General features: G+C 54.5%; 51 protein-coding genes, 1 tRNA gene and 1 pseudogene (1 of these 53 running past the window's edge). 35 read left to right on the forward strand and 18 right to left on the reverse strand.

Annotated features, from left to right (window positions below):
* Positions 1-137 precede the first annotated feature (137 nt).
* Positions 138-686, forward strand: coding sequence for a sigma-70 family RNA polymerase sigma factor (locus tag CHH67_RS14390; protein WP_425320446.1), 549 nt, complete (start codon positions 138-140; stop codon positions 684-686).
* Positions 679-2,055 carry a DUF4179 domain-containing protein gene (locus tag CHH67_RS14395; protein WP_095265894.1) on the forward strand — a complete coding sequence of 459 codons (1,377 nt, stop codon included), beginning with the start codon at positions 679-681 and terminating at the stop codon, positions 2,053-2,055. The genes CHH67_RS14390 and CHH67_RS14395 overlap by 8 nt, the downstream gene beginning before the upstream one ends.
* 166 nt (positions 2,056-2,221) lie before the next feature.
* On the opposite strand, the gene CHH67_RS14400 is transcribed toward CHH67_RS14395, so the two are convergent.
* Positions 2,222-2,599: a cytochrome-c oxidase gene (locus CHH67_RS14400; RefSeq protein WP_095265895.1), complete on the reverse strand. Its 378-nt coding sequence runs from the start codon at positions 2,597-2,599 to the stop codon at positions 2,222-2,224.
* A 272-nt stretch (positions 2,600-2,871) separates the two neighbouring features.
* Between CHH67_RS14400 and CHH67_RS14405 the strand changes: the two genes are divergently transcribed.
* Positions 2,872-3,924: a lactonase family protein gene (locus CHH67_RS14405; RefSeq protein WP_095265896.1), complete on the forward strand. Its 1,053-nt coding sequence runs from the start codon at positions 2,872-2,874 to the stop codon at positions 3,922-3,924.
* A gap of 241 nt (positions 3,925-4,165) precedes the next feature.
* On the opposite strand, the gene sleB is transcribed toward CHH67_RS14405, so the two are convergent.
* Positions 4,166-4,771: a spore cortex-lytic enzyme gene (gene sleB, locus CHH67_RS14410; RefSeq protein ID WP_230875614.1), complete on the reverse strand. Its 606-nt coding sequence runs from the start codon at positions 4,769-4,771 to the stop codon at positions 4,166-4,168.
* Between the two features lie 451 nt (positions 4,772-5,222).
* Between sleB and CHH67_RS14415 the strand changes: the two genes are divergently transcribed.
* The 4 genes and pseudogenes from CHH67_RS14415 (at position 5,223) to CHH67_RS14430 (ending at position 8,440) form a co-directional block, all read left to right on the forward strand.
* Positions 5,223-6,311, forward strand: coding sequence for a sulfate ABC transporter substrate-binding protein (locus CHH67_RS14415; RefSeq protein ID WP_095266042.1), 1,089 nt, complete (start codon positions 5,223-5,225; stop codon positions 6,309-6,311).
* Between the two features lie 38 nt (positions 6,312-6,349).
* Positions 6,350-7,194: pseudogene (gene cysT / locus CHH67_RS14420) on the forward strand (sulfate ABC transporter permease subunit CysT).
* A 21-nt stretch (positions 7,195-7,215) separates the two neighbouring features.
* Positions 7,216-8,079: a sulfate ABC transporter permease subunit CysW gene (cysW, locus tag CHH67_RS14425; protein ID WP_095265897.1), complete on the forward strand. Its 864-nt coding sequence runs from the start codon at positions 7,216-7,218 to the stop codon at positions 8,077-8,079.
* A 136-nt stretch (positions 8,080-8,215) separates the two neighbouring features.
* A complete protein-coding gene (locus CHH67_RS14430; RefSeq protein ID WP_095265898.1) occupies positions 8,216-8,440 on the forward strand; it encodes a YezD family protein in 225 nt (74 codons plus the stop codon).
* A gap of 160 nt (positions 8,441-8,600) precedes the next feature.
* Here the strand turns inward: CHH67_RS14430 and CHH67_RS14435 are convergent, their stop codons facing one another.
* Together CHH67_RS14435 and CHH67_RS14440 are read right to left on the reverse strand one after the other, a co-directional pair.
* Positions 8,601-9,494 carry a hypothetical protein gene (locus CHH67_RS14435; protein ID WP_095265899.1) on the reverse strand — a complete coding sequence of 298 codons (894 nt, stop codon included), beginning with the start codon at positions 9,492-9,494 and terminating at the stop codon, positions 8,601-8,603.
* Between the two features lie 298 nt (positions 9,495-9,792).
* Entirely contained in the window at positions 9,793-10,713 is a 921-nt protein-coding gene (locus CHH67_RS14440) for a hypothetical protein (protein WP_095265900.1), read from the reverse strand.
* A gap of 673 nt (positions 10,714-11,386) precedes the next feature.
* On the opposite strand from CHH67_RS14440, the gene CHH67_RS14445 reads away from it, so the two are divergent.
* The 3 genes from CHH67_RS14445 (at position 11,387) to CHH67_RS14455 (ending at position 14,642) form a co-directional block, all read left to right on the forward strand.
* Positions 11,387-12,019, forward strand: a complete 633-nt coding sequence (locus tag CHH67_RS14445) for an NAD(P)-dependent oxidoreductase (RefSeq protein ID WP_095265901.1) — start codon at positions 11,387-11,389, stop codon at positions 12,017-12,019.
* 50 nt (positions 12,020-12,069) lie between these two features.
* Complete coding sequence (locus CHH67_RS14450; RefSeq protein WP_095265902.1) at positions 12,070-13,869, forward strand: NAD(P)H-hydrate dehydratase; 1,800 nt, start codon at positions 12,070-12,072, stop codon at positions 13,867-13,869.
* A 494-nt stretch (positions 13,870-14,363) separates the two neighbouring features.
* Entirely contained in the window at positions 14,364-14,642 is a 279-nt protein-coding gene (locus tag CHH67_RS14455) for a hypothetical protein (protein ID WP_144029267.1), read from the forward strand.
* Positions 14,643-14,984: 342 nt separating this feature from the next.
* Here the strand turns inward: CHH67_RS14455 and CHH67_RS14460 are convergent, their stop codons facing one another.
* Complete coding sequence (locus tag CHH67_RS14460; protein ID WP_095265904.1) at positions 14,985-15,455, reverse strand: hypothetical protein; 471 nt, start codon at positions 15,453-15,455, stop codon at positions 14,985-14,987.
* Positions 15,456-15,507: 52 nt separating this feature from the next.
* Positions 15,508-16,410: an SDR family oxidoreductase gene (locus CHH67_RS14465; protein WP_095265905.1), complete on the reverse strand. Its 903-nt coding sequence runs from the start codon at positions 16,408-16,410 to the stop codon at positions 15,508-15,510.
* Between the two features lie 364 nt (positions 16,411-16,774).
* Here CHH67_RS14465 and ssuE point away from each other — a divergent pair, with 364 nt between their 5' ends.
* Together ssuE and CHH67_RS14475 are read left to right on the forward strand one after the other, a co-directional pair.
* Positions 16,775-17,323: an NADPH-dependent FMN reductase gene (ssuE, locus tag CHH67_RS14470; protein ID WP_095266043.1), complete on the forward strand. Its 549-nt coding sequence runs from the start codon at positions 16,775-16,777 to the stop codon at positions 17,321-17,323.
* 81 nt (positions 17,324-17,404) lie between these two features.
* Positions 17,405-17,995 (forward strand): P-loop nucleotide/nucleoside kinase family protein, encoded by a 591-nt coding sequence (locus tag CHH67_RS14475; RefSeq protein ID WP_095265906.1) that lies wholly within the window; start codon positions 17,405-17,407, stop codon positions 17,993-17,995.
* Positions 17,996-18,412: 417 nt separating this feature from the next.
* Here the strand turns inward: CHH67_RS14475 and cypC are convergent, their stop codons facing one another.
* Positions 18,413-19,672, reverse strand: coding sequence for a CYP152 family fatty-acid peroxygenase CypC (gene cypC, locus CHH67_RS14480; RefSeq protein WP_095265907.1), 1,260 nt, complete (start codon positions 19,670-19,672; stop codon positions 18,413-18,415).
* 247 nt (positions 19,673-19,919) lie between these two features.
* Here cypC and CHH67_RS14485 point away from each other — a divergent pair, with 247 nt between their 5' ends.
* Positions 19,920-20,690 carry an AAA family ATPase gene (locus tag CHH67_RS14485; RefSeq protein WP_413773591.1) on the forward strand — a complete coding sequence of 257 codons (771 nt, stop codon included), beginning with the start codon at positions 19,920-19,922 and terminating at the stop codon, positions 20,688-20,690.
* A 167-nt stretch (positions 20,691-20,857) separates the two neighbouring features.
* Here the strand turns inward: CHH67_RS14485 and CHH67_RS14490 are convergent, their stop codons facing one another.
* Positions 20,858-21,889 (reverse strand): ribonucleotide-diphosphate reductase subunit beta, encoded by a 1,032-nt coding sequence (locus CHH67_RS14490; protein WP_095265908.1) that lies wholly within the window; start codon positions 21,887-21,889, stop codon positions 20,858-20,860.
* 553 nt (positions 21,890-22,442) lie between these two features.
* Complete coding sequence (locus tag CHH67_RS14495; RefSeq protein ID WP_095265909.1) at positions 22,443-24,776, reverse strand: ribonucleoside-diphosphate reductase subunit alpha; 2,334 nt, start codon at positions 24,774-24,776, stop codon at positions 22,443-22,445.
* 851 nt (positions 24,777-25,627) lie between these two features.
* Between CHH67_RS14495 and CHH67_RS14505 the strand changes: the two genes are divergently transcribed.
* From CHH67_RS14505 to CHH67_RS14515, 3 genes are all read left to right on the forward strand, one after another.
* Complete coding sequence (locus tag CHH67_RS14505; RefSeq protein WP_095265911.1) at positions 25,628-25,933, forward strand: MTH1187 family thiamine-binding protein; 306 nt, start codon at positions 25,628-25,630, stop codon at positions 25,931-25,933.
* 111 nt (positions 25,934-26,044) lie between these two features.
* A tRNA-Thr gene (locus CHH67_RS14510) sits at positions 26,045-26,116 on the forward strand.
* 848 nt (positions 26,117-26,964) lie between these two features.
* Complete coding sequence (locus CHH67_RS14515) at positions 26,965-27,423, forward strand: SAM-dependent methyltransferase (protein WP_095265912.1); 459 nt, start codon at positions 26,965-26,967, stop codon at positions 27,421-27,423.
* A 104-nt stretch (positions 27,424-27,527) separates the two neighbouring features.
* Here CHH67_RS14515 and CHH67_RS27070 read toward each other — a convergent pair whose 3' ends face one another.
* Both CHH67_RS27070 and CHH67_RS14520 read right to left on the reverse strand, forming a co-directional pair.
* Complete coding sequence (locus CHH67_RS27070) at positions 27,528-27,650, reverse strand: hypothetical protein (protein WP_255223038.1); 123 nt, start codon at positions 27,648-27,650, stop codon at positions 27,528-27,530.
* 162 nt (positions 27,651-27,812) lie between these two features.
* Positions 27,813-28,271: a DinB family protein gene (locus tag CHH67_RS14520; RefSeq protein WP_095265913.1), complete on the reverse strand. Its 459-nt coding sequence runs from the start codon at positions 28,269-28,271 to the stop codon at positions 27,813-27,815.
* 312 nt (positions 28,272-28,583) lie between these two features.
* On the opposite strand from CHH67_RS14520, the gene CHH67_RS14525 reads away from it, so the two are divergent.
* The 10 genes from CHH67_RS14525 to CHH67_RS14570 all read left to right on the forward strand — a co-directional run bounded on the left by CHH67_RS14525 (position 28,584) and on the right by CHH67_RS14570 (position 42,542).
* Positions 28,584-30,329, forward strand: a complete 1,746-nt coding sequence (locus CHH67_RS14525; RefSeq protein ID WP_095266045.1) for an ABC transporter ATP-binding protein — start codon at positions 28,584-28,586, stop codon at positions 30,327-30,329.
* Positions 30,326-32,161 carry an ABC transporter ATP-binding protein gene (locus tag CHH67_RS14530; RefSeq protein ID WP_095265914.1) on the forward strand — a complete coding sequence of 612 codons (1,836 nt, stop codon included), beginning with the start codon at positions 30,326-30,328 and terminating at the stop codon, positions 32,159-32,161. The genes CHH67_RS14525 and CHH67_RS14530 overlap by 4 nt, the downstream gene beginning before the upstream one ends.
* A 387-nt stretch (positions 32,162-32,548) precedes the next feature.
* Positions 32,549-34,123, forward strand: a complete 1,575-nt coding sequence (locus CHH67_RS14535; RefSeq protein WP_095265915.1) for a catalase — start codon at positions 32,549-32,551, stop codon at positions 34,121-34,123.
* Between the two features lie 317 nt (positions 34,124-34,440).
* Positions 34,441-35,475 (forward strand): LacI family DNA-binding transcriptional regulator, encoded by a 1,035-nt coding sequence (locus tag CHH67_RS14540; protein ID WP_179292132.1) that lies wholly within the window; start codon positions 34,441-34,443, stop codon positions 35,473-35,475.
* A 76-nt stretch (positions 35,476-35,551) separates the two neighbouring features.
* Positions 35,552-37,561 (forward strand): ABC transporter substrate-binding protein, encoded by a 2,010-nt coding sequence (locus CHH67_RS14545; protein WP_095265917.1) that lies wholly within the window; start codon positions 35,552-35,554, stop codon positions 37,559-37,561.
* 124 nt (positions 37,562-37,685) lie between these two features.
* The gene (locus tag CHH67_RS14550; RefSeq protein WP_095265918.1) at positions 37,686-38,684 is read left to right on the forward strand and encodes an ABC transporter permease; all 999 of its coding nucleotides are present in this window, start codon (positions 37,686-37,688) and stop codon (positions 38,682-38,684) included.
* Positions 38,685-38,686: 2 nt separating this feature from the next.
* On the forward strand, positions 38,687-39,931 hold the full coding sequence (locus CHH67_RS14555) for an ABC transporter permease (RefSeq protein ID WP_244908204.1): 1,245 nt from the start codon (positions 38,687-38,689) through the stop codon (positions 39,929-39,931).
* On the forward strand, positions 39,931-41,016 hold the full coding sequence (locus tag CHH67_RS14560; protein ID WP_095266047.1) for an ABC transporter ATP-binding protein: 1,086 nt from the start codon (positions 39,931-39,933) through the stop codon (positions 41,014-41,016). Before CHH67_RS14555 ends, CHH67_RS14560 begins: the two co-directional genes overlap by 1 nt.
* Positions 41,009-42,037 carry an ABC transporter ATP-binding protein gene (locus tag CHH67_RS14565; protein WP_095265919.1) on the forward strand — a complete coding sequence of 343 codons (1,029 nt, stop codon included), beginning with the start codon at positions 41,009-41,011 and terminating at the stop codon, positions 42,035-42,037. The genes CHH67_RS14560 and CHH67_RS14565 overlap by 8 nt, the downstream gene beginning before the upstream one ends.
* Before the next feature lie 229 nt (positions 42,038-42,266).
* Positions 42,267-42,542, forward strand: coding sequence for a phage holin family protein (locus CHH67_RS14570; RefSeq protein WP_095265920.1), 276 nt, complete (start codon positions 42,267-42,269; stop codon positions 42,540-42,542).
* A gap of 60 nt (positions 42,543-42,602) precedes the next feature.
* Here the strand turns inward: CHH67_RS14570 and CHH67_RS14575 are convergent, their stop codons facing one another.
* Both CHH67_RS14575 and CHH67_RS14580 read right to left on the reverse strand, forming a co-directional pair.
* Positions 42,603-42,833 (reverse strand): hypothetical protein, encoded by a 231-nt coding sequence (locus CHH67_RS14575; protein WP_095265921.1) that lies wholly within the window; start codon positions 42,831-42,833, stop codon positions 42,603-42,605.
* A 3-nt stretch (positions 42,834-42,836) separates the two neighbouring features.
* Positions 42,837-43,406 carry a 5' nucleotidase, NT5C type gene (locus tag CHH67_RS14580; protein ID WP_095265922.1) on the reverse strand — a complete coding sequence of 190 codons (570 nt, stop codon included), beginning with the start codon at positions 43,404-43,406 and terminating at the stop codon, positions 42,837-42,839.
* A gap of 134 nt (positions 43,407-43,540) precedes the next feature.
* On the opposite strand from CHH67_RS14580, the gene CHH67_RS14585 reads away from it, so the two are divergent.
* Both CHH67_RS14585 and CHH67_RS14590 read left to right on the forward strand, forming a co-directional pair.
* Entirely contained in the window at positions 43,541-44,080 is a 540-nt protein-coding gene (locus CHH67_RS14585; RefSeq protein ID WP_095265923.1) for a GNAT family N-acetyltransferase, read from the forward strand.
* Between the two features lie 121 nt (positions 44,081-44,201).
* Entirely contained in the window at positions 44,202-45,263 is a 1,062-nt protein-coding gene (locus CHH67_RS14590; protein WP_095265924.1) for an NAD(P)-dependent alcohol dehydrogenase, read from the forward strand.
* A 118-nt stretch (positions 45,264-45,381) separates the two neighbouring features.
* Here CHH67_RS14590 and CHH67_RS14595 read toward each other — a convergent pair whose 3' ends face one another.
* The 3 genes from CHH67_RS14595 to CHH67_RS14605 form a co-directional block, all read right to left on the reverse strand.
* Entirely contained in the window at positions 45,382-48,291 is a 2,910-nt protein-coding gene (locus tag CHH67_RS14595) for a WIAG-tail domain (RefSeq protein WP_095265925.1), read from the reverse strand.
* 489 nt (positions 48,292-48,780) lie between these two features.
* Positions 48,781-49,557, reverse strand: coding sequence for a twin-arginine translocase subunit TatC (tatC, locus tag CHH67_RS14600; RefSeq protein ID WP_095265926.1), 777 nt, complete (start codon positions 49,555-49,557; stop codon positions 48,781-48,783).
* A gap of 31 nt (positions 49,558-49,588) precedes the next feature.
* Complete coding sequence (locus tag CHH67_RS14605) at positions 49,589-49,840, reverse strand: MerR family transcriptional regulator (RefSeq protein ID WP_095265927.1); 252 nt, start codon at positions 49,838-49,840, stop codon at positions 49,589-49,591.
* A 274-nt stretch (positions 49,841-50,114) separates the two neighbouring features.
* Between CHH67_RS14605 and CHH67_RS14610 the strand changes: the two genes are divergently transcribed.
* From CHH67_RS14610 to CHH67_RS14625, 4 genes are all read left to right on the forward strand, one after another.
* Positions 50,115-51,725, forward strand: a complete 1,611-nt coding sequence (locus CHH67_RS14610) for a flavin monoamine oxidase family protein (RefSeq protein ID WP_095265928.1) — start codon at positions 50,115-50,117, stop codon at positions 51,723-51,725.
* Positions 51,726-51,826: 101 nt separating this feature from the next.
* Positions 51,827-52,372 carry a RidA family protein gene (locus CHH67_RS14615; protein WP_095265929.1) on the forward strand — a complete coding sequence of 182 codons (546 nt, stop codon included), beginning with the start codon at positions 51,827-51,829 and terminating at the stop codon, positions 52,370-52,372.
* Between the two features lie 87 nt (positions 52,373-52,459).
* Positions 52,460-52,669, forward strand: coding sequence for a twin-arginine translocase TatA/TatE family subunit (locus CHH67_RS14620; RefSeq protein ID WP_095265930.1), 210 nt, complete (start codon positions 52,460-52,462; stop codon positions 52,667-52,669).
* Positions 52,670-52,940: 271 nt separating this feature from the next.
* Entirely contained in the window at positions 52,941-53,144 is a 204-nt protein-coding gene (locus CHH67_RS14625; RefSeq protein ID WP_095266048.1) for a CsbD family protein, read from the forward strand.
* A 53-nt stretch (positions 53,145-53,197) separates the two neighbouring features.
* On the opposite strand, the gene CHH67_RS14630 is transcribed toward CHH67_RS14625, so the two are convergent.
* Complete coding sequence (locus CHH67_RS14630; protein WP_095265931.1) at positions 53,198-53,689, reverse strand: AraC family transcriptional regulator; 492 nt, start codon at positions 53,687-53,689, stop codon at positions 53,198-53,200.
* A gap of 415 nt (positions 53,690-54,104) precedes the next feature.
* Between CHH67_RS14630 and CHH67_RS14635 the strand changes: the two genes are divergently transcribed.
* Together CHH67_RS14635 and CHH67_RS14640 are read left to right on the forward strand one after the other, a co-directional pair.
* Positions 54,105-54,776: an NAD(P)H-binding protein gene (locus tag CHH67_RS14635; protein WP_095265932.1), complete on the forward strand. Its 672-nt coding sequence runs from the start codon at positions 54,105-54,107 to the stop codon at positions 54,774-54,776.
* An 84-nt stretch (positions 54,777-54,860) separates the two neighbouring features.
* Entirely contained in the window at positions 54,861-55,241 is a 381-nt protein-coding gene (locus CHH67_RS14640; protein ID WP_095265933.1) for a RidA family protein, read from the forward strand.
* Between the two features lie 107 nt (positions 55,242-55,348).
* Here the strand turns inward: CHH67_RS14640 and CHH67_RS14645 are convergent, their stop codons facing one another.
* The gene (locus CHH67_RS14645; RefSeq protein ID WP_095398542.1) at positions 55,349-55,543 is read right to left on the reverse strand and encodes a PLDc N-terminal domain-containing protein; all 195 of its coding nucleotides are present in this window, start codon (positions 55,541-55,543) and stop codon (positions 55,349-55,351) included.
* Positions 55,544-55,764: 221 nt separating this feature from the next.
* Here CHH67_RS14645 and CHH67_RS14650 point away from each other — a divergent pair, with 221 nt between their 5' ends.
* Positions 55,765-57,671, forward strand: partial view of a DEAD/DEAH box helicase gene (locus CHH67_RS14650; RefSeq protein WP_095265934.1) — the 5' portion only. It continues 1,195 nt past the right edge of the window; 1,907 of the gene's 3,102 nt are visible here — the first part of the coding sequence; its start codon is at positions 55,765-55,767; its stop codon lies beyond the right edge, outside the window.

The raw sequence follows: 57,671 nt of genomic DNA on the forward strand, positions 1-57,671 counted from the left end.
GGACGGGTGGTCATGATTGATTGGCTCGAGGCAAGCGGCTGATGATATCGGACCTTGAGCCGAAAAAATAAAAAAACGATTGGTGGCTCTCCCCCGTCTTTAATGGTAGTGTTGCGTTATCTTCTAGGCAGAAATGAATGAGGGGAAGGAAAGCTGGAATGGAGGAAATCGAGCTGGCTCATGCGGCATGCAAAGGGGACGAGGAGGCATTCTATGCCCTGGTATCGCTTCACAGGCGGCGCTTGTATACCATAGCCTGGAGCTATTTGCACAATGAAAGCGATGCGCTGGACGTGCTGCAGGAGACGGTCTGCCGGGCGTGGATGAAGCGCGGAAAGCTTAAAGCGCCGGAGGCGTTCGTACCGTGGCTGATTCGTATTCTGATCAACTGCTGTGTCGATGAGCAGAAGCGAAGGAAACGAATGATTCCGGTTGAGGACATCAGCCGCAGGGAAGGGGCGGCAGAAATGGTAAGCGACAGCAAGCTGGATCTGGAGCAGGCCCTCCGCCGGATGAAGCCGAAATATCGCCATGTCCTGATTCTTAAATATTATGAGGATATGACGGTGCCTGAAATTTCTAAAATATTGGACTGTCCGGAAGGGACAGTCAAAACAAGACTGCATCAGGGGCTCAAGCTGCTGAGGCAAAAAATCGAATCGAAAGGGGTGCTGTTCGATGTTTGAGCGCGAGGAACGATGGCTGAGGGAGATGGGCAGGGATGCAGCTGACAAAGCGCAAGCAGAGACCACCCCGGATGACGCCTTGGATACGGCCATCCGAAGCGGTATTCGCCAAGGCCGTCAACGAACGAAGCGACGCCGTCAAGGTCTCTTTGCCCTGGCAGGCGCATGCGCATTGGTCCTGATCATGATGGGATGGAGCTGGGAGAGCCTGGTCCCGCAGCGTGCGCAGTCTATCGAAGGGCCGTACCCGCCGCTTACAGGGTTTGATTTTGGCGAGGATGTTACGCTGAACGCTGCGAACGCACATGGGCTGATTCAGCCGGTCCATCAGTCCGTATCCGAGGGTGATTATACGGCTAATATCAACGGCGTGTTAGTCGGCTCTCAGCAATTGGTCATATTTTATACGCTGGAGAATCACTCGGGTCAGCCTATGAAGCTTCTGCGGACGGATATTGAGCGCACGGGATCGGACATCCCGCTGGAGTCTTTTTCCGTAATGTCCCCCTACGCGGAGCCAGATCAGAGCGTGCACCGCTCATGGCTGGATATCCGTCTGGAGAATGCAAGCCAGCTGGCGGATGAAATTACGGTCTCCTTCGCCGTGGCCCCATATTCAACGAACATTGCCCATGCCACGGAAGCCGAGAATGAAATACGTCTTGATGTCGATATTTCCTTGGACCTGGGCATTTCAAGTCAATTTACGACTGTCACCCCGCTAAACCAGATGCTGGAGATAGAGGGGCAACGATATGATGTGGAGCAAGCGATATTATCCCCTGCGGGCATTGTGGTGAAAGCCACTGTGCCTAACAGCAATACGATGAAGGTAACCGGATTGGTGGAGCCTTATGTGGAATCGGTTATAGACGGAGAGGTGGCACGGCTTGCCAGTCGGGGAGCCTTTTTACCAGGGGAAGACGGCCAAATGACATACTTTTTTGACAGCAACATACTGGATCAGCCGGAATCCCTTACTTTGAAAGCAGGGGGACTGCTGGCTGTGGATCCCTCGACCATGCAAGTTGTTGTGGATACGGAGAAGGGAGAGGTCATTCATTCGCCCGACGGTGGCATGCAGTTTGGCAGCTACGAGGATCATGTGCTGGTGCTGGAGTATCGTGAGGAGGACGAGAGACTTTTCGGCAGCGTGTCCTTCGAGCCTGAGTTTGTAGATGGAGAGGGGCGGCGGCATACGCCAAGGGAAGAGGCCGGGTCCCGGACAACCTCCTCCATGGACGCGGGGGCCAAGATCATCCGCCAATACATCTACCTGAAGCCGCAGGCTTATCCGCAGCCGCTGACATTTGAGCTGAGCAGCTATCCCGGAGCGATCGAGAAGGCTATAGAAATTCCCCTGCAATAAGAAGGAATCGGGACGGAGTCGCTCCCTGTTATGATCATTGCGGGGAGCAATCGGCGGCAAACGGTCAGTCCGCAGCCTCGGCCCATTACCCGCGTACATGGGACCTGACGTTCTTGTCCAATCCAGGATGATGAGGTCAGGGCCCGTTTCATGCCGGTTCGGTGAATTACTTATCGTGCCGCGTCCCGATATTGGTGAACACGGTGTACAGGAACGACAGCACACCCAATGTGACCAGAATGCCGCCGGCGGCGATGACCGGCTCCACGGCTTCATAGCCGTGTACGAGCAGGAACAATCCTGTCATCATCAGCGGCAGACCGATATTGTGCAGCCAAAAGTGGACCTTGCCAAAGATCGACTCGCCTGCAGCCGGAAACAGATGGTAGATGACGCCCGCAAGCCCGAGCGACGCCCAGCCGAGCAGATTCACATGCGCGTGAATAGAGGAGTAATTGTAAGTATGGTTGATGGACATGTACATCCCGAGCAGAATGCCGATGAAAAAATATACCGCTGCAATTTTGATCAATTGAATGCCCAATCGAAAGCCTCCTTCCTAGGGGTGCTACTATGATGTATGTGGTACAAGCGGAAAGTAGACCTGGCAAGGGAACAAGCTTTCACCAATCGATGGCGAACCCTGTGATTCTCGTCGAATCCGATGTAGAATAGAGAAAAACTTCCAATCGGAGTCTGCGATAGGATGGGGCTCCGATGCAAGGCCTATGTTTAATGAAGGGAGCGGACCGGGTAAAAGATACCTGAAGGCGCATGAAGTTAAGTTAAGATTCACAATAAAAGGAGCGGGTGGATATGCGGGACGAAGTTATTTTCTACATAGGAACCTACGGTTCCAGGGACGAAAACGGAATACATTGGGGAGCGATGGACCGAAACACCGGCGAACTTCGGCTGCTGGGCGGCACGGCAGGCATCGAAAACGCCACATTTCTTGATTTCAATGAGGCGTCCTCCGTGTTGTATGCCATCAGCGAGATCGGTGTCAGCGAAGCGGTGGCTTACTCTGTAAATCCGGAGACCGGTGAACTGACTGAGCTGAACCGCACTCCGGCAGGTGTGTCGGGGGCCTGTCATGTCTCGCGTTCGAGGGATGGCAAGCGGATGTTCGTGACGGGATATACCGACGGGCATATTGCAGCGCTATCAATCGAGGATGACGGCAGGGTCGGAGAGGTGGTCTCGAAAGTTCGCCATGTCGGGCGCAGCCTTCGGGATGACCGCCAGTCCGAGGCGCATCCGCATTCGTCGCACGAGACGCCGGACCGCCAGTACGTGCTCGTCAGCGACCTCGGGATGGATGAAATCAATCTGTACCGGCTCGAGGAAGGCAAGCTGGTTACGCATAAGAAGATCAGTCTGCCGCCTGGATCAGGTCCGCGGCATACAGCCTTTCATCCGTCGGGACAATGGATGTACGGCACGAATGAGCTGAACAGCACGGTCGCCGCTTATGCGTATGACAGCACGTTCGGAGATTTGAAACTGCTTCAGCATAGCGCGACGCTTCCGGCGGATGCGTCCGTGGATGACAATACATCCTCCCATATTGTGGTATCCCCATGCGGACGCTATGTGTATGCTTCAAACCGGGGGCATGACAGCATCGTTCAGTATGTCATCGATGAAGCGAGCGGTCAGCTGCGCCCGGTGAACTGGGTATCTTCCGGCGGCAAAACACCGCGTCACTTTCAAATCCTGCCGGGCGGCTTTCTGCTCTCGGCCAATCAGGACAGCGATGTGATTGCCAGCTACCGCATAGACCCGGATACAGGCAATCTGGTTGCCACCGGCTTCACGCTGGAGGTGAAGCGTCCGGTCTGCATCTGTCCTATTGAAAAGGCCTAAGCAAGAGAAATCCACACCTTATCCACATATTAAAAAAAAGCATCTGCGGCTTTAAGCTGCGGATGCTTTTTGCTCTGTTCATTAACCGTTCGGGCCAATCCGGCGTCCATCGATCCGTAACATGGAATCGAATACGAAGACAGGCGATGCTTCAACGGACGAGGAGATCCTTGGGGATCTCCTGCATCTCATTTGGCGCGTCTACATTCAGAAGAAGCTGAGTCTCGATGGACGTCATCCGTTAATGGGCGAAAATATGCTTGCCGATCTTGACTACCTGCGGTCTGGTCCATATCCATGCGCTGGTGGCCGTATCCGGATTGAAGTAATACAAGGATTCGTAGGTCGGGTCCCAGCCCTTCACCGCTTCCAGGGCGGCGCGGTAGGCTGTCTCGTTGGGCGTCAGCCAGTATTGGCCGTCGTCCACCGCTGTGAAAGCCCGCGGCTGGAACACCACGTCCCGGATGTTGTTCGGGAACTCGCTTGACTGAATGCGGTTCATGACCACCGCGCCGACGGCGACTTGGCCGGTGTAAGGCTCTCCGCGCGCTTCGCTGTAGATGACGCGGGCCATAATGTCCATTTCCGGTTGATTGAGCGTATATTTTTTCAGCTGCCTCCAGGTCAGCGGTCCGGCAACTCCGTCAGGGCTGAGCCCATACTCCTTCTGGAAACGGGCGACGGCGGCTGCCGTATTCGGGCCGTATTGTCCATCCAGAGGCTGCGTGTAGAAATCGAGCGTTCTCAAGCGATACTGCAAGTCCCATACATCACCGCCGGTGCTGCCAGACTTGAGCAAAGGAGCTGCCTCCGCCTTCTGGGCAAACCCAGGAAGGAATGCCAGCATGATGACCACTAAAGAAGTGATGAATGTTCGTGTACAAGTCTGCTTCAACAACGTTGTCCCATTCAAACTGCGTATGTTGATCCTCTCCTTTCGGGTTGAATTATAAAGATGGAAACAGTGGTGTACAACCATCAGGATATGGAAATCCATACGCAGCCTTGGGTTTCAGCTATAAAATGGTTCCCTGGAAGCACCTTGGGACCGGCTGCCTTTATTTTGAAAAAAAGGTTTGACAGCAGCAACAACCTCTTTTACAATAGCCTATATAACTTACTAAACAGGTAGGAATTATAAGATTCGTTCTAACCGTACAGACGGAGGAACGCTCGAAGGATGAAGCAGACACGGATGCGTCCGGTTTGACCTCATTCTCCGGGCTTTCTCTGTCTTTTTTTCGTACTCCTGCCTGTTTAGTGAAGACCAGAAGAACAAGTGGGGAAGGGATATGGATATGAAAAAGAGGATAAAAACAGGGGTTCTGACAGGTCTGGCTGCGGTGATGGCACTGACGCTGGTCGCTTGCGGATCACAGACAACGGGTTCGTCCGCAAGTCCATCGGGCAGCGCTTCTCCCGCCGATTCGGAGAGCAAGGAGAGCAAGGAGAGCGTAGAGCTGCTCAATGTTTCCTATGATCCGACCCGGGAGCTATATGATCAGTACAATAAGGCCTTTGCCGCTTATTGGGAGCAGGCCCAAGGACAGAAGGTGACCTTCAAGCAGTCTCATGGCGGGTCGGGTAAACAAAGCCGCTCGGTCATTGATGGCCTCGAAGCGGATGTGGTGACACTCGCGCTCGGTTATGATATCGACGCCATCCGCGAGGCTGGATTGATTGAGGAAGGCTGGGAAGAGGAGTTTGAGCATAACAGTTCTCCATACACGTCCACCATCGTATTCCTGGTGCGCAAAGGCAATCCGAAGAACATTCAGGATTGGCCCGACCTGGTTCAGGATGGGGTCGAAGTCATTACGCCGAATCCGAAGACATCCGGCGGCGCGCGCTGGAACTACCTGGCGGCATGGGGGTATGCGCTCAAGGCCAACGGCAATGACGAGGCGAAAGCGCAGGAGTTTGTCAAGGAGCTGTTCACCCATGTGCCGGTGCTGGATAGCGGTGCACGCGGGGCGACAACGACGTTTGTCGAGCGGGAGATCGGCGATGTGCTGCTGGCTTGGGAGAATGAGGCGTACCTGTCCATTCACGAGCTTGGCCCCGACAAATTCGAGATTGTGAATCCGTCGGTCAGCATTTTGGCGGAGCCGCCGGTGGCGATTGTAGATAAAGTGGTGGATAAGCGCGGCACGAGGGAAGTCGCGGAAGCCTATCTGAACTATTTGTACAGCGAGGAAGGGCAGACGATTGCAGCCGATAACTATTACCGCCCGACGCTGGACAGCGTAAGCGAGAAATACCAGGAGCAGTTCCCGGCGATTGAGCTGTTTACGCTGAGAGATGTTTTTGGCACATGGGAGGAAACCCAGAACAAGCATTTTAATGATGGCGGTATTTTCGACCAGATTTACGTGCCGGGCAGCTGATCGGAGGGGCACTCCGAAGGCAGGGAGGATGAAGAATGATGGCGGTAGCCAACAAGCAGAACAACAGGGCGGCACGGCGGGTGCTGCCCGGATTTGGAATTGGGATGGGGTTCACGGTTTTTTATATGAGTCTGGTGGTGTTGGTCCCGCTATCGGCGCTGCTGCTGAATAAAACAGGGCTGACTTGGGATAAGTTCTGGAGCGTGGCTACAGATCCCCGGGTGCTGGCGTCGTATCGGATCAGCCTGGGCACAGCTGCGATTGCCGCAGGGGTGAACACCGTGCTCGGCCTTCTTCTGGCCTGGGTGCTTGTGCGGTACGATTTTCCGGGCAAGCGGCTGTGGGACGCGCTCATTGATTTGCCGTTTGCGCTCCCGACCGCCGTGGCCGGGGTCGCGCTCACCGCGATATACTCTGCGAACGGGTGGATCGGCTCGCTGCTTGCCCCGCTTGGCATCAAGGCGGCATTTACGCCTCTGGGGATCACGATCGCCCTGATGTTCATCGGCATTCCGTTCGTGGTGCGCACGGTGCAGCCGGTGCTGCAGGACGCGGAGCGGGATGTCGAAGAGGCAGCGGCTACGCTCGGTGCCGGCCGCTGGCGCACGTTCCGCGCTGTCATTCTGCCGACGCTGGTGCCTTCGCTGCTGACCGGGTTTGCGCTTGCTTTTGCCCGCGGGATCGGGGAGTACGGCTCCGTTGTCTTCATCTCCGGCAATATGCCGATGAAGACCGAGATCGCACCGCTATTGATCATGTCCAAGCTGGAGCAGTTTGACTATGCCGGAGCTACCGCGGTGCGCTGCTCTTGCTGCTCATCTCCTTTCTGCTGCTGCTCGGCATTAACATACTTCAACATTGGGCGCGTAAGACCGCCCGGTAGCCGAAGGAGAGGAGGAGGAACATGGCTGGAACTGTACCTGGCAGAGCCACTTCGTCGGTTGTGGCGCCGGCCTCACCGGCAGCGGTGGAGAAGCCGTGGGTCAAATGGAGCCTGGTCGGCTTGGCAGGCCTCGTGCTGCTGTGGCTGATCGTGCTTCCATTGGTTACGGTGCTGTCCGAAGCGTTGAAGAGAGGCATCGATGTCTACTGGGCGGCGTTAAGCGATCCGGATGCCCGTGCCGCCCTTCGTCTAACACTGCTGGTTGCGGCAATAACCGTGCCGCTGAACACGGTGTTTGGCGTCATGGCAGCGTGGACGATTACCAAATTCCAATTCAAGGGCAAGAAGCTGCTCACCACGCTGATCGATCTTCCGTTTGCAATCTCTCCGGTGATCGGCGGCCTGATCTTCGTGCTCGTATTCGGGCGTCAGGGCTGGTTTGGTCCCTGGCTGGAGGCGCATGATATCAAGATCATCTTTGCAGTTCCGGGCATCGTGCTGGCCACGCTGTTTGTCACCTTCCCGTTTGTAGCCAAGGAGCTGATTCCGTTAATGGAGGAGCAGGGCACCCAGGATGAGGAAGCGGCCGTCACGCTTGGGGCGAGCGGCTGGCAGGTGTTCTGGAAAGTGACGCTGCCAAGCATTCGCTGGGGCTTGCTGTACGGCATTATATTGTGTAATGCCAGGGCGATGGGCGAGTTCGGGGCGGTCTCCGTCGTCTCGGGCCATATTCGCGGAGAGACCAATACACTGCCGCTGCATGTGGAGATTTTATATAATGAATATCAGTTTTCGGCATCGTTTGCAGTCGCTTCGCTGCTTCTGTTATTAGCGCTGGCCACGCTGCTCATTAAAAATTTGCTGACGCGAAAAAATGCACATTGACAGTGCTTTTTATTCCATGCTAATGTTAATTCATACTATACTGGTTGGAAAAGGATGAATAGACGGGAGGAGCCAATTCTCCCGGAACAGATAAGAACATATGGGCCTACCTATGCCCGGTGAGGAGGCGGTATCCATGGCTAAACCTTTGAAGGTGGATGACACGTGGCTGGAACGCATTGCAGGTCTTCTGAATGACATGGAATTCGGTTCGCTGCAGATTGTCGTGCATGAGGGTCAGATCGTGCAGATGGAGCGTACAGAACGCAAACGTTTTGAGAATACAGCCTCTGGTACAGGGAAAAACCAAGGCGGGTCCCGAGCAGCTCAGCAACAGCAGCGAAGAGCGGGATCAAGATAGACGAATATTGCGGTGACTGCACAGAGAACGACATAGAAGCACTTCCCTAGATGGGCGATGGAATGATCTCATCAACCCGGGAAGTGCTTCTTTTTGATGTGAATTCCGCTGTGTTCGTTCCATAAGCTGTCCAGGCAGGCGGCGCGAAGCAGCCCGTGTGTCAGCTGCGGGTGTTCGGACCTGGCTCAGGGGAAGCCGCTTCATTGATGGCCGCAGCCTCCGGAGCGGCCGGAAGCTGCTTCATCATGTCCGGATGGCCGGCATAAGGACGCTCGCGCCGCCGGCGTTTCGCGGTAAACCGGAAGCCGGCCAGATACAGGAGCAGCTGGAGGATCAGGACGTAAGGCGCGGCCTCCAGCCAGATCCAGCCCGGCAGGGCAGCGGCTGCAATGAGCAGATGAAGCATATGGATGATGATGCCACTTGATTTGCGCTTGCCGTCCATCAGCAGCCGGTAGAAGGACACCGTGGCGATCATGCTCGTGAGCCACAGACTCCATACCTCGGGCATCAGCCATGCCGAAGGCTCGCGCAGCCGAATGACCATTTCGGCTGTCCAGACGATGGCAGCCCCCAGGGCGATGGCAGGAACAGCCGGCTTCAGCAGCAGCCACAGCCCCATTCCCCAGCCGGGGCTTTCTACCCGGCGGATGATTTCAGTGCGCTCCTCGATCAGCCGGTTCATCTCCCGCTCAAGCGCGCGGTGCAGCATCCCGAGCCGGGATTCATCCTGGTCGCGCAGGAAGGTATCCAGATGCTCCTGCAAATCGATGGTGAGCCGGTCAGCAGCCTTACACTCCTGCACGAGAGCAGTCAGACTTTCGTTCACAAGCGGTCCTGAGCTCCCGCCATTCATGCGGTCGTCAAGGGCTCCGGCGAGCCTTGTGTACAGGCTCAGGGATTGCCGAATGCGATCAATCGCCTCCAGGCGTGCCTGATGGAGCCGGGAGGCGCTGTATATGTATAAGCCAATGAAGATGGCGGCAGCCAGAAGAACAGCCACCAGCCCTTCCATGGAACCGAACGTACGCGCTATCCAATCCGTAAGGGACAAGCGGAATCCCTCCTTCAGTGTTCTATCTTCAACTATTGCACAAGAAGGAAGGGATTTCAAGCGACAGGGAAAAATGGGCTTGCAACCGTGCTGAGCGCTGTCACCATTTTTGCTTAAGGGAAATAATGTTGATTAAGGGAAAAATTCAAGATGCAGGCAATTCAAGGCTCAGGAAAGGATGAGGGAAGGATGGAATTCCACTTGAAAAGCGCACCGACCCACAGGCTGCTGCTAACGGCTGTGTATGTGCTTCTGCTTCTGTTGGCAGCCTGAGGGGATGCGGTCTGTGCTGAGATCATTATCGCTCCGCAAGCTGCTTAAGCGAGCGGTATTCGTGAATGGCGATGCCGGTATACGATGGATGCTGGCTGGCAAGCGACTCCACAATCTCCAGCTGCTCTTCCATATACTCGATGCCTTCCTCGTGGAAGGTAATGAAGGCGCCTTCGGAGCTTTCCTTGGTCTCAATGGCAACGATGGCCCGGACACCGGCAGCGTCGGCTTCCTTCAGCTCGGGGGCAGCGACGCTGTATATGTTGTCGGCCTGATCGCGGTAGGCCATGATCGCTACTTCGTCGAACTTGTCCATCATCCATCGGCTGACGGTGACGGATTCACCGGGCACGCTATATTTATGCAGCCAGAACGGGATGTCGGCCGTGATCGGCAAATCCAGCTTGCCGGCGCGGTCCACCAAATACTGCACGTTGGATTGCCACTGTTTGATCAGCGAATCGTAGCTGGTTGTCCATTCCTTCAATACATGGGGTTCAATATCGACATGGATACCGGTAAATCGCTCCTCCGGCGCGGCTGTCACCTGATAATCGGCAACCCAGTCCATAAAATATGAAAGCTTCGGACGCTCGGAGGTTAATGCCCAGGCGGGCGCGCCATTCAGGACGTGCACCTCGATGCCATGCTTGCCGGCTTCGCGGATAAACTGGTGATAGTATTCCCGGCGGATGTCCGGGTTCATCTGCAAGTAGATCACATGGATCTGCTGACTTGCCGCGAAGGACAAGATCTCTTCCCTCTGTTCCCGGATGATGTCAGTGTTCCACAGCCAGGTGGCCCTGGTGTAGGACTCGGTATCGACGGATTTTACAGTAGTCATGGTTTCGGCGGGCGCGTGCATGAACGTCTGAACCGGGCTGCTGACCAAATAAAGACAGTTCATAAGACAGAGGGCAACGATGCGGAATGTGCTGCTTAGCATTGACTTGGTGATCTCCTTTAACCGTTATAATAAGTGGAGTCATACACACGATAAAAAACTGGACCAGGCATAGTGCAGCCGGGCTAAGGGCGAGGACCTATTTTTGACGTGAGGTGACTTGATTCGACATAATTACGACTTGATACAAGGGTATGACGTTGTGTTTTTCGCGAATAAGCACTTGTCTATATATAATAATGAAGGAATTGGATGGTTTTGGCATGGGTCTGTAGTACCTGTTATTTCTAAAAAATGAGAATCATAGCAGGTTTTTATTATGCGTGAGTGGGATAAGTAATAAGAAGGATCATGTTTGGCTTACACTAATGAGCAGTGCTTGATATTACCAACGGATTTGAAGCGAATAGAGGACAGGGAGTTGATGGAGCAAAATGGAGCAAAACGAAGTAAAGCCCGCGCCTTTGTCCCTGATTTCAACCGATGAGGTGGTGAATGAAGGACAGAAGAAATCTGGGGGCAAGAGCGATCGAAAGTCTGCTCCAATTCCCGAGAGGCATACTTCGGAGTCATGCACTGCTGGAAGTCATACACGGATTTCCGATATGAGCCTGATTTTTGTGGCAAAAAGAAAATAACCTCATAGCATCGAAAATGGTATAGTAATGGTCTGGTTTCAGGTTTTATATCCAGAGATGAAAAGGAGCTTAACTATATGAAGATTGCATTGATTGGAGCGACAGGAACGATTGGAACCCGGATTGCCCAGGAAGCGCTGCGGCGCGGGCATGAAGTGACGGCGATATCCCGGAATCCGGAGCAGCTGGAATTTGAGCATGACAAGCTGAACACACATCAGGCGGATGTGATGGACCCGGCTTCATTGGAGCAGGCGATCCAGGGGCATGATGCGGTGATCAGCGCGTTCGGGCCCCTGTTCGGAAGGGAGGAGGAGCTGGTGGCCGCTGCCCGCACGATTGTGGAAGGCACCCGCCGCGGCGGAGTGAACCGGCTGCTGATCGTGGGAGGCGCAGGAAGCCTGCTGACCGATGAGGGCGTTCCGCTGATGGAGACCGCCGGTTTTCCGGAGGAGATTCGGACGCTCGCCAGAGCGCATGCCGATGCTTACAATATCTATAAGGAAGCGGATCTGGACTGGACCTATCTTAGCCCGGCTGCGATTATCGAGCCTGGGAAGCGCACGGGTTTCTTCCGGATCGGCATGGATCGCCTGGTGACCGATGAGAGCGGAGAGAGCCGGATTTCGGCGGAAGACTACGCGGTAGCGATGCTGGATGAGCTGGAGGATCCGCAGTTTATCCGGGCACGGTTCACAGTGGCATACTAGTCAGGGGCTCGCTGGAGCTTGAATGGAATGAAGGAAAGGAGAGGGCCTTCATGTATGTAGTGACGTCAGAAGAGATGAGAGCATTGGATGCCTATACCATCGACCGATTGGGCATCCCTGCGGTGGCATTAATGGAGAGCGCGGGAAAAGCGATTGCCGAGGAGGTGCTGAAGCTGTGCCGCGAGATGCGGTGCGGCGGAGCCAGTGTCCGCCGCGCCCTCGTCAATGGAGCGAGTGCATTCGCAGCGGATGCGCGCACGGATCAGCCAGCGCCTGTTCCAACCGCTGCGCGTCCGGGCTGGTCCCCTCCGCAGGAAGCTGCGCATTCCTCCGCGTACAGCGAGGCGCAGGCACGCCTACGCCTACAGAGGGATACATACGAAGCGCAGTATCGGATGGGCTTTCCGGTGGAGGACGATGCGCTTCTTGACCCCGCGCTGGCCGAGGATGAGCATTGGCTCATCCTGGTCGGCAAGGGCAACAACGGCGGCGACGGTCTGGTCGCCGCCCGGCACCTGCGTGACGCCGGCGTGCGCGTCACGCTGCTGTTCGCCGCCGAGCCATCCGCATTGGCGGGGGCGGCGGCGCTCCAGCGGGATGCCGCGGCAGCGCTCGGCATCCCGGCTCGGGTCCACGGCGCGGACGCCGTGGACATGGGCGCGTTCACCGGCATCGTGGACGCGCTGCTGGGCACGGGCGCGGCTGGCGCGCCCCGCGGCGCTTACGCCGCGCTCATTCAGGCCGCGAATGATAGCGGCCTGCCGATTGTGTCCGCGGACATTCCGAGCGGACTGGACGCCGATACCGGCGCGCTGCACGAGCCCTGCATCCGGGCGGCGGTGACGGTATGCCTCGCGCTTCTGAAGCGAGGCCTCGTGCAGTACCCCGGCGCGGAGGCCGCCGGCCGGGTCGTCCTGCGTGCCATCGGCATCCCCCGTTCGCTCGGCCGCGAGCAGGGCGTCAGCACGCATCTGCTGACGCCGGAGGTGCTGCGGAGCGAACTCGGGGCCGACCCGGCGCGCCCGCGCCAGCCCGAGGGCCATAAAGGCACCTATGGGCATGTGCTTGCGGTGGCCGGGAGCCGCACGATGAGCGGCGCGGGCCTTCTATGCACCCGGGCGGCGCTGCGCGCAGGCAGCGGGCTTGTGACCTGGGCGGTGCCTGAGGCCCTGGTGCTGCCGCTGGCAGGAGCCTCTCCCGAGCTGATGCTGGCGCCGGGCACGGACGAGGCGGATGCGAACGCCGACGGCGGATACTGGAATGAATCCGCTGCAGACCGGATTCTCGAGCTCGCGGGCAGCAGGGATGTGCTGGCGGTCGGCCCCGGGATGGGACGCTTCGATGGCGATACACGCTGGCTGCGCCGCATATGGGAAGAGTGGCAGGGCCCGCTTGTCATCGACGCGGATGCGCTCAACATGCTGGCTGCAGCCGAGGACGCGCATGCCTGGCCCCGGCGCGCGGCGGGCACGGTCCTGACGCCGCATCCGGGCGAGATGGCGCGGCTGGCCGGCCTGTCCACGGCCGAGGTGCAGCGGGATCGCATCGCCTGTGCGACGCGGTATGCGGCTGCGCAAGGAGTAACGCTGGTCCTCAAGGGGGCCCGCACCGTGGTTGCCCTGCCGGACGGCTCGGCCTACATCAATACCACAGGTCATCCCGGCATGGCCACCGGGGGCTCCGGTGATGTGCTTACCGGCATTATCGCCGGGCTGCTGGCCCAGGGATATAGCGCGGGGGCAGCGGCAGCGCTCGGCGTATGGCTCCACGGCCTGGCCGGAGAGCGCGCCGGGCTCCGCCGGGGGCATCCTGCCGCCGTCATCGCCAGCGACATCATTGAGGAGCTGTAGGCGGCTTTGGCCGCTTACGGCTCCTTGCCGTCTGCTGGCAGCTGTGGCACTTCATACAGGGGCCGCCCTGGTCCATGGTGCAGGCACACGCTCATAGCGCATGTCTAGGAGTGGATGTCCGTGGCACACGCCCGTAGCGCGTGACTAGGAGTCCATGGCCATGGCACATGCCCGTAGCGCGTGTCTAGGAGCGCATGTCCATGGCACACGCCCATAGCGCATGTCCAAGGGGACCTGTCCACGAGACACGCCCATAACGCATGTCTAGGGGGTGCATGTCCGTGGCAAACGCATAGCGCATGCTATAGGCGTTGGCCGAAGCATTAGTGGCAGGGCTGCTCATGGCATGAAGCCAGGTGTAGACGCATATGCCTGTTCCCTGAGCTTATCTCAGGGACAGTATGAATCATTTTGCCGGTAGATCGTTTGCCTGTTTGATATTGAGTTCATGAGATCGTATGATGTGTATATAAATGGAATTCGTGGGAGGGGATATGATGAAGTGCAAATTTACCGTCGCCTTGGCCTCCGGCATTGGTTTTGCCTTTCTGTGGTACTACTTCTCAGCCCTGCTCTTTCATATGATCCACTTAGGGGACGGAGGGGCCTTTAGCCTGCTCGTTTGGGTGGTGGGTGCTTCCCTGTTCTTCTATCTGCATAGCATCGTGAACGTGAATCTTCGGAAGAACGTTCCGCAGCATGCCAGGTTACTGAGCAGAGCGTCCACGCTATCCTTTTTATCCGCGGTCTGTGTTATTTTTATGATCCATTGATCCTGTTAGCAAGGCATGATCGGCGTTCGTGTCCTTAAGGAGCTGCCCGGCAGCCGGTCCCGGCTGCCTGCAGCACACTGCATGATCGGTCGTTTAAACGGAGGTGGCTGACACGAATCCGATGCGAACGAAGAGAACCCGCGACAACTCAAATCTCGAGAATTGCCCCGGTGCTATGCTTGAAGCATGGCAGGCGGGGCTTATTTGCTGTGCCCATGCGCCTCTTGTGTCTTATGTGTCTCATATGCCTCGTGTGCTTCGTGTGTCTTATGTGTCTCATATACCTCATATGCCTCGTGTGCCTCGTGTCCCTGCCCCCCGAAGAAGGCCTCGCGACAAGCTTTAATACAAGACCACGCAAACCAGCGGCACAATCAGCGCAAAAAAAGGAACCCACAGCGTTGGCTTCGAGAACAGCTCCTTCCCCCACCGCATGCCGAGCAGCAGCAGGGCTCCTGTCGCAGCCCGCAGCCATAGCTCCGGCGAACTGCCTGCCATGAAGCCGCCGAAGAACAGCAGGCCGCATGCTGCGTACAGCGCTGCCTGGGATGCTCGGCTTCGGATGCGGAGCAGGGAGGTGATCGCGTCTGCGACGAGGGAGGCCGTCATGGCATAACCGTACACTATATGCTCAAGCGGAATGCCGGATACGCCGAGCGCGGCGAGCAGTTCGTTCTTTCCTAGCGGCAGCAGCCAGAAAAATGCGGTGAGCAGCATGAGGAGGGCACCTGCCCCTGCAAGCTTGCTTAACGCATAGGCGCCGACATCCATCCGGCTGGCGCGTTGTGGCCGTCGTTGATGTTCGAAGTTCATAAGTCCTTCACCCTCTGCTTTTGCTGAGCGGTCAGCTCTCCTATGGGCGTCATTAGGAGGTGACCATATTGCCTCCATTCACATGCAAGGTCTGGCCGGTAACGTAGGAGGAATCGATCGCTGACGCCAGGTAAACGAAAGCCGGAGCCAGCTCATAAGGCTGCCCCGCACGCTTCATCGGGGTCTCCGTACCGAACACGGCCACATCCTCCGCCGGAAAGCTGGCGGGAATAAGCGGCGTCCAGATCGGTCCTGGCGCTACGGTGTTTACGCGAATGCCCTGTCCGGCAAGCGAGTGGGCAAGCGAGCGAGTGAGCGTAACGATCGCGCCTTTCGTGGAGGCATAATCGATCAATCTCTCATGGCCTTCATAGGCGGTGATGGATGAGACGTTAATGATCGAATCCCCGGATTTCATATGCGGCAGCGCCGCTTGAATCATGAAGAAGAACGGAAAAATATTCGTCTGGTACGTATGATGCAGCTGCTCCTCCGTAATGTCCAGAATGCTGTTCTGGACGTACTGTACGGCATGATTGTTCACGAGCACGTTCAGCCGGCCGAACTCTCGCAGCGTCAGTTGCACCACCTCGAAGCAGTTTTTTTTGTAGCGCAGATCAGTCTTGATGATCAGGCAGCGTCTGCCGAGCTGTTCAATGCGGCGCTTCGTTTCCTCCGCGTCCGATGTCTCGTACAGATACGGAATGACCAGATCGGCGCCCTCCTTGGCAAATGCGATGGCCGTTGCCCGTCCGATGCCGCTGTCGCCCCCGGTGACAATCGCGACCTTCCCTTCGAGCTTGCAGCTGCCGTAATAATTCGGGTCCTCGTAGAGGGGACGCGGGGTCATCAGGCTTTCTAGCCCAGGCTGACAATCCTGATGCTGGGGCGGAAAAGCGATCGGCTGCTCTTCACAGACCGTTTTGCTGCCGTAATAAGGGATCGGATTTTTCATAATTCCTCCTTGATGATCTAGGACGGTGAACGTTCCTGGTGATGCTTTATCTCTATGCATTCGCCCAGCAGAGGGTGCCGCTTCTCCCGTGGAGAAACTGGGTAGATGCGGAGGGCTGACTGCCTGTTCATCGGCAAGGGGACAGGGGACTCTAAGAACAGCGCACAGCCGGATATGTCCGTAAGGAAGGGGCGCGCAGGCGCCCGGTTTGTATTGACAATTGCCGCGGCAGATTGATACGATGAAATAAATCTGACAAGATTTCTATGAATTAACCATGTTGTTAGACGCGGATACAGGGACTTTGCAGGATGAATGTAAGGTCTTTTTTTCTAGAATTCTTATGAAAACAGAGGTGATGAAGATGGCAAAAGCGGTCATCATTAACGGAAGTCCCACACCCGGTTCACGTTTGACGGCGGTGATGGCGCACAGTGAGCAGATGCTGACGAATGCCGGTTTCGAGGTGGAACGGATCGACGTATCCGGCCTGCCGGCTGAAGATTTGATACATACCAAATTTGAGAGCGAGTCGATTGTGAAAGCGAACGGTCTCGTAGCCGAAGCCGATGCGGTCATTGTGGCCAGTCCGGTATATAAAGCCTCGTTCACCGGCGTGCTCAAGACGTTCCTTGATCTGATCCCGCAGAAGGGATTGGCCGGCAAAATCGTGCTTCCCCTGTTTATCGGCGGCAGCCTCGCACATCTCTTGTCCATTGACTATTCCCTGAAGCCGGTGCTTTCGTCAATGGGAGCCCGGCACATACTGGGCGGTGTGTATGCGGTAGACGCACAGGTAGCGCGGACGGAGCAGGGCGGTTTCGATATGGATGAGGTGCTTGTGGAGCGGCTGAATGCCGCGCTGGACGAGCTGGTGCTGGAAACGCGGTACCGGGCCGAGCGCAACAGCTGATTTCCTTGGAAGCGAAGCATGAGCTTGTGAATTGGTGAAGTTTGACGAAGCATGGCATTGAGAAAACGGAGGGATACTACATTGCAGAAGCTGGTATTTTTTGTAGGAGTGGCAGGTACAGGCAAAACAACGGTAGCCAAAAAACTGGCGGCCCGAATTCCAGCGGCCTTTCTGGATCGGGATACGGTAGGCGGACGTTTCGTGGAGAAGTTTCTGGAGAGCAACGGGCTTGACCCGAATGACCGCGACTCCTCCTTTTACAAGGAGCATCTGCGCGATCTGGAGTACGATACGACCAAAGACATTTGCATCGAGAATTTGAATGCCGGACAGAATGTATTCATGATCTCGCCGTTTACGGCCGAGCTCAAAAACCGCGCCTGGATCGAAGAGGTCATCACATCCGCCGGCCTGACCAAGAACGAAGTGGATGTCAAAGTCATCGTCGTGACGCTGAAGGATATGGACCTGCAGAAGGAGCGGATCATTGACCGTCAGACCGAGCGTGACCAGTGGAAGCTGGACCATTGGGATGATTTCAAGAAACGGGTCGATTTTGTGCCTGAGATTAGCTGGGACATTCCCGAGTCGGCGATCAAGGTATTCGACAATAGCGGCTCCTTGACGGAGGAGAAGGTGGAGGAGCTGTATCAGTTCATCGCGGCTGAGTAGGCATTTCCCGGGAAACGTTTGGGGACTTGTAAGGAACGGATTTTGTTATCCGGATACAATAAAAGAGCGTTCATGGGTGCATACCGCGAGTTTTCGGCACCATGAGCGCTCTTTTTTGGTTACAGCTCATCCCTTCGGCCCGCGTGCTTTCAGCGCGCGGCATCGGGTCCGGCCCTGCAAGCATGTAGGCATGCCCGACCTGCCGACCTGGCACGTGCCCACAGAGACACTCTGCGCACGGTGCAGATATGGCTCTCCACTGTGCTGAGCCATAGGCAGCTGGTTCTAGTTCTATGCCGGTCTATTGTCCGTAATCCTCCCAGCCCGGCCCTGCCTGCAGCCGGGTGTGCAGCAAAACCAAGCAGCCTTCCGCAGCTACCTGGAGCCTGTACATCAGCCGACAATCCGCAGGGCAGGTTAGCGGGGGCGGCGAAGCCGGATGTTGTTCATGATGAATCCGCTGCCCGGGAACGTTGGCATCCGGTTTAACGGATAGCTCAAATCCTGCTCAGGCAAGTCATACTCGATCCGGTTTACCAGAAAATCCAGGCTGGCTTTCATCACTTCAACCGTGACCCCTTCGCCGGGACAGCGATGCCCTTGGGCCGGATCGCCTCCGCCTTGAGGAATCAGGCGGTAAGGGTCTTCATTCCCGTTCCGAAACCGTTCCGGATCAAATACATCCGGTTGTTCCCAAATTTCCGGGTCATGATGCATGCCGTAGATATCAAGGAGCACGAGCCGGCCTTCCTCGAACGCCACGTCCTTCCAGACGAAATCCTGCTTCACCCTGGCCCCGAGGAAAGGGGCAAAGGGATAATAGCGCCGCACCTCCTGAGCAAACATCTCAAGTTCCTCAGGGCCGCCGGACGCGAGCTTGTCTCTCCAGACAGGATATTCATACAAAGCCAGGGCAGAGAAGGTGATGAAGGTGGCGATGGCCACGATTGGACGCAGGATGTTGATCAGCTCGATCGCGGCCATATGGTCATCCAGCGGCTGATCGTGCTCATCCCGATAATACGCGATGCGCCCCAGGGCTGACTCGCGATCCACCTGGAGATGCCCGGCCCGCACGTCCTCGATCATCTTCCGGATCCATGCTTCGGTCTTCGTTCGTGCACGTCTTCCTTTCCAGTGCCGGGGGCCGACAGCGCCGAAGGCATCGACCATATCATAGAAGTCCTCTGCGCGCGCCCGAACCTCCTCTTCCGGCAGCGGAACACCGGCCCAGCCGCACGCCACCTGGCATAACAGCGCCTTGGCTTCCTCAAACAGCATGATGCTGTCTTCCCGTTCCCACTGCGCCGCTGATGCAAGCCACTGCTCGGATACAAGCTCAGCCAGCCTGTGCTGGTGGCTGGGCGTCAACAAAGACATGAACAGGAGCTTGCGATGAAGATGTGACCCGCCGTCCATCGTTTGAATCGCATTGACACCGAACAGGGACTTCTGAATGCGCTTGGGAGCAGCTCCTTTTCGCTGGAATTTATCCGTATCGTAGAATAGTCTGGCGGCATCGTGCCCGTGCATGTAGATTACACGCTCCCCGAGCAGACGGCCTTCAAACAGGTTAGTATTATAGCGCTTGACCCGGTTCATAATGAACGAGTATCCCTCGGTCATGAGATCAAGACTGCTATCCAGGCTATGATCCTGCGGTAACGTATCTCTCATCCGAATATCTCCTTCGCCATATCGTTTATACCTTTTATGTATCCAATGGAGGATGCAGCGAATCTGGGAGGCTAGATTCGCTGCTCAGATCTGGAGCTGAGATCCATAGCCAGATCTATAGCCGAGATCCATAGCGGAGAGCCGCGTCCAGCTTCAGGCACTGCCGCTCTGGGCGTAAGCATCGTGAAGTTGGGCCGGCCTGGAAAATAAGCTATAGTAGAAGGAGGAAAGTGACGTTCTGTCACAAGTGGATTTCGTATGGAAGGAGGATGGGACAATCGATATTTCCAAATTGCATTCCTATTTGCGATCGGTGACTTTGCTGAAGGAGCGGGTTCCGGCATTTTCGGAATATCCGTTTAATCTGCCTGCCGTGTCTGCCCTCGATGAGCTTGAGTTTCATCCGAAGGTGACCTACATCGTAGGGGAGAATGGCATGGGGAAATCAACGGTGCTGGAAGCCATCGCGGCGGCGCTGGGGTTCAACCCGGAGGGCGGCACCCGAAACTTTAATTTTGCCACCAGGGAGTCACATTCCGAGCTGTACCAGTACCTTCGGACCGTGCGCGGCGTGCGCAAGCCGAAGGATGGCTTCTTCTTCCGGGCGGAGAGTTACTACAACGTGGCGACCGAGGTCGATGCCCTGCAGGCGTTTGGATCGTACGGGGGCAAATCTCTGCATGATCAATCGCATGGCGAATCCTTTTTCGCTACCTTTATGAACCGGTTCAGCGGACATGGGCTGTACATTATGGACGAGCCGGAAGCGGCATTATCCCCGTTCCGCCAAATGGCGCTGCTCCGGCGCATTCATGATCTGGTTCACGAACATTCCCAGTTCATTATCGCTACCCACTCGCCGATTATTATGGCCTATCCGGACGCCTGTATCTACAAGCTGACCCCGGAGGGCATTGAGACCTGTCAGCTGGAGGAAACCGATCATTATATGATTACGAAAGAGTTTATTAATAACCGCGAGGCTATGCTGCGGGAGCTGCTGTCTGATGACGATTGAAGCGCCCAGAGGAAACAAGAGCCTGCCCGCTTTACGTGATGCATTCATAACAAATAGAGCGGTCATTCACGGTGTATTCCCCGATGAATGATCGCTCTATTCTATATATTGCGAAAGCTTAAGGATTCTACAAATCAACACACTTATGCATCTTACCGTTTACCGACTTACAGATCATCAAAGCCGTTATCGTCCCCAACTTTACCATAGTTACGGGACTTCGCTTCGAAGAAGTCAGTCTTGGTCGCGTTAAGCGCCTCGTCGGAGAAAGGCTTGATCCAAGGCATGCAGTTGACGTCCACGCCCTCGTACGCTTTTTCCAGACCCATCATCGTAATGCGGCGGTTGGCGATGTATTTGATATAATCGGACAGCTCGCCAAGATCGATGCCGCGAACCTTGCTGAGCGTATAATGCGCCCAGTTCGTTTCGAGCTCTACCGCACGATCGATCGTACGGTATACGTAATCGATGTTCTCCTTGGTGTTCAGTTCCGGGAAGTCCTTCAGCAGCTGCTTGAACACTTCCGCGAAGAAGTAGCAGTGCTGGTTCTCGTCCCGCTGGATGTATGAAATCATCTGGCTGGTGGCCATCATCTTCTGATCGCGAGCCAGGTTGTAGAAGAACGCAAACGTACTGTAGAAGAAAACCCCTTCCAGAATCAGGTCAGCCACCATCGATTCAAAGAACGTCTGCGGCGTCGGATTGTCGCGGAATCCTTGATAGATGTTGGAGATGAACTGATTGCGCTCCAGCAGCACCGGATCATGCTTCCAGTATTCAAAAATCTCCTTCTGTTCCTGCTCGGAAACGATGGAGGACAGAACGTAAGAGTAAGATTGGTTATGCACAACCTCCTGCTGACCGATGATCGCGGAGATCGCTTCGAGAGACGAGTCGGTGAAATAACGCTTCACATCGCCGACAAACATCGTCTGCATGGAGTCGAGAACAGCAAGCAGGGAGATGTTGATTTTGAAGGTACGCTGTTCTTCCGGATCCAGAAGCGGAAACTGCTGTGCATCTTTGGACATCGGGATTTCATCCGCGATCCAGTGGTTCAGCAGCAACACCTTGTACAGCTTATACATATGAGGCATCCGAATGTCGTTCCAGTTCAGAATCCCCGAGCATTCACCTTCAATGATCCGAGTGGACCGGTTTGGCGCCTCGGTGTTGAATATTTTTTGCAATTGCATTCCCATTCTCTCCTTGCATTTATAGTAGGGCGGGTATCCGTTCTCCAGCCGCTGTTGTCCGCCCTTTGCTTGATTTATATAAAAGGGTGGCAAAGAGCTCCCAAAGGCGTCTTCCGCCCGGATACCCTTACCCTTGTAGTCTTTTTTAGTGAGTTGTTTCATGCCCTGCTTGGAGCCCTCCAAGCAGGAAGTGGAAGATAACCCTCTCCGTAGCGCCCCCCGTCCATGCACAAACGTAAAGCGAATCCCGAAGGGAGAGCGCTCCAAGCAGGAAGTAGAAGATCCCCCCCTCCGTAGCGCCCCGGTCCATGCACAAACGTAAAGCGAATCCCGAAGGGAGAGCGGGCCCTCCGCATCAGTAGCAGGACGAGGCACTCTCCAACTCTTCCGTCACCACGCCACATTCCAGCGTTCCCGAAGGGAGACAGCGCTCCGACCACCGCTAGTCACTCAGACGCGCCCCTCAACCTCACTTTTGCCCCATTTCCGGGTATCCAAAGGGCAGAGCCCTTGGGGCCCTCCCTTGGAAGGGAGGGTTTGGGTGGGTTCGATCTTAGCTGGCACACGACTCGCATTCTTCAATTGTCAGCGCACGGCTGCGTACATAGTAAGTCGACTTGAGACCGGCCTTCCAAGCGTGCAGATGCAGCTCCAGGAATTCAGACGCCTTGATGTCCGGACGAACATACAGGTTAAAGCTTTGCGCTTGGTCAACGTGACGCTGACGGGCAGCCGCCATTTTAATGGACCAATGCTGATCGATCAGGAACGCTGTTTTGTAGTACCAGATCGTTTTCTCGTTCAGATCCGGAGCCGGGTTCGCTACCTTGTAAGTCGTTTTCTCTTCGTAGGACAGCAGCTCGTACAGCGGATCGATGCTCGCCGTGGAGCCCGCGATAATCGAGGTGGAGCCGTTCGGTGCGATAGCAAACAGCCATGCATTACGGATACCGTTCTTCTGCACCTGCTTCTGAAGCTCGCGCCACTGCTCGGCCGTCACGAACTTGCCTTCATGCTCGCCATCAGTGTAGCCGCGGAACTCAAAGTATTTGCCGGACTCCCAGTCAGAGCCTTTGAACTTCGGATAATGGCCCTTCTCCTGAGCCAGCTCCATGCTGGATTTGATGAGCAGATAGTTAATGTGCTCGTACAGATTGTCGTTATATTCAACCGCCTCGTCGGACTCCCAGCGAATGCCTTCCAGGGCCAGCAGATGGTGCAGGCCGAAGGTTCCGAGACCGACCGCGCGGTACTGGCTGTTCGTATATTGAGCTTGCAGAACCTCAATGTTGTTAATGTCGATCACGTTGTCCAGCATGCGAACCTGGATAGGTACGAGACGCTCCAGCACACCAGCTGGTACTGCGCGAGCCAGGTGAATGGAATTCAGGTTGCACACAACGAAATCGCCAGGAATTTTCGAGATGACGATACGGGTCTGGCCGTCTTTTGTCACCAGCTCTTCCTGTTCTACGACAGTCGGAGACTGGTTTTGCATAATTTCCGTGCACAGGTTGGACGAGAAAATCATGCCGTGAGCCGAGTTCGGGTTCGCCCGGTTAACCGTATCACGATAGAACATGTACGGTGTTCCGGTTTCCAGCTGGGATTTCATAATCCGCTTCATGATGTCAATCGCCTGAACGGTAATCCGCGGCAGATCCGGGTTCGCGACGGCTTCGGCATATTTCTCACGGAAGGAGCCTTTGCCTTTCTCTTCGTCGTAGAAATCCTCCAGCCCGAGCGGACGGCCGTTCTCGTCTTTCCAGCCCATAATTTTCTTCACTTCATGCGGGCAGAAGAGACTCCACTCATCGCGGTTCTCAACAGCTTCCATGAACAGGTCAGGCAAGCATACGCCGTGGAACACGTCATGCGCTCTCATGCGCTCGTCACCGTTGTTCAGCTTCAGATCCAGGAACGACAAAATATCTTTATGGAATACATCAAGATATACTGCAATCGCGCCTTTGCGAGTGCCAAGCTGGTCTACGCTCACCGCAGTGTTGTTCAGCTGGCGGATCCAAGGGATGACGCCGGAGCTGGTGTTCTTGTGACCGCGGATATCGGAGCCGCGCGCACGCACTTTGCCGAGGTAGACTCCGATGCCGCCGCCCATTTTGCTGAGACGAGCAACGTCCGTGTTGGAGTCGAAAATACCTTCAAGCGAGTCGTCCACGGTGTCGATAAAGCAGCTGGAGAGCTGGCCTGCCACTTTTTTGCCTGCATTGGACATCGTTGGCGTAGCAGCTGTCATGTACAGGTTGCTCATTGCCCAGTACGCTTCTTTAACCAGCTCCACACGCTTGTCTGCTGGCTCGTTATGCATCAGATACATGGCAATGACCATGTAGCGTTCCTGCGGAAGCTCCATGACACGGCCGTCGAAGTCGGTTGCAAGGTAACGCTCAGCCAGCGTCAACAGGCCGATATAGTCAAACAGCAGGTCACAGCTAGGATCGATGAACTCACCGAGCTCATCAATTTCTTCTTTTGTATAGCACGTGAGAAGCTCCTCACGGTATATTCCTTTTTGAACCAGCTCGTTAATGAGCGGATAGAAGGCCCCGTACGGCTCTTCCGGGTAAGCTTTGTAGCGGCGGTTGTATGCTGCTTTTTTATATAAAGAAGTAAGGAATGAACGTGCGGCTGCAAACTTCCAGTTCGGTTCCTCCTTGGATACGAGCTCCAGGGCGGACATCGTAAAGGCGCTGCTGATTTCCTCGCCGGTCACCTGATCACCACGCAATTTTGCCTTAACACCACGAAGAAGACGTTCTTTATCGAGCGCCTCCAGGTCCTTCAGAATCCGGTCGGCATAGACAGACAAGCGGATTTCATCAAAGGCAAGTTGACGGTTGTTCGGTTTAACTACCAGTTGTGGCATAAATAATTCCTCACTTTCTGGGGGGAAGTTATAAAAAATAAAGATGAAATAAGATGAAAAAAACATTTTCGAAAGCCAAAAGTGGCTTGAAAATGTCCATACGCTGCGATTCTCAAGCGGAGAAAGCCAAAAAGAGGTTGGCAGTCTGGTATGTACAGGCGCGCAAGTATACGGACACTTTCCCAGATGAACCAGTAGGAATCGGTGTCGGGTATACAGGCAAGTCTCCTGACTTGGGTTATGCAAGATTGGTGTCTTCCGAGCGTGGATCTCGTCAGCTAACACAGCAGGTTGCCCAGCTGCTTGGCCGCTTCCTTGAGCAGCCGCAAGCCTACACAGTGGCGCTTCGCGGTCGATTCTCCCTATCTACCTTACTTGGGCTAGATCGACTGGTAGGCTGCCTTAGCACCTGTATACACTATATTTGGTTACCGCTTCTATAATGTAACCCAATATATTGTGTTTGTAAACAACCAACTTAAAATTAGACGCATTGAGAATTATAGCAAACGAGCCCCAATCACGCCACTATTTGATTCGGCAAATGGCTGTAACATTCCCCCAATTGTGAGCAAATGCGACGATTTCTTCGCTGATTCCGCCTATATTATCATTTGACCAAACCTGCAAAAAATGATGCCAAAGTCATGGTGCAAGCACCGGTGTATTTGCGTATAAACTCATTGCAAAAGATGAGTCGATGGGATTGTTTTTATATAAAGGGTAGTGGACCAGGACATCCAATATGGGAATGAGCTCGTCTATAATAGGAATCGGATAAAGATTGAATGTTGTAAAATACAGAAAATTGAAATAATAATACAAGTAATGCAATAAAGGAGGTTGTGGTGATGGCAATCGCGGAGGTAACGGTGATACCGATCGGAACCGCATCAACGAGCTTGAGTTCATACGTTGCTGAAATGCAGCGTGTCCTGGAGCAGCAGGACGGCATTACCTACGAGCTCACCTCGATGAGCACCATTATTGAAGGAGAGCTGACATTTGTATGGCGGGCGATTGAGGCTTTGCATGAGGCGCCTTTTCTGTCCGGGGCGAAGCGGGTATCCACTTCGGTCAAAATCGATGACCGCCGGGACCGGGCCTCGTCCAGCAAGCAGAAGCTGCAGTCGGTGCAGGAGAAACTGGGCGGCTGATCAAGCTAAACCCGGGGTTTATCCGGTCTATTTTTCTTCACGGAAAAGGTATTGCATTTTCGCACCAAAGTATTATAATAATTTTTGTTGTTTCGGCGAGAAGCAACGCCTGCTGGTGTAGCTCAGGGGTAGAGCAACGCACTCGTAATGCGTAGGTCGGGGGTTCAATTCCCTTCACCAGCATTGTACGTTAATACCGCGCAAAGTCAGCGTTGAATGTACTGTTAGGGTTGTCGGTAGGGCTACGCACTCCCCGCCATAAAACGGACGAACGTCGGTGCTAATTTGCGTCAAAATACGGAGCCTTCTACGAATAACGTAGAAGGTTTTTTATTATGGGGACAGACCCGCGTGAAGGGTTCTTTTTCGTTTTATGCTCAGAGGAAGTATAGTAAAATATAGCCATTATCTAAACTGTTCACTGTGCGAGACGGAGAATCCTCTGCCAAGTTTATAGGATTTCTTAACGGCATCTTTATACAACTCCCACTGTAATATCAGAAATGTGAATTCTACGGAGAATAGCATGGGATGGGAGACTACGGTATCATCACGCAGCGTGTACGTTTAAATATGCGGAGTAAAATCTGCTAAAAGACGGTCGATTACATGTATTGGGGAACTTTTGAATATGATTCGGCTCAATTCTGCCTAAATGGTCACATAGCTAATGGTACTATCAAACGCTACGCATCACACGCTAAGACATTCTGTGATTATTAGGACATCCTTTCAGTTCACACTGATTCTCATTAAGCACCTTCGGGTGCTTTTTCTTTTTCTCGGATGACGAAAATATAAGCCTGCTTGCGAGTGTGTTTACCCTAGAACGAACCTAACACAAAATACTGAGAAGCTTCTACATATATGCTGCGAGTGCTGCGAGTAATTATTGTATGTGATTATATTTACCAATCGTAACCACCCCAAACAGAACCTCAATTCATGTTATAATCTGGAAGAGTCGGATCCCCGATTCTTTTTCCATGTATCATGATAGTAAATGCTAAGTGACTGAAGGAGGACGCGTGATGTTTGAAATGCAGCCGATTGGAACGGTCTACAATGAAAGAAAAGCGGTAGAGGATGATCACTGGGGAAATATCATTTCCGAGATCAAACTTGATGATCATTGGGAGGAAAGCTGTCTGGATGGCATTGAAAGCTTTAGCCATTTGGAAATTTTCTATAGGTTTCATCTTGTGAAAGACGAAAGCATTCAATACACGGCCAGACATCCGAGGAATAACGAAAGTTTCCCCAAGGTGGGCATCTTCGCACAACGTGGCAAGAACCGTCCTAACAAGCTGGGGGCAACGATGGTGGAAGTGGTCAGAAGAGAAGGGCGCTCGGTGTTCGTGAAGGGGCTTGACGCGATTGACGGCACCCCGGTTGTGGACATCAAGCCTGTGATGAAGGAGTTTCTTCCGAAGGGCGACATTAGACAGCCGGACTGGGCTACCGAAATTATGAAACGCTACTGGGAGTAACCACAGGGATATAGCAGGGTGCCACATTACTCTGAGCATGACAGTAAAAAAAGTGACCGCTACAGCTACAGAGCTTTAGCGCGATCACTTTTTTTGCTGATGCCTCATTTCAGCAGCTTCATAATCCACCGCGGTATATAGGTTACAGCTTCTAATATGATGGTGGTGTAATCGCCCCATCGTTCCACCCACGCTCTGTTAAACTTTCTCCAGTTCCACTTCATCATCTCATCCCCTTGCTTTGAATTGGATGCAGCAGGTTCGTAGAAGATTGACATTATCCCTATTCATATCCATACGTAGATTAAAATAGAAGGTGGCGGAAAAAAGACCGCTTCGTCCTCACCCAGCCTGAAGAAATGTTTACGACTTACAGCACTGCTATACAGCTAGAACAGTGGACCGCCAAAGCCATTTAACCGGGCGATGAGGCCGATTTGACCGATGTGATACGTCTCATGGTCATAGATATGATGGAAGATCCAGCGCATCGTTGGCGGGGATGGCGGCTGCCATCCATCTGAGTAAGTCGGCAGGGGGAGGACGGGATCGGATTCGCTGAACTTGAGTGAGTCAAGCACACGATCGGTTCGATGCCGGATATCGATATAGGCTTGAAGCAGCTGCTCGGGGGTGTCCAGTTTTCCGGGTAGCGTTAACTCCCCTTGCAGCCCAATGACATGAATCCAATCGTCCTCGCTGCGAGCGATATGTTCGATGATCCATGCAATGGAGTTCGGATGGTCGCGATGCACCGCATACCATTGGTCCTCGCTGAGCAGCTGCAAATAAGGAATAAGCACTTTACGAGCATCGTTGCGATAAGGAAAGAAACTTGAAAGGTTCATCTTTAGTCTCCTGGGAATATGATTTGAGTCTCATTCTATCAAATGAACACGGCAAAGTCACATAGCAAGATCACTTCTACAAAACCGAACGTATGTGCTATAATGAATGGAAACGACTGGGGGGCGGTATGCCCTCCGCTCGGTAAAGGCTTCAACAGTCTCGCTTTAGCTGGAGCATCGATCGGAGAAAATGTTCATAATTATTTTTTACCTATTCAATGTGACCGGCTATCGTGTAGACTGATCATAATTTCGGCTTTATGACAACAAGGAGAGCCGGCACTATTTTGCATACATATGGGGGTGGGCGATATGCCCAAACAAGAGAAGCTGTCGATGTCATGGCTGCTTCGGTATTTAAAGCCGGTTAAGGGCAGGCTGACGATCCTGCTCATTCTGCTGCTGTCCTCCACCGGACTTCAGCTGATTCATCCGCAGATTATTCAACGCTTTATCGATTCGGCTGTCGGCGGGGATGGGATGTCCATCCTGCTTCGTCTTGCGGGCCTGTTCTTGATAGTGGCGGTGGTGAACCAGCTGATCACGGTAGCGGTCAGTTATCTCGGCAACGACGTATCGTGGCGGGCAACGAACCGGCTTCGCGGTGATTTGCTCAGGCACTGCCTGAAGCTGGATATGCGGTTTCACAACGTGAAAACGCCAGGGGAAATGATTGAACGGGTTGACGGGGATGTTACGAATATTTCGAACTTTTTTGCGATGTTTATTGTTCAGGTCATCGGAAGCTTTGTGCTGCTTGCAGGCATCCTAGGCTTCATGTTTACCGTTAATGTGCCGATCGCCCTGGTGATGACGGTATTCACACTTGCGGCGGTGCTGTTCATGATGTTTATCCGCAATCTGGGAGTGCAGTCCTCGAAGTCGGAGCGCGAGGCGAGCGCTTCACTCTTCGGGCTGATCGAGGAGCGCATTGCCGGAATTGAGGATGTTCAGGCCAACGGCCATGTGCCGTATGTGATGAATCGATTTCATCGCCTGATGCGTACGGTATTTCTGCGAGGGCGCAAAGCGTGGATGCTGCGTGTGGTGCCGTGGAATACAACCGTCGTGCTGTTTGCGCTGTCGGTGACGGCCGTGCTACTGCTCGGGGTGCACAACTACATTATTGGAGAGCTTACGCTGGGCACCTTGTTTCTGATCTACCAATACACCCAGATGCTGAATGATCCGATTGAGATGCTTGGCGATCAGGTTCAGGAGTTCCAGAAGGCGAAGTCGGGCATGCTTCGTTCCAGAGAGCTGCTGGCGAACCGGAGCGAGATTGTGGACGGGGAGCTGGATGAGCTGCCGGAGGGTCCACTTGGCCTGGAGTTTGAAGGAGTTCACTTCCGTTATAACGAGGATAAACCGGTTCTGCAGGACGTTACGTTCGCTGTGAAGCCGGGTGAGCGCCTGGGCATTATCGGGCGCACAGGCAGCGGCAAGTCAAGCCTCAGCCGGGTGCTGCTTCGTCTGTATAACATCGATCGCGGAGTCATTCGGGTCGGCGGAACGGATATCACGAAGCTGAAACTTCCTGCCCTGTATAAACGGGTGGGGATGGTGACGCAGGACGTGCAGCTGTTTGATGGGACACTGCGCGACAATCTGACGCTGTTTAACAGCGACATTCCGGATGCGTATATATTGGAAACGACAGAGCAGCTTGGCCTGCGTCACTGGATTGACGAACAGCCCGAGGGCTTGGATACTCATCTGGCGGCGGGCGGCGCCTCGCTGTCTGCCGGGGAAGCGCAGCTGTTCGCCTTGACCCGGGTCTTTCTGACCCAGCCGAGTCTGGTCATTCTGGATGAGCCGTCATCCCGGCTGGATGCAGCTACGGAAAGCGTGCTTCAGGAAGCGGTGGAGCGATTGATGAGCCAGTGCACAGGGATCGTGATTGCCCACCGTCTTGCGACACTGGAGCAAGTGGACAAAATTATGGTGCTTGGCGATGGGCGAATTCTCGAATTCGGTGACCGCAAGGCGCTTGCGAATAACCCGGATTCACATTATGCCAGATTGCTGGCCAGTGGAAGAGAGGAGGAGCTTGCATGACGGTTGCCGGTTTTATCGGCCGTTTATTTCGGTTTCGGCCGCTGTTGTTTCTGATCAACGGCGTGCTGTGGTGCATATTCCATTCCCTGCCGCTGGCGATCGGCCTCGGGATGCAGTGGTTTTTCGACCGAGTCGCGGCGAGCACAGATACGACGCCATACATGTGGCTGGCTGTGCCGCTGATTATGATCGCTGCTGTGAGGCTAGTACGGGTCGGTGCGTTTTTTGCGGCGTTCTATAAATGGGTGACCTATATCTATCATATCCAGGCCATTCTGAGAACGAATATGCTGGCCGGCATTATGCGCTGGCCGGGACGCAACCTGCCGGCTTCGCCGGGGGAAGCGATGAGTCGGTTCCGCGATGATGTCGAGGAAGTGGTAGAGTATGTGGAATCATGGGTGGATTTCTGGGGGCGGTTCGTGTTTGCGGTCGTGTCCGTGATCATTATGGCTAATATTAACTGGCAGATTATGCTCGTATCCGTTCTGCCGCTCGTCATTGTTACAATGCTGAACAATCTGTCCGGCAACCGGGCGCGGCGTTATGGGCAGATGAACCGGGAAGCGACGGGGCGGATCACCAGCTTCATCGCGGAAACATTCGGTGCGGTACAGGCGCTGAAGCTGGGTCAGGCGGAGGATCGGGTACATGACCGTTTTGCCAAGCTGAACGAAGACCGGCGGCAGGCGGCCCTCAAGGACAATCTGTTCAAGCAGTGGATGAGGTCACTCAATCAGCATGTGATTGCGATCTCTACGGGACTTATCCTGCTGATGTGCGCATCCGAAATGCAGGCCGGGCGGTTTAGTGTCGGGGATTTCGCACTGTTCACGACCTATCTGGCCAACATCGGATTCAGTATCTCGCTGTTCGGTTACATGGTGTTTCAGCACAAGCGGCTCAAGGTGTCGTTTGAACGGATGCGGAAGCTGTTCCGGCCTGGCGAAGAGGACATGATCATGGAATTCAGGGAGACCTATCTGTCCAAGGAGCCGCCGCAGCCTGCGGTTTCCGTCAGGGAGCCACAGGACCGGCTGCAAAGTCTGGAGGTCAGCGGACTGTCCTACCGCTACCCGGGATCGGATAACGGGATTACCGATATCAGCTTCCAGCTGGAGCGGGGCAAGTTCCTCGTAGTAACCGGGCGCATCGGCTCAGGCAAGTCGACGCTCGTGCGGACCTTGCTCGGCTTGCTGCCGAAGCAGGAGGGCTCCATTCGCTGGAACGGACATGAGGTGGACCCGGCGACGTTCCTGATGCCGCCGAGAGCGGCTTATACTCCGCAGGTTCCGCGTCTATTCAGCGATACGCTCAGAGAGAACATTGTGCAAGGGAAACAGGGCGATGCAGAAGCGGAGCTTGCACGCTCGATCCGCCTGTCCGTCATGGATAAGGATATTCGCGATCTGGACCGGGGGCTTGAGACGTTTGTCGGGCCAAGGGGCGTTATGCTGTCAGGCGGACAGATCCAGCGGTCGGCGACAGCGCGGATGCTGATGACAGGCGCAGACTTGTTCATTTTCGATGATCTGTCCAGCGCGCTGGATGTGGAGACAGAGCAGCAGGTGTGGGAAGGGCTGTTTCGGGAGCAGGACGTCACCTGTATTGCCGTATCCCACCGCCGCGCGGCATTGTCCAAGGCGGATCATATCATCGTCCTGAAGGACGGCCGGATCGAAGCGGAAGGCAGCCTGAATGAGCTCCTTGCCTCAAGCGAGGAGATGCGGCTGCTGTGGGACGGCGAGCTGTCGGACGAGAAGACGTCCGGTGAAAGCACGCCTGGTGTCCCGGACGCGCAAGATCCAGGCAAGGTGAAAGTGAATAGCTAAGTGAATCATTATGTGAATTATGAACGGCACCATATCCTATCATCATCAGTATATGACGGATCTAGCGGCCTTTCCCCGAGCCCGGGGGAAGGCCGCTTTTTAGATATGACAGGAGGTGATAATCCAAGTCAGAAGTATACCGGTTCGGAAGGGCGCTCTCTTCCGCCTCGAGATAGCCCCCGATCACTCCTGCTTAGGCAGAAAGGGTCGGGGCTTTTTTAGCTGCTGGTGGTCGATCCAAGCTCCCCTGTCCTTCGTGTTTATGGGCTGCCATCAACGATTGTCATAGGAAGGTTTAAATTTCGGACAATTAGTGTACTACTTGTAGTATAGATGCTAATAAACATAATCTAACAATCGAATCCCAAATGAGAGGAGCATTTTCACGTGGATGGTAACAAACCAAAGCAGGATGAGGACAATCTGACATTAACCACGAGACAGGGCCATCCGGTACGGGATAATCAAAATATCCGGACCGTTGGCAATCGGGGCCCAAGCACGCTGGAGAACTATCACTTTCTGGAGAAGATGTCGCACTTTGATCGCGAGCGTATTCCAGAGCGGGTGGTCCATGCGCGGGGTGCGGGTGCTCATGGCGTGTTTACCGCCTATGGCAAGGTAGGAGACGAACCGGTCTCCAAATACACACGTGCAAAGCTGTTCCAGGAGGCGGGCAAGGAAACGCCTGTTTTTGTGCGTTTTTCGACCGTTATTCATGGGGGGCATTCCCCGGAAACACTGCGTGATCCTCGCGGATTTGCTACCAAATTTTATACGGAGGACGGAAACTGGGATCTGGTTGGCAACAACCTGAAGATTTTCTTTATCCGTGATCCGCTCAAATTTCCGGATATGGTGCATGCCTTTAAACCGGACCCGATTACGAATGTTCAGGATATGCAGCGCTTCTTCGATTTTGTTTCAATGAGCCCGGAAGCGACCCATATGATTACCTTCCTGTTCTCGCCATGGGGGATTCCGGCCAACTATCGGCAGATGCAGGGTTCCGGCGTCAACACTTACAAATGGGTCAATGCGGAAGGTAAGGCCGTGCTGGTGAAATACCACTGGGAGCCGCTCAAGCAGGGCATCAAAAACCTGACTCAGGCCGAGGCGAATGAGATTCAGGCGAAGAGCTTCAATCATGCTACGCTTGATCTTTATGAAGCGATTGAGCGCGGCGACTATCCGGAATGGGAGCTGTGCGTTCAGATTATGGAGGACGGAGAGCATCCGGAGCTGGATTTTGACCCGCTGGATGACACGAAGCTGTGGCCAACGGACAAGTTTCCGTTCCTGCCAGTCGGCAAGATGACGCTCAACCGCAACCCCGAGGACTACTTCACGGAGGTGGAACAGTCTGCGTTCGGTACGGGCGTATTGGTGGACGGTCTGGACTTCTCGGATGACAAAATGCTGCAGGGCCGCACATTCTCCTACTCGGATACACAGCGTTACCGGGTAGGCGCCAACTATTTGCAGCTGCCGATCAATGCGCCGAAGACGCATGTGGCCACGAACCAAAGCGGTGGACAGATGCAGTATAAGGTCGATCGCGCGCCAGGCCAGAACCCGCATGTCAACTATGAGCCGTCTTCTATGGGCGGGCTTCAGGAGGCGCCTAAGCCAGGCAAAGACCATGAGCCGGAATATAACGCCAGACTTGTGCGTGAGCCGATTGACCGTCAGAACAACTTCGGTCAGGCGGGTGAGACGTATCGCTCCTTCGAGCCATGGGAGCAGGATGAGCTGATTGCGAACCTGGTGGATGCGCTCAGCCAGTGCAAGCAGGATATTCGCGAGCGGATGATTTCCTACTTTACCCAGGCCGATCCGGAATACGGACGCCGTGTAAAGGAAGGCCTGGAGAACGTGGGCGATATCGAAAGCGGCCAGATCGACCCGCAGCAGGGTGTCGATCTGTCGCATGAGAAAGGCAAGGAAGCTGATCCGTATTAAGCATCGGCTTAAATGAAGCGTGAACCGGTACCGGTGATCATACCAACCCCGCCGTCAGGGATATTCCCTGGCGGTTTTTGTCGTTTGCGGGAAGCACGGCGTTTACGTTTGTTTTCGTCATGGAAGCATCTGGATAAACCTTTGTTGCAGCAACGATTCCACCTGAGACCGTGCTTTTCTCAATGAAACTAGTTTACAAAATGAAGCAATAGTTATGCTGCAAATTTTACGGTGAATTGAACTAGATAAACATTCTGAAAACACGGGATTTACAAAACCAGTTTAATATGGAATGCGAAGTGGAGGAAAAAAATGTTATGGCAAACATGGGTGACGTAGCAAAAGATGCCGGTGTATCGAAGAGCACCGTATCCAATGTGTTTAGCGGGAAACGTTCGATCAGTGAGGCGGTGAGACAGCGGGTGCTTGAATCGGCCAATCGGCTGAATTACAGGCCCAATTACTTTGCGAGAAGCATGGTGACGAAGGAAACGCGAATTATCGGGCTGGTCATGGACAGCCGAAAGGTCAAGTTTAACCAGTACAACTTGTCGTTCATCAACGGCGTGCTCCGGGAATGCAGCTCGCAGGGCTACAGACTGTTGATCGATACACTCCCCAGCTCGTTCCGCAACAAGGTGACGCAGATGACTTCGGAGCCGGTAGACGGGGAGATCATTCTGGACCCGCTTACGGTGGACGAGCGTGTGGAGGAGCGGGTGAAGTCCGGACGGCTGATGACGATCATCGGGAAACCGCCGCGTAAATACGAAGCCGCGCTTCCTTATGTGAACAACGACAATGTTCAGGCAGCGGAAACGGCAACATCCTATCTGCTGGAGCTGGGGCATCGGAACATCCTGATGATTAATGCCGTGAAGAAGCATACCGTGAGCCAGGACCGCAAAGCCGGATTCATGCTGTCATACAGCAAGCGCGGCTTGTCGCCGGACGAGGAACTGATCGTGTATCGCGATGATGCTGTAAGCTCGGCAGAATTCGGATACCGCACGGTGATGAAATGGATGGAGAAGTTCCCGGATATTACGGCGGTGATTGCGGACACAGACCAGATTGCCCTTGGCGTATACCGGGCGGCGATGGAACTGGGCCTAAGCATACCGGATGACCTGTCGGTGATTGCGTTTAACAACGATACCGTATATCCTGGCGAATTCCATCCCCCATTAACGAGCGTGGAGCTCAATGGCGAGATTTTGGGGCAGGAGGCAGCCAAGCTGCTGATTGAGCAGCTGGTGGCCAAGAACAAGCTGGTGAAGCAGGTAACCATTCAGAGCAGACTCGTGCTCCGGGCGTCCTGCGGCCCGATTAAGCAAGGTTTTCCCGTCTGACTTACCCTGCCCTGGTGGAGCAGCTCGACGTGAAAATAGATAAGTTCAATCAATGCATATTGGGAGGGAGATTCAATTGCGTCAAAAGTTAAGCTTAATCGGTTTGGTTGTACTGCTGATGCTTTCCACATTGACTGCCTGTATGGGCGGAGACAGCGGAACGGCAGGCAACAACAGCACGGTGGAAAGCCAGCAGACTGATAATACAACCGCTACGGCGGAAGCTGCCACAGCTCAAATTCCGGACATTAAGAGCGCGGCGGAGCTGACAAGCTTCCAGGAAGCTCCAATGCTGGCCGAGCTGGTCCAGGCCGGTACTTTGGAGCCGGTTGAGGCACGGATGCCGGTTAAAGAGGACATTATGATCGAGCCGGTATACGAGGAAATCGGAAAGTACGGCGGAGAATGGAACTTCCCGTGGAACGGGCCGGATGACAAGTGGGGAATCGGCATGGCCACCGAGGAAGCGATGTTCCGCTTTACGGAGGACGGCAGCGGCGTGGAGCCGAACGTAGCGAAAGGCTATGATGTCAATGCGGATTCAACCGAGTTCACGATCTATCTTCGCGAAGGCATGAGATGGTCCGACGGCGTGCCGTTTACGGCCGATGATGTCGTGTTCTACTGGGAGCATATGCTGATTCCTGAGACGTTCAGTAAAGCGCTGTATGACTGCTACTATTCGGTGGATCCGGTGACGGGCGAGAAAGCGCGCGCTGACGTAACTAAAGTGGACGATTACACGGTCAAAGTGACGTTCAAGCATCCGAATGTCATGTTCCTGGAGCGCCTGGCAATTGATAACAAATGGTTCTTTGCTCCGGCGCATTATTACAAAACCGTTCTTCCTGAGTTCATCGGGGAGCAGAAGGCGCTGGAAGTGGCCAAGGAATACGGGTTTGAGGACCTGAACACCCTGGGCATGTGGACAGGCTACTACTACTGGCTCTACCCGCAGCGTCCAACCCTTCGCGCATGGGTAGCCAAAAACGATATGAACAGCGACCGGTTTATTATGGAGCGCAACCCGTATTTCTTCAAAGTGGATGCCGCAGGCAATCAACTGCCGTATATGGATCGCATTGTCCTGACGAAAATGCAAGATCCGAGCCATAAGCTGCTTGAGACGATGGCCGGCAAGATAGAGATTACAACATTTGGCTTTACGGATTTCACGGTGCTTAAAGAAAATGAGCAAAAAGGCGACTATCGGGTCATTCAATGGACCACCCCAAGCTGGTCCAGCACGGGCGTGCAATTGAATCAGACGACAGAAGATCCGAAACTGCGCGAGCTGTTCCAGGACATCCGTTTCCGTGAGGCGCTGTCGGTAGCGGTGGACCGCAGGGAAATTTCGGAGATGATCACTAACGGTCTCGGTGAGCCGATCCAGGCTTCGGTGCCGGAAGGGCTGCCGAACGAGCAGGCGGGATGGGCGCAGCAGTGGGCGGAATACGACACGGCGCGTGCAGAGCAGCTGCTGGATGACATCGGATTGAAATGGGATGCGGAGCGCAAATTCCGCACATTCGCGGACGGATCGAACCTGACGTTAACCATCTATCAGGAAGATACGGCAGATGATCCGCGGTTTATCGAACTGCTGCGCAAGTACTATCAGGCGGTTGGAATTCGCACAGATGTCAAAATTGTGGATCAGGGAAGTTATTTTGATCTGAAATATGCCAATAAAATTCCGGTATCCGTCAAGTCGGTCAACATTGTAAGCCTGTCTTACCGTCCGGACGAGCTGGTTCCGCTTCGCGTCATTACGCCTTGGTTCGGTCATTACGGACTGTTCACGTCTTCCGGAGGCAAGGAAGGGGTTAAGCCTGAAGGCGATGTTGCGAAGATTCTGGAACTGTGGGATAAGGTCAAGGGCTCCAAGACGAGAGAAGAAGTTCAGGAGTGGACTGACGAAATCGTCAAGCTGCATCAGAAGAACCAGTGGGTCATCGGCTACAGCGGCCCTACACCGGTGCTCGTCGTGGCTAAGAACAACCTGAGAAACGTGCCTTCGCTTGTGTTCTCGGATGAATTCCGCGGCATCGGCCATGCGCATCCGGCCCAGTTCTTCCTGAAGTAATTCGTTTCGTCTAACCGAATAACTACAAGCCAGGGAGAGCTACAGCTTAGGCGGCTGCATGTTCTTCTCCCTGGCTGATTTTTTTGAAATACGAGATGTAAGGAAAGGAGCGGCATAGCCCCCTATGATTCGGTATATTGCCAAGCGCACGCTGGTGATGATCCCTGTGTCACTTGCAGTTTCCATGATTGTTTTCTTCATCATTCAGCTCCCTCCGGGAGACTTTATCAGCGGTTATGCAGCGAAAATGTCGGCTAGCGGAGAAGTGATGGACGCGCAGGCGCTCGCGAAGCTCCGTGAAAACTATGGGCTGGATCGGCCGTGGTATACGCAATATTTTTCCTGGATATGGGGGATTCTGACCAGCGGTGACTTTGGATACTCCCTGAGCTATAACCGTCCGGTGTCGGAGATTATCGGCCAGTACATGGGCATCACCGTTATTATTTCTTTGGCAACGATGATTTTTACGTACGTGGTTGCTATTCCGATCGGCATTCTAAGTGCTGTTAAGAAGTATTCCTTTTTTGATTATTTCGCAACCGGGGTCGGATTCCTGGGCATGGCGACGCCAAACTTTTTGTTTGCGATCATTCTGATGTTCCTATCCTTTCAATGGTGGGGCGATCCGATGCTTGGACTGTTCTCTCCCGAATTTGCCGATGCGCCGTGGACGGCCGCGAAATGGATGGATTTGCTGAAACATATGATCATTCCGGTCATCGTGATCGGAACGTCCAACACATGCGAGCTGATTCGGGTCATGCGGGGGCAGATGCTGGATGAGATGTCCAAGCCGCATATCGTGACCGCGCGTGCCAAGGGGCTTCCCGAGTGGAAGATCCTGCTCAAATATTCGATGCGTGCAGCGGTGAATCCGGTGATCAGCACGATCGGGTGGTCGCTGACAACGATCTTTACAGGCTCGACGATTACGGCTATTGTGCTGAATCTGCCGACCCAAGGGCCGATTATGCATCGGGCGCTGCTCAGTCAGGATATGTATCTGGCGGGAAGCTGGCTGCTGTTGATGGCGATATTCACCCTGATTGGCACCCTGTTGTCAGATATACTGCTGGCCTGGCTGGACCCACGAATCCGGCTGGATCGGAAGGAGGCATAACGGTGGCACAGTTGAAGTTGATACAACGCTGGCAGGGCAGACATCACCGCAAGACCGGACAAGACGGCTTGAACGGAAAGCCGGGCGAAGAACTGGGCAACGCGTCCCACTGGAGGCTCATGCTGCGCGAGCTCAAACGCCACAAGCTGGCCCGCATCAGTCTGATCGTGCTGGCTGCGCTCTATACCGTGGCGCTGTTCGGCGCATTTATCGCACCGCAGGGACTGGAGAGCTATAACAGCGAGTATATGAACAGCCCGCCGACCAAGGTCCGGTTTGTGGATGAGCAAGGCAAATTTCATTGGCAGCCTTTTGTGTACGGCCTGAAATCCGAGCGTGATCCGGAGACGCTTCGCAAGCGATTCGTTGAGGATACAGCCGAGAAGTACAAGATCAAGCTGTTCAGCAGAGGGGAAAGCTATTCCTTCCTCGGCCTGTTCCGGACAGATATCCATCTGTTCGGCGTGGAAGAACCGGGAAGAATCTTTCTGTTCGGTACAGACGGCATGGGCCGCGATCTCTTCTCCCGGGTTGTGCTCGGCAGTCAGGTCTCGCTGACGGTACCGCTCGTTGGCGTCAGCATCAGTTTTATACTCGGTCTGTTGATCGGGGGCATATCGGGCTATGCGGGTGGGCGCGTGGATGCGGTCATTCAGCGTTTCATTGACATCGTGCGCTCTTTCCCGACGTTGCCGCTGTGGATGGCGCTGGCTGCGGCGATTCCACCCGGCGTTGGGGTGGTGGAGATGTTCTTCTATATCACCATCATTATGGCCTTTATTGAATGGACGGGGCTTGCGAGGGTCGTGCGAAGCAAATTCATCGCGCTCCGGGGTGAGGACTATGTGGCCGCAGCGAAAATTGCGGGTGTCAGCGATATTAAAATCATTTTTGTGCATCTGATTCCAGGCTTCATCAGCTATCTGGTCGTAGCGGCTACGCTGGCCATTCCCGGCATGATTATCGGGGAGACGGCAATGAGCTTTCTCGGCCTGGGCATTCGTTCTCCGGCTACGAGCTGGGGGGTGCTGATGCAGGAGGCACAGCAGATTGAAAATGTGGCCCTGTATCCGTGGAAGCTGATTCCGCTGCTGTTCGTAATTATGACAGTGCTGGCGTTCAACTTCCTCGGGGATGGGCTGCGCGATGCGGCCGACCCGCACAGCCACAGTCATAGGCCGGCATCCGTCAAGGGAAAGGAGAAGCGCAGATGGTTCAAACGGAAGCACAACAATCAGGCAGCCTAATGCGGGCAGCATCGCCCCTGCCTGGAGCAAGGAAGGCGCTGGAAGTAAGAAACCTCCGGGTGGGCTTTCCTACGGAGGAGGGCATGGTTCAGGCTGTCGGCGGCATTGATCTGGAGATCGAGCGCGGGCGTACGCTGGCGCTGGTAGGGGAATCGGGCTGCGGCAAAAGCGTGACAGGGCGGGCGCTGATGGCATTGCAGCCGAAGCATGCCGAGGTGTCGGGAGAGATCTGGCTGACGCCGGGACGGCAAGAAGCACAGCTGGATAGAAGGCTGCGTGCCAGCAGCGAGAACGGCTCCTTCAACCTGCTCCAATTCAAGCCTGGCGGCAAGGAGATGCGCCACGTGCGCGGAGGCTTGATCTCGATGATCTTTCAGGAGCCGATGACGGCGCTGTCCCCGCTGCATACGATTGGAGACCAGATCATGGAGAATATTCTCCTGCATCGCACGAAGAACCGCAAGGAAGCGCGGAGCATTGCCCTGGAAATGATGGAGCGGGTCGGCATCGGCAATGCCCAGCGGCGGCTTGATCAGTACCCGCATGAATTCTCGGGCGGGATGCGCCAGCGGGCGATGATTGCGATGGCGCTGTCCTGTCAGCCGGCGCTGCTGATTGCCGACGAGCCAACCACGGCGCTGGATGTGACGATCCAGGCGCAGGTGCTGGAGCTGATGAAGCAGCTTCAGCATGAGCTCGGCATGGCGATTCTGTTCATTACGCATGATCTTGGCGTTGTGGCGGAAACGGCGGATGAAGTGGCTGTCATGTACTTGGGACGGATTGTGGAACGCGCTCCGGTGCGAGAGCTGTTCCGCAATCCGAAGCACCCGTATACGAAAGGGCTGATGCGTTCCATTCCTCGCATCGGCGGCGTCGGAGGCCGGCTCGCCTCGATTGAGGGCACGGTGCCGCTTCCGCTCAATCGCCCGCCGATGTGCGGCTTCTATGAGCGCTGCTCCGAGCGCATCGAGGGGGTCTGCAACCGGCAGGATGTGCCGGAGAGCGATGCCGGCCCTGGACATAAGGTCCGTTGTTTCCTGTACAGCGAACCGGAGAAGAAAGGGGACAATCCGCATGAATGATAGGATGCTTCAAGTGGAAGGGCTGACGAAACAGTACCGGGGACAGCGCAGATCCGAATGGATTCGGGCGGTATCGGACGTATCCTTCGATATTAGACGAGGGGAGGTCATCAGCCTCGTCGGAGAGTCCGGCTGCGGCAAAACAACGCTTGGCCGCTGTCTGGTCCGCGGGCTGAAGGCGAGCGAGGGCCGCTGCATGTATTATCCGGAGGAGGGCGCGCCTGTCGATATTGTGTCTGCAGGTCATCGGGAATTCAAACGGGTGCGCAAGGACATCCAGCTGATTTTTCAGGACCCGTACTCTTCGCTTAACCCGCGAATGACCGTCTTTGATATTATTAGCGAGCCCTTGCGGGCCAATTTCAAGCTGAGCCGCCGCGAGCTGGAGGAGCGGGTCGCCTCCATCGCCGAGAAGACCGGCCTGAATCCGTCCTACTTGCAGCGGTACCCGCACGCCTTCTCCGGCGGTCAACGGCAGCGCATCGGCATCGCCCGGGCGCTCGTGACCAATCCGAAGCTGGTCGTGTGTGATGAAGCGGTATCGGCGCTGGACGTCTCGATCCAGGCTCAGATTATGAATCTGCTCAAGGATCTGCAGGAGCAGCTTCAGATGACCTACCTGTTCATCTCGCATGATCTGTCGGTTGTAGAGCATCTGTCCGACCGTGTTGCGGTGATGTATCTCGGACGGATTGTGGAGCTGGCCCCGAAATCGGAGCTGTTCACAAGACCCCGACATCCTTATACCGAGGCGCTGCTGTCGGCGGTGCCGATTCCGGACCCAGACGGCAAGCGCGAGCGGATTCTGCTTGACGGGGAAGTGCCCAATCCGGCCGCTCCCCCGTCCGGCTGTTCGTTCCATCCGCGCTGCAGCTACCGGACCGAGCGCTGTGCGCTGGAGCAGCCGAAGCTGCGGGAGATTGCCCCAGGGCATCTGGCAGCATGCCATTATGCAGAGGAACTGATGCTTCGCAGCACCCATGAACAAGTCAAAGAGAACGTGACCTCTGAAGCAGGATAAGCTGTAATAAGGCAGCCGGTTACGTTGTATTCGGACTGTATGTTCGCCGGGTGGCGACCATGAGGAAACGGATTGATGGCCGGTCCAGCGTCCTGTTTCTATCAAAATTCGGAATAATCCCGCCAAGGTTCCGCATACTCTACTAATAGTCTGATATCTATTCGGACAAACGATAGTTTTGCCGCATAGAATATGAAGAGACTCAAGGCATAGAAGGGCAGGGATACCGATGGAATGGGGCATTATCTTTCAATTGATTGATCCTCGGCTGTTCATGGTGGTTGCCGCCTGTTGGGTTATCGGTTATGTGCTGAAGCAGACACCGAGAGTTCCGAATTGGAGCATCGTTTATGTGGTGATCATCGTATCGATTCTGCTTACAGTCGAACTGATCGGCTGGAGCGTGGAGAGCGTTATACAAGGCATTCTTGCGGGGGCTTTTGCGGTGTTTGGTCATCAGGCGGTGAAGCAGACGGCGGAAGCGATCACCCGACTAAGAAAATAGCACCGGCAAGCACAAAAAGCGCGCGATCCTGCAGGGATCTGCGCGCTTTTTGGACAGGGGCTAGATGCGCTGAAACATGACGGTGTCACGGTTATAGCTTGTTCGGGAGCCGGATGCCACATTTCGTACATGCACGACTTCGGAGGAATAGCCTTCGATAAAGCCGCGTTCGATTTCGATATATACACCTGCGGGGTCTTCCTCCCAGACCGTAACGAGCGTCTCCGACAGCGCGGCGGTAAAAAAGTGAATATCCTGCGAGAGGTATTGGCCATTGCGCTCTATAGTCATCGCTTACTCCCTCCCGTCCGGCTTCTCGGACAGCAATTCCCCGACCAGCTCATACATGCCGTCCCACGAGTCTTTGAGCACATAATCCTTCTGGATATGCGCATTCCACGGCCTCGGAATCAGGATAGTCTGCTTGCCGGCCTCTCTGGCGGCGATCACATTATGAGGACCGTCGTCAATGAGAAGATCGAAATCAACTAAATATTTGCGTTTGGCTACAAAAAAATTGTCATACGGAATAAATGGCAGGTGCTGCTGCATCCATTTCCACTTCTCGGGAACCGAGGACGGGCGCGCGGCGGTGATGACGATCACATCATAGTCGGTCATCATCTTCCGAATTTCCTCTACGGTATGCTCATCAAATATGTCGAGCTCCTCATACAGTCCGGGTCTGCCGAAAAACACATCCTCGGTGCACTGCGGATGCCAGATGCCATGCAGGTTGAAGCTTGTAATGTGTTCCATGGCCAGCTGAGGCTGATCGTACTGGGCATTGTGATAGCTGATCGCTTTCGGGATGAGGTGGCAGATCGTATCGTCCATGTCGATGGCCACGATTTTTTTACTCATAATTACGCTCCTGTAATAACTCAACATAATGGTGATTTTCCGTTATTGTAACGGATGGAAGAGACCAAAGGCAAACGTTGTCTGATATAATGAAATACATGAGTTGAGAGAATAGTATATCTAAAGGAGAGTTCATGTATACAGATCAAGAATTGACTATCCGCCCGATCGGCGAGCCGGATTTATATCATCTATGGACCTTAATTTATAAGGAAGAACAGCCGGAGTGGAAGAAATGGGATGCTCCCTATTACCCGCATAAGACGATGAGCTATGAAGAATTTCTGACCTCTGCCGACAAATGGGTACAGGCCGACGATTTCTGGGTTATTGAAGTGGACGGCGCAGTCAGGGGGACCGTCTCTTATTATTGGGAGCACGAGCCCTCCCGCTGGCTGGAGATGGGCATTGTACTCTATGAGAATGAATCATGGGGAAGAGGACTGGGAACCCGGGCGTTAAAGTTATGGATGGCTCATTTGTTCCGGACATTGCCGCTGGTTCGGGTTGGCATTACCACCTGGTCAGGCAATGAGCGAATGATGCGGGTTGGAGACAAGCTGGGCATGCAGATGGAGGCCAGAATTCGCAAAGTCCGTTATTACAACGGACATTACTATGACTCGATCCGGATGGGGATTTTGCGGGAGGAGTGGCTTCAGCTGCAAGGATAGGATAGAACGTTCCGATGCCGGGGCGTGATTTCGCAAGGCAAGCCGCAAGTCTGACGAAGTGAATCCGGATCGTGTAGAATGGAGAAGAAAGCGATTACTTTACCGAAAGGTGGGGGAATGTATGTCACAGCAACCAATGATGTCTGCGGCGGTGCTTGACCGTCCGTTGTCGATCGAAGTCAAGCAGGTGCCTGTTCCTGAGCCAAAGCCTGACGAGGCGCTGATACGGGTCCATTGTATTGGCATCTGCGGCTCGGATGTCCATTATTATGAGCATGGACGAATTGGAAGATATGAAGTGAAGGAACCGCTTATTCTAGGGCATGAGCTGGCCGGGGTCGTTGTTCGGACAGGGGAGAACGTGACGAACGTTGCGCCTGGAGACCGGGTAGCCGTAGAGCCAGGTGTTACTTGCGGGAGATGCTCATATTGCAAAAGCGGAAGATATAACCTGTGCCCCGACGTTGTCTTTATGGCTACCCCGCCTGTAGATGGGGCGTGGGCGGAATATGTTGCGGTACGAAGCGATTTCCTGTTCCGCTTGCCGGATGAGATGAGCTTTGAGGAAGGGGCGTTGCTGGAACCGCTCTCGGTAGGCATCCATGCGGTGCGGCGGGGCCGCATACGCCCTGAGGATCGGGTGTTGGTGCTCGGCCTAGGCCCGATCGGCCTGCTTGCCATACAGGCTGCCCGGATGGCTGGCGCATCGGCCGTGTACGGCAGCGATGTGGTGGAATTCCGCCGGAAGCTGGCGCTGCAGATGGGAGCGGCCGGCGTCATCGATCCGCAGCAAGACGATGTGAGCGAACGGATCCAGGAAGTAACCGGCGGCGGGGGCATCGACCTGGTTATCGAGACATCGGGCAATGCGGGAGCGATTGCAGGCTCGATCGGTTATGTCAATCGCGGAGGCCGGATCGTGCTGGTCGGCTTGCCGACCCGGGATGCCATTCCCGTGGATATCGGCGCGCTGGTCGATGCCGAACTGGACGTGCACGGCGTGTTTCGTTATGTGAACACATACCCTGCTGCGATCCGGATGCTGGAAGGCGGTAGTCACCGGATTCGAGATATCATTACACATCAATTTTCGCTGAACGAGATCAAGGAAGCGATCGAGCTTGCCAGAACCCAGAAGGACAGCAGTGTGAAGGTGATGATCTACCCTCATTCAACTTCATGACGAAAGAGACGAACGGAAGGAATTCGATACGTAAGCTTGTTAAAGATTGATGGATCCTAGATATAAAAGAACAGGCATGCTTCCCAAAAAAGGAAGCATGCCTGTTGCTTTAGAGAATTCATGAGCAGGGACCGACAGCAATCCAGGAGATAAACCCATAGGATAGATTGCAGTCCGGCTGCCGTACAACCTCCAGTTCAGCGGTGTGCTTATGTTGAGATTTGATAGAGAACTGGAAGCCGAGGTTATTGCTCATTCCAACGATAACATAGTTGATGTCAGCAAAAGGCTCGTCGAAATTCACGTTTACGTTGATCTGAGTTTCCGTTCCGGTCAGAACAAACGGTGTGATGCCGAACTGCTGGAGCTTTGCCTGCCCCCCTGTTGTACTGCGGATAGGAGGGAAGGTTAGGTGTTCGAAGGAAACGATGTCCTTGTTCAGATGCTGGCCTGAAACAGCGCCTTCTGCCAGATGCTTGCTGTCGACAGCTCCCTCGGATATATGCTGCGACGTAATGGTACCTGCTGTCATGTGATGGGCCTGGATCGCCCCGGATGCGATATGGTTATCCTTAATCTCCCCGTCTTGCACATGCTGAGCCATAATGGATTGGTCTCCAATATGCGGGGAGAACACACTGCCTGCTTGCAGATGCTCTGAGGCTATCGAGCCCGGACGGATCTTGCCGCTGCTGACAGCATGGTCCTGCAGATTGTCTTCAGCCACAGATCCAAGGGAAAGGTGGATGTTCGAGATCGACTGAGGTGCAAGCTTAGTTCCTTGTATGCTGGCATCGGCATAATGCTCTGGAGAACGAAGCTCATCGGCAAGGTGCTCCAAGGTGATGGCTTGCTTCTGTAAGTGGGGGCCGCTGATGGAGTTCTGTGCAATATGCGCTCCGCTGATGGCTTCCCTTTCGATATGGCTGCCGTTCACGGCTTGAGGAGCGATCTTATCCGAGCTGATTGCACCGTTCTGAATAGCTTCTCCAGCGACAGATTCCGCAGACAGGTGAGTGCCTTCGATCGCATGGGCGGCTATTTTGTCTTTAGTAATGCTGCCTTCTGCCAGCTTGGAGGACGTAACGGCCAGATCGGCAAGCTTGTCGGTTGATACGCTTTCCGGGGACAGCTTCAAGGAAGTGACTGCATAATCTGTTAGGTGACGCGGAAATACAGCACCCTCCCCAATCAGGGATTCCGTAACCGCGCCAAGCGAAATCTTCTCTGAGGTGATCGAGCCGTCGGCAAGCGCACTGGTCTTCACGCTCCCCTGCTGCATATGCCGGCTTTCAATGGTCTCGTCTGCGATATGCCACCCTTGCACAGCCTGCTCCTGAATCGAACCCGAGCCGACACTGCCGATGTTCAGATGATGTTCCTTGATGGATTGCTTAGTGATGTGCTCTGAGGTGACGCCTTCTGGAGCGATATTAGTTCCACCGACGGATCCGAAAGCCAGCTTGCTGGCGGTCACACTTCCCGAGGCGAGCTTATCTTCGCTGACGGCCCCTTGTTTAAGGTGCTGGTCGGCTATAGCTGCATCCGCGATGTGGCGCTCTTCAATCGCCTTTGGCTGAATGGCGTTCCTATTGACGCTATTATTTCCGAAGTGGGCCGGAAGAAGGCTTCCCTCGGCGATATGGGCAGAGCCGATTGCGTTTACTGTCAAGTGCTGAGTCTGAATCGATTGCGGCGCTATATGGGCGGCCTCGACCGATCCTTTGGCCAGATGTCGGGCTTGAACCGCTTCGTTAGCAATTTTCTGCGGCAGAATGCTCTGGTCGGCAATTTTCGAAGCTGTTACCGCATGCTCCACCAACTTAATGGTTCCGACGGACTGATCCGCCAGCTTCGGACTCGTCACGCTGGCATTTCCGAGATGACTGCTGAGTATGGCCTCGTTGCTGATTTGCTCCGAACCGACCGAGCCCTTCTGAATTTGTTCAGGTCCGATGGATCCTTTGGCCAGGTGGACGGATTGAATGGCTCCGTTCTGGATGTGAGGGGATTGCACGGCTTCCTCGGCTATTTGCGCCGGACCGATGCATTCGGGAGCCAGGTGCTCGCGGTTCACGGCGCCATGCCCAAGATGGTCTCCATGGATGGATTGAGCCGTAATATGGCTGCTGCCGATAGCTCCCGGTTCGATTTTGTCCCCGGTTACGGCGAAGTCGCGAATTTTGGAGGTCGTTACCGCCTGTTCTGCGAGCTTGGAGTTATGGACCGCCCCGTTTGCCAGATGGCGTGTCTCCACTGCGCTCGAAGCGATTTTGTCGTTGGTTACGGCTTGATCATCCAGAATTTCGCTTGTAATAAGCAATTGGCTGATATGACGGGCGGTAATGCTGCCGTCAGCGATTTTGTCCCCCGTGACGGCGCGGTCTGCCAGCTTCTGAGAGGTGATGCTGCTATCCTTTATTTTACTTGTGTTAATCGAGTTGTCCCGAAGTTTGCGAGTGGATAGGGATCCGTCAACGATATGTTCACCCGAAATGGACAAAGGAGCGATTTTCCCGGATGTTATCGTGCCTTCGGCTAAATGAACGCTGGTGATCGCATAATCTTGGATTGCTTCTGAGCCAATGGCCCCGGGCGCTAATTTTGACGCAGAAATTGCATGGGGAGCGATTCGGCTCTCGGTGACGGCAAACTCGCCGATATCCTCGGTGAATATGAAAGCTTCCTTCAGCTCTGGCATTTGTTTCTCAGCCAGTATCTTTTGGACCGGCTTCTCTCCTTCTACCGCGGATTCCGCCTCCTGGTTCAGAACTGATTTGGATTCGCTCCGGTCTCTGTCTAGTATACTTACATCGAACCCAATACCCGATTCATTGTCGAAATGTTCATGCTCGACAACCTGCTCTTCGGCTACGGCCGCTCCCATAATCTTTGCAGGCTTCTCCTGTCTATGGACCGGTGTCATTCCATTGCCCAGAAAATCCAACTCCCTTGTATTGGCATCGACGATATATCGTTTATCTGGCGTTGAGGCCGAAGAGGGCTTCTGCTTTTTTCTTTTTTTCAAGGCTGCTCGCTCCTTTTCGAAAATACGGTTATCTTCGGTATCATATGCACGCTAGTGGGCCGCTGTCACCGTGAGGAACTCGCATATATTCATAATTTTCCACTTATAAAATGAAAGGACCCGGCGAATTCGCCGGGTCCAGCATGTTGCGCTTATCCATGCGCTATGAAATTTAACCCCTGCCCCTCCCATGACGGGTGTTCAGACGGTTCCGTGTTAGAAGTTCATATCAGGAAGACAGCTTCCAAAACAACAAAAGCCCTGCCTCTCTTTCGTCCTTGCGGCTCCGATGACCGCTCCAGTGTGAATCAGAAAACGTTCCAATAAAACTCATACTTGTTGGGTTATTAAATAGGAATTTTACACTTCGTGATAGTTATAGAATTAACCTTGTTGAGGAACTTACGGGGTTAAACTTCGGATAACAATTACTTATTATACACTATACTCTGCTCAAAAAGCAAATCGGGGTCTTATGCTCCGCTGAATCTATGCGGTTTGACCCGCATGATCGGCCGGATCCGGCTGCAGCTGCAACTGCTCCCGTGCGATCTGCCTGCGGTGCATTCTGTGTGCCAGCCAGGCGCTCAGCTCGTACAGGGCGATTAGCGGTATGGCGACGAGCAGATGAGATACCAGGTCCGGTGGCGAGATGAGCGCGGCGATGATGACAAGGACCAGGTAGGCGTAACGGCGCATCGTTCTGAGAAGCGCGGGCTGAAGCAGACCGATCCGGGTGAGGAACAGCACGACGACCGGCAGCTCAAACGCAAGGGACAGCGGAATCACAATGCTGATCATGAAGCCGAAGTACTGGGACACCCCGTACGTTTCAGCTAGGTTCAGCTGGGCGTTGATGCTGCCCGTGAAGGCAAGACTCATCGGGAAAACGACAAAGTAAGCAAAAGAAATCCCGGCCACGAAGCACACAGCCGAAAACGGAACAAAGCGCAGTGTTGCGGACTTCTCCTGCCTGCTCAAGCCCTCCTGTACAAACCGCCAGGTCTGGTAGAATGCAAACGGCAGGGTCGGGGCCAGCGAGAGCACCATTGCAATGCTCATATAGATTCGAAGGCCGTCCCAGGGGGAGAAGGCATTCCAATTCACCTGAAAGGCGGGCGAGTGCAGCTTGAGAAAGCTTAGAAGATGCGGCGCGGCAGCCAGCCCGATGCCCATCGACAGCACGAACACCAGCAGGATTAGCAGGATCCGCTTTCTAAGCTCGGCGATGTGCTCCAGGATCGTCATCGTTTTGTTGTGCTCCATCAGGCTCTCCCTCCTTTATCATTTTCAGTTTTCAGCGGTACGCCGGCGCACAGCGCTTGGTTTTTGGCGAGATTATTTCTTTCAGTTCAAATGTATTAAATCCCTCCTGCATCTTTTGGTGGATTTCCTGCAATTTTTGCACATCCTCAAAGGAATAGCGCCGATTCCCTCCTTTCGTGCGGGCTGGAAATACCAGCTTTCGCTCCTCGTAGTAACGAATTTGCCTTTCCGACAGCCCGGTTAACTCACACACTACCCCGATGCTCATGACCTTACTTTCCATTCATATTACCTCCTGTGTAACTATTATTAACCCAAACGGAAGCGTAATGCTTGGGGAGTACACCGAATTGAAAGCTGGTTGATAAGGATGTGGATGTCAACGCTTGTTAGCGGAAGATTTTATGACATTGATTTTATGAAAAACGGTTAAAAAAAGCAATTGTTTTTCAAAAAATAAAAATTGTGTAAGAAATCCTGACAATATTTAAGTCAAAACCCATTTTCTTTGTTAATATCGGCTCATAACCTGACTACATAGCCGAGGAGTGATCGCGATGGCAACAAAGGAACAGTCAAAAGAGATGACCCGCAGACAGTTTTTGAACACCGTGGGCAAGCTGGGCGGCTCCGTCGCTGTCTTCAGCCTGATGGGCACGATGGGCCTTCTCACTCCCCAAACGTTGAAGGCGGCTGAATTTACGCCTCCCGGTCGAAATGATCTTCAGCTAAGCGGACGCACCGGCCAGAAAATCATCATACTCGGGGCAGGCATTGCAGGCTTGACCGCCGCCTATGAGCTGGGACTGGCTGGTTACGACTGCACGCTGCTGGAAGCGAAAGGTCATGCCGGCGGACGATGCTGGACCATCCGGAAGGGAACGGCCGCCAGTGAGATCGGCACGGGTCTTCAGATCGCCCGCTTCGACAATGACCCGGGACTGTATTTCAATGCCGGGCCGATGCGGATTCCGCAGTTTCATGTCACGATGGAATACTGCCGCACTTTAGGGGTGGCCATCGAGCCGTTCAACAATGTGAATGAGAGCGGCTATTACTATAACGAGAATGCGGGGCCTCTGTCCGGCCAGCGTGTGCCCAAGCGTGCAGCCAAGGCGGATATGCGCGGGTATGTCGCGGAGATGCTCGCCAAGGCGGTCGATCAGAAAGCGCTGGATCTGCCGCTTGGACCCGAGGAAAAGGCAAAGCTGGTGGAGTATTTGCGGGCGGAGGGAGATCTGAGCCCGGACCTGTTCTACAAGGGGTCATCCCGCGGCGGCTACAAGACCGAGCCGGCCAGCCGGCTCGATGCCGGTGTGCGTCGTGACCCGTTCGATCTGAAGTCCATTGTGAATTCAGGCTTCGGTAACTATTTCAGCAACGAATACAGCTACGATCAGCAGATGCTCATGTTCCATCCCGTTGGCGGCATGGATGCGATTGTTAAAGCCTTCGAGAAGCATGTCGGGGACCGGATCAAATACCGGACCGAGGTGCAGGAGATTCGCCAGTCTGCATCCGGCGTGCGCGTCGTATACAAGGATCTGGCGACCAAGCAGGAGCATGAGATTGCCGGTGACTACTGCATTTGCACCATCCCGTTATCTGTCCTCAAAAAAATCCCCGCTGATTTCTCCCCGGACATGGCCAAGGCCATTAACAGTACACGTTATGCCTCTGCAGGCAAGATCGGGTTGCAGTTCAAACGCCGGTTCTGGGAGGAGGATGAGCATCTGTACGGCGGCAGCAGCCTGACCAATATGGACATTACGCAAATCTATTATCCGTCCAACGATTATTTCAGCAAAAAGGGAATTCTGCTCGGTTACTACGCTTACGGCGGCATTGCAGATAAGCTTGGCGGGATGTCCTATCAAGAGCGCGAGAAGCTTGCGCTGACCCAAGGAGCGAAGATTCATCCGCAGTATATGAAGGAGTTTGACGCTTCCTTTTCAATTGACTGGAAGCGAGTGCCGTACCAAGAAGGCGGATGGGTGTCCTACTCCGCAGACGATCGCCAGACCTTCTACAAGACGCTGTGCAAGCCGGACAACCGGATTTATCTGGCAGGCGAGCATATCAGCTACATTACTGCGTGGCAGGCGGGAGCCATGGAGTCGGCAAGGGTGGTGGTGAGCGATATTCATCAGCGCGTCATGCAGGCTTAACAGCAGGCTGTCGTTACTGGACCGGATAAATCGGTGCAGAGGCGGCGCATGGCGGCGGGCATCCTACCCTGGTTTAATGAAGAGAGGAGTGTTTTTTTATAATGAAACGTAAATGGAGATCTATAGCCCTTCTGACCTTGATGTTCAGCGCTGTCAGCATGGTCGCTTATGCTGATTCGCCTTCCGATGTGGCGGAGAAGCCGTCGATTGCGGCAGGTTCGCCGCCGATATTTTATGGCAGCCCGACCTCATCTATCGCAAGTGGTGTGATCGTTCCTGAAGGCGCAGCCTATCTATACACGAGCGGCACCGTTCCGCCTGTCATTAACAGGAATGGGAAGACGGTGTACGGGCGGTATGGCGATACGAAGACACAGGCCATCGGGACGTTGAAGGCGATTGAGCGGCAGCTCAAGGAGCAGGGGCTGTCCATGAAGGATGTGGTGTATTTGCGGGCCTATCTAACGCCTGATGCTGCGATGGATGGTGCTTTTGATTACAATGGCTGGTTTGAGGCGTATGCCCAGTTCTTCAACAATGAACAGAACCCGGTGAAGCCTGCGCGCTCTACGGTGGGCGTGGCAAGCCTGGTTAATTCAGATTGGCTGATCGAGATCGAGGCGGTTGCGGTGTATCCGAGTAAATAAGAGAGAACCTCACTTTAGCTGTGCAGGCAGGCTGTCGCATGATGTGTGGATCAGATGTTTCGGAAATGGTGAAAGGAGAGGATAGCGATGTTTCAAAATGTTGGCTTCGTCGGCATCATGATGATCTTGGTGGTCGTGCTCATTCTGTTCGGTCCTTCCAAGCTCCCGGAGCTGGGAAGAGCGGTGGGGCGCACCCTGTCGGAGTTCAAGTCCTCGGCCAGGGAACTGGTGGGCGATGATAAGGAGCAGGAGAAGGAGAATGAGGGCGAGTCGTCGGTCCTTAAGTTGAAAGGGTAATGTTTGAAAGGCGCAGGCGGTCAGGGGAAGCTCCCCGGGCCGCCTGCGCCTGTTCTGCCTGTTCGATGTCGATTCAGAACGGGGAGATGCGGGTAAAGACGAGTAGACGCTGATCAGCACAAAAACAGCATAGGCATCGATGTTGCCCATAACGAACATGGACCATCAGGGATGGTCATGAATCGGGGCATAGACATGCAGACTTCCCCGGAGGCGCACAAGAGATCTCTGATGAGAGGTACACCATCTTCTACAAGGAGGACTGATGATCATGGATAACAACGTGTTCAAAGGGAAATGGAAACAGATGAAGGGTGAAGCCAAGAAACAGTGGGGCAAGCTGACGGATGATGACCTTGATGTCATCGACGGTGAGAGAGAAAAGCTCGTAGGCAAAATCCAGGAGCGCTACGGCCGCTCCAAGGATGCGGCAGAGCGTGAATATATGGAATGGACCGATCGCTATCGCGATTAACCGGTTGATGTGGCCGGGCTGAGGTGCAGAGATGCCCCTCAGCCCGGCTGTTTTTATCCGCTAACCGGGACGCATAGCTCACAGTAGCCTTCGCTCACGAGATCCTCGGAATAACGTTCAATAACTGGTTTATGATCCATACGGTAACCATGATGCTCCACGGCTTGAAAGATCCGCTTCCAGGCCTGTTCGATGTGTTCGGCCGTATGTTTGATTTTGCACACCAGATATTCTCCTTCCGCCAGCTTTCCTTGGTGAATGTGATCATCCCACGGCATCGGAATTTCCTTTGAAAGAAGACGGCCTTCGTCTGAATCTGCGTCCGGAAGAATTATCCCTGCATCATAGCGGCAATGTTCCGGTGGAGTGATGTCCGGATTGTCCTGCGCGATTCCAAGTATCGCAGTCGAGTGATGAAGCAGTTTGTGCGCTCGGGCCCACCCTTTTAACGCCTCCATGGTCTGGATATTTCCAGCGCCATAAGGGCCCCTGCGCCGAATGTAGGCTATGCGCCAGGAAGGCCATCTTTCGAATCGAATCTCCATGATTTTCTATCCCCTTTTCCCAGTAAGTTAACGTTCCTCTGTAAGTTAACATGTTATAAAATCAAAAACTACCTTAATTTTCAAAATCATCCACAATTATTCATTTCAATGACAGGCGCGAGGTAATGATGACTTGCCTGCCATTAGTTTATCGCGACCCCCCTCTTCCCGGCAGGTGATCTTCCGGGTTAAGGCGAATAGTATGGGATGGGCAATGAATAGCGGATAGGCAGACAGATGACCTGGGCGTAGCCTGACATGCCAGGTCATGTTTGTTGTAGCAGGGGATGCGGTGTAGAATGAGTCGGAGAGCAAGATGCAGGCCATGCTGATTCCGTGCTGATGATACATAGGGCCTGCTTGGCGGTGGTGACCGTGTTCGGAACGATTGGGGGAAAGGGGGAGGCTAGGCGCTATGGGGCAAATTGCACTTGTGGTGGGAGCGACAGGACTTGTCGGCGGACTTGTTGTGAAGGAGCTCTTGCAGCAGGAGGAAATTGTGGAGGTGCGCGCTCTGGTTCGCAGGCCGTTTGAGATGACGCATCCCAAGCTGAAGGTGATGCAGATCGACTGGGATCGGCTCGAGATGTATACTGCGTTTTTTGCGGATGTTCATATTGTGTACTGCTGCCTCGGAACGACGATTAAGCAAGCGGGTTCTCAGGAGCAGTTCCGCAAGGTGGATCTGGACTATGTCCTGAAGACGGCGCAGCTTGCCAAACGAAGCGGGGTGCGTCAATTTATGGCGGTCAGTTCGGCGGGCGCAAGCCCGAAGGTCCGCAATTTCTATCTTCGCACGAAGGGCGAGATGGAAGAGGGGCTCGCCAGCATCGGATTTAACGGGCTGCATCTGTTTCGGCCGTCGCTGCTTCTGGGGGAGAGGACGGATACGCGATTCGGTGAGCGACTGGCAGCTGTGCTGATGACGTCGCTGGATGTCGTCTTTCGAACGCCGAGGCTGGCGCCTTATCGGGCGATCCCTGCAAGCAAGGTTGCCCGGTCGATGGTGGTGATCGGTCTGTCGAATGTGTCCGGCAGCCATGTATATACGAACGAAGTGCTGCATGTGCTCGGTTCGGAAGGCTAAATGTTCAAAGTCGTTTGCCAAGGTATGCCGATGGGATTACAATGAGAATACGTACAAGTTGTTGAATAGGGAAGGGGAATACGGATGAGCAAAAATATAATCTCGACCTCAAGTGCACCAGGCGCTATCGGGCCTTACAGCCAGGCGGTGGAAATCAACGGGTTCGTCTATACATCCGGTCAGCTTGGTCTGAATCCGGAGACGGGCGAATTTGGAGCCGATGTGCAGGAGCAGACCAAGCTGTCGCTGCAAAATGTGAAGGCCATTCTCGAAGCGGCCGGAGCAAGCCTGGACCAAGTGGTCAAAACGACGGTGTTTTTGAAGGATATGAACGATTTTGCAGCGGTGAATGAAGTGTACGGAAGCTTTTTCTCCGAGCCGTATCCGGCGCGCAGTGCCGTGGAAGTGGCCCGTCTGCCGAAGGATGGACTCGTGGAGATTGAGGTAATTGCCGTTAAGAAGTAATGATCACACGCATGATCAAGAAGCTCTTGGCGTTAGGCTTATAGCCGCGCGGAGAGCTTCTTTTTTTGTGCCTGACGGGCGATTCTCCTGCATGCCATATCCTGACGCTAGCTGTTGCGAATCAGCAGATAGATAATCGGGCCGACGACAGGGAAAAACAGCATGCCGAGAACGACCAGAAGAGCGAACTCCGGGCTCCGTCCCATCCGGCGTGCATCGTTATAACCCCAAATACAAATGGCAATGTGAAGAAGAAATAATAAAGGAATAATCAATAATCCCAAGCTAAACATAACCGCCATGTTACATCCCCCCTAATCCTCTCGTTCATATCTGTAAAAGGATACGTATCATCCCACATCAGGTTGCATTTGTAACCGAACAGCACGGCGCCTTTGTTGCTGCGGAAGACGGTCTTTATCATCTTTTTATCGGCAGAATGTCCTGGAATGTTTTGAAAATAGGCGGTGATCGTATAAGATAGTAATAATATCTAAAAAGCAGGAAAAGACGGGAGACTATCATGAATCAACCGCTTTATGGCGTATGGTTAGGTGACGTATTCTTTTGTTTTTCGGGCGAGGTGTCAGAGCCGCGGGTCGATGTATGGAGCCGGGTGGTGAAGGCCCTTCGCCTTCAGGACGGAAGCCGTCCTTATACAGGCGCTGTTCTCCGGCTGGCCGAGCTGAGGTACCCGCTGCAGACCATGGAGCCCAAAAACGGAAGGCGGCCGGAACGTAAGCTGCTGGGCGGACGCATGCTGGAAGGACTGGCGCTTTCGCCTGCCGATGCATTCCGGATGCTGCTGTTCTTGGACAGCGATCACTATAGAAGCCAGGGCCTGGAGACGGGGGAGGAGATGCGATTTTGGGTCAAGGCGAGCCAATTTGCGATGGAGCTGCTGCTGCGCGGCAAATTAGCGCCGTCCTCGGCGGAGGTGCGCCCTACCGGCCGGCGCCGAACATCAACCGAGAGCATTCGGGCGGTATGGAGACCGCAGCTTGATGGGGAGGATCGGGAGCGGTTCCTGCAGCTTGCAGCCAATATGCCGCCGATATGCTTGGGGGCCCCGGCGGCCTTTGCGGGTCACGAGCCGGCGAGCCGGGAAGAAGCGGGGGCCATCGTGCTGCATTCTTTCCTGAGCGCGATCATCGACAGTGAATCCAGGCAATCGGTGCAGGAGCTGGAGAGCAAGCTGTCCGCTCATCTCGCTGCCTACAGGCGGGGACAATCCCCGCTGGTCGAGCTGTGGTGGAACAGTCTGCTTACGGTCAGCCGGGAAATTCCCGTTCAGGGAACGCCGGAAGAGATCGGCGGGCTGGTCAGCAGCGTGGAGGCAGTAAGCCAGGCGGGCATGCCTTATATGGAGGGAGAGGAATTGCCTCCTGAGGACGGAACCCTCCGGCTTGGTCTGAGGCTGGAGCCTCCGCTTGAACCTGGGGCCGAGGAGTGGCGGATCTCGTTCTGGGCTGGCAGCGTGGAGGATGAAGGCGTCTGGCTGCCTGCCCGAAGCATATGGGGCGGGAAGGAGCCGGATCGGATGATTCGGGGACGGGTGTACCGCAGCGTGCGCGACCAGTATTTAATGAGGCTTGGCGAGGCGGCAGAGCAGGCCCCGGATCTCGCGGAGGGCCTATTCGGACCGGCACCCGAAGGTGTCGTTATTCCGCTTGGCCGGCTTGCGTCTTTCATGAAGGAATCAGTTCCGCAGCTGACGGCCGGGGGAGTGAAGATCCAGATGCCTTCCAGGTGGACCAGAGAAGGCCGCCGCCGCGTCGGACTGTCCCTGAAGATGCAGCCGGATGCGAGGCTGACCGGGGAGGAAGGCGCAAGGCCGGTGCTCGGAATGAAGCATCTCGTGGAATTCCAGATCTCGGCCTCAATGGGCGGGCAGCCCATCACCCGGGAAGAGCTGCAAGCGCTGGTGCAGCAAAACCTGCCGTACGTGCAGTTCCGGGGAGAATGGATTGAGGTGGACCTGAAGGAGATCAACCAGGTCCTCCGGTTCATGAAGCGTCATGAGCAGGGGGAAATGGAGCTGGCCGAATGGGTCCATCTCGCCGCCGAACAGGACGGGGAGCGAATCTGGAAGGGGCTGCTGATCGAGGAGCTGGAGACGACAGGACTGCTGTCTTCGCTGCTGGCCGGCGATGGCTTGCGCGAGCTTCCGGAACGACCTGTTCCGGCTTCCTTGCACGGGGAGCTAAGGCCTTATCAGGAACGCGGCTTTCAGTGGCTCAGCCTGATGCGCGATATGGGATTCGGGGTCTGCCTGGCAGATGATATGGGACTTGGAAAGACGGTTCAGGTTATTACCTGTCTGCTGGACAGTACAAGGACTGCTGCAGGCCGGGGACCGGCGCTCATCGTATGTCCGACTTCGCTGCTTGGCAACTGGCAGCGGGAGTTCCAACGTTTCGGCCCGGATTT

This window comes from Paenibacillus campinasensis, from assembly GCF_002272015.1.
Taxonomy (GTDB): Bacteria; Bacillota; Bacilli; order Paenibacillales; family Paenibacillaceae; genus Paenibacillus_AQ; species Paenibacillus_AQ campinasensis.

Excerpts from the sequence above, each read along its gene's own strand:
- CHH67_RS14505 (WP_095265911.1), top strand. The coding sequence starts at position 25,628 with ATGGCAATCGCGGAGGTAACGGTGATACCGATCGGAACCGCATCAACG.
- CHH67_RS14390 (WP_425320446.1), top strand. The coding sequence starts at position 138 with ATGAGGGGAAGGAAAGCTGGAATGGAGGAAATCGAGCTGGCTCATGCG.
- CHH67_RS14395 (WP_095265894.1), top strand. The coding sequence starts at position 679 with ATGTTTGAGCGCGAGGAACGATGGCTGAGGGAGATGGGCAGGGATGCA.
- CHH67_RS14640 (WP_095265933.1), top strand. The coding sequence starts at position 54,861 with ATGAGCAAAAATATAATCTCGACCTCAAGTGCACCAGGCGCTATCGGG.
- sleB (WP_230875614.1), bottom strand. The coding sequence starts at position 4,771 with ATGCTGGCATTCCTTCCTGGGTTTGCCCAGAAGGCGGAGGCAGCTCCT.
- CHH67_RS14405 (WP_095265896.1), top strand. The coding sequence starts at position 2,872 with ATGCGGGACGAAGTTATTTTCTACATAGGAACCTACGGTTCCAGGGAC.
- cysW (WP_095265897.1), top strand. The coding sequence starts at position 7,216 with ATGGCTGGAACTGTACCTGGCAGAGCCACTTCGTCGGTTGTGGCGCCG.
- CHH67_RS14605 (WP_095265927.1), bottom strand. The coding sequence starts at position 49,840 with ATGGAAAGTAAGGTCATGAGCATCGGGGTAGTGTGTGAGTTAACCGGG.
- CHH67_RS14620 (WP_095265930.1), top strand. The coding sequence starts at position 52,460 with ATGTTTCAAAATGTTGGCTTCGTCGGCATCATGATGATCTTGGTGGTC.
- CHH67_RS14560 (WP_095266047.1), top strand. The coding sequence starts at position 39,931 with ATGCGGGCAGCATCGCCCCTGCCTGGAGCAAGGAAGGCGCTGGAAGTA.
- CHH67_RS14490 (WP_095265908.1), bottom strand. The coding sequence starts at position 21,889 with ATGCAATTGCAAAAAATATTCAACACCGAGGCGCCAAACCGGTCCACT.
- CHH67_RS27070 (WP_255223038.1), bottom strand. The coding sequence starts at position 27,650 with ATGATGAAGTGGAACTGGAGAAAGTTTAACAGAGCGTGGGTGGAACGA.
- CHH67_RS14465 (WP_095265905.1), bottom strand. The coding sequence starts at position 16,410 with ATGAAAAATCCGATCCCTTATTACGGCAGCAAAACGGTCTGTGAAGAG.
- CHH67_RS14440 (WP_095265900.1), bottom strand. The coding sequence starts at position 10,713 with ATGCTAAGCAGCACATTCCGCATCGTTGCCCTCTGTCTTATGAACTGT.
- cypC (WP_095265907.1), bottom strand. The coding sequence starts at position 19,672 with ATGAGAGATACGTTACCGCAGGATCATAGCCTGGATAGCAGTCTTGAT.
- ssuE (WP_095266043.1), top strand. The coding sequence starts at position 16,775 with ATGGCAAAAGCGGTCATCATTAACGGAAGTCCCACACCCGGTTCACGT.
- CHH67_RS14635 (WP_095265932.1), top strand. The coding sequence starts at position 54,105 with ATGGGGCAAATTGCACTTGTGGTGGGAGCGACAGGACTTGTCGGCGGA.
- CHH67_RS14430 (WP_095265898.1), top strand. The coding sequence starts at position 8,216 with ATGGCTAAACCTTTGAAGGTGGATGACACGTGGCTGGAACGCATTGCA.
- tatC (WP_095265926.1), bottom strand. The coding sequence starts at position 49,557 with ATGGAGCACAACAAAACGATGACGATCCTGGAGCACATCGCCGAGCTT.
- CHH67_RS14610 (WP_095265928.1), top strand. The coding sequence starts at position 50,115 with ATGGCAACAAAGGAACAGTCAAAAGAGATGACCCGCAGACAGTTTTTG.
- CHH67_RS14580 (WP_095265922.1), bottom strand. The coding sequence starts at position 43,406 with ATGAGTAAAAAAATCGTGGCCATCGACATGGACGATACGATCTGCCAC.
- CHH67_RS14645 (WP_095398542.1), bottom strand. The coding sequence starts at position 55,543 with ATGGCGGTTATGTTTAGCTTGGGATTATTGATTATTCCTTTATTATTT.
- CHH67_RS14575 (WP_095265921.1), bottom strand. The coding sequence starts at position 42,833 with ATGACTATAGAGCGCAATGGCCAATACCTCTCGCAGGATATTCACTTT.
- CHH67_RS14565 (WP_095265919.1), top strand. The coding sequence starts at position 41,009 with ATGAATGATAGGATGCTTCAAGTGGAAGGGCTGACGAAACAGTACCGG.
- CHH67_RS14550 (WP_095265918.1), top strand. The coding sequence starts at position 37,686 with ATGATTCGGTATATTGCCAAGCGCACGCTGGTGATGATCCCTGTGTCA.
- CHH67_RS14570 (WP_095265920.1), top strand. The coding sequence starts at position 42,267 with ATGGAATGGGGCATTATCTTTCAATTGATTGATCCTCGGCTGTTCATG.
- CHH67_RS14625 (WP_095266048.1), top strand. The coding sequence starts at position 52,941 with ATGGATAACAACGTGTTCAAAGGGAAATGGAAACAGATGAAGGGTGAA.
- CHH67_RS14615 (WP_095265929.1), top strand. The coding sequence starts at position 51,827 with ATGAAACGTAAATGGAGATCTATAGCCCTTCTGACCTTGATGTTCAGC.
- CHH67_RS14515 (WP_095265912.1), top strand. The coding sequence starts at position 26,965 with ATGTTTGAAATGCAGCCGATTGGAACGGTCTACAATGAAAGAAAAGCG.
- CHH67_RS14495 (WP_095265909.1), bottom strand. The coding sequence starts at position 24,776 with ATGCCACAACTGGTAGTTAAACCGAACAACCGTCAACTTGCCTTTGAT.
- CHH67_RS14630 (WP_095265931.1), bottom strand. The coding sequence starts at position 53,689 with ATGGAGATTCGATTCGAAAGATGGCCTTCCTGGCGCATAGCCTACATT.
- CHH67_RS14415 (WP_095266042.1), top strand. The coding sequence starts at position 5,223 with ATGAAAAAGAGGATAAAAACAGGGGTTCTGACAGGTCTGGCTGCGGTG.
- CHH67_RS14540 (WP_179292132.1), top strand. The coding sequence starts at position 34,441 with ATGGCAAACATGGGTGACGTAGCAAAAGATGCCGGTGTATCGAAGAGC.
- CHH67_RS14530 (WP_095265914.1), top strand. The coding sequence starts at position 30,326 with ATGACGGTTGCCGGTTTTATCGGCCGTTTATTTCGGTTTCGGCCGCTG.
- CHH67_RS14455 (WP_144029267.1), top strand. The coding sequence starts at position 14,364 with ATGATGAAGTGCAAATTTACCGTCGCCTTGGCCTCCGGCATTGGTTTT.
- CHH67_RS14525 (WP_095266045.1), top strand. The coding sequence starts at position 28,584 with ATGCCCAAACAAGAGAAGCTGTCGATGTCATGGCTGCTTCGGTATTTA.
- CHH67_RS14450 (WP_095265902.1), top strand. The coding sequence starts at position 12,070 with ATGTATGTAGTGACGTCAGAAGAGATGAGAGCATTGGATGCCTATACC.
- CHH67_RS14445 (WP_095265901.1), top strand. The coding sequence starts at position 11,387 with ATGAAGATTGCATTGATTGGAGCGACAGGAACGATTGGAACCCGGATT.
- CHH67_RS14520 (WP_095265913.1), bottom strand. The coding sequence starts at position 28,271 with ATGAACCTTTCAAGTTTCTTTCCTTATCGCAACGATGCTCGTAAAGTG.
- CHH67_RS14585 (WP_095265923.1), top strand. The coding sequence starts at position 43,541 with ATGTATACAGATCAAGAATTGACTATCCGCCCGATCGGCGAGCCGGAT.
- CHH67_RS14460 (WP_095265904.1), bottom strand. The coding sequence starts at position 15,455 with ATGAACTTCGAACATCAACGACGGCCACAACGCGCCAGCCGGATGGAT.
- CHH67_RS14590 (WP_095265924.1), top strand. The coding sequence starts at position 44,202 with ATGTCACAGCAACCAATGATGTCTGCGGCGGTGCTTGACCGTCCGTTG.